Source organism: Gilliamella sp. W8145, assembly GCF_016101145.1.
Taxonomy (GTDB): domain Bacteria; phylum Pseudomonadota; class Gammaproteobacteria; order Enterobacterales; family Orbaceae; genus Gilliamella; species Gilliamella apis_A.
Genome location: NZ_JACFRC010000002.1, coordinates 173,015 through 230,685 on the forward strand (window position 1 = coordinate 173,015; position 57,671 = coordinate 230,685).

Annotated in this window: 49 protein-coding genes, 1 tRNA gene and 2 pseudogenes (1 of these 52 cut by a window edge); 27 read left to right on the top strand and 25 right to left on the bottom strand. The window is 36.0% G+C overall.

Annotation, left to right across the window (positions count from 1 at the left end; translation table 11 throughout):
- The 5 genes from H3T80_RS08295 to H3T80_RS08315 form a co-directional block, all read left to right on the top strand.
- On the top strand, positions 1-1,999 hold the 3' portion of the coding sequence (locus tag H3T80_RS08295) for a tape measure protein (protein ID WP_198201381.1). 1,310 nt of this gene lie to the left of the window's left edge; the window shows 1,999 of its 3,309 coding nt (coding positions 1,311-3,309); the start codon falls outside the window, past its left edge; its stop codon occupies positions 1,997-1,999.
- Between the two features lie 50 nt (positions 2,000-2,049).
- A complete protein-coding gene (locus tag H3T80_RS08300; RefSeq protein ID WP_198201382.1) occupies positions 2,050-2,508 on the top strand; it encodes a hypothetical protein in 459 nt (152 codons plus the stop codon).
- A 7-nt stretch (positions 2,509-2,515) separates the two neighbouring features.
- Entirely contained in the window at positions 2,516-2,881 is a 366-nt protein-coding gene (locus tag H3T80_RS08305) for an HK97 gp10 family phage protein (protein ID WP_370548321.1), read from the top strand.
- Positions 2,882-3,712: 831 nt separating this feature from the next.
- Entirely contained in the window at positions 3,713-4,183 is a 471-nt protein-coding gene (locus tag H3T80_RS08310; protein ID WP_110448493.1) for a pyridoxamine 5'-phosphate oxidase family protein, read from the top strand.
- Positions 4,184-4,576: 393 nt separating this feature from the next.
- Positions 4,577-5,521, top strand: a complete 945-nt coding sequence (locus H3T80_RS08315) for a COG2958 family protein (RefSeq protein ID WP_198201384.1) — start codon at positions 4,577-4,579, stop codon at positions 5,519-5,521.
- Between the two features lie 137 nt (positions 5,522-5,658).
- Here the strand turns inward: H3T80_RS08315 and H3T80_RS08320 are convergent, their stop codons facing one another.
- The gene (locus tag H3T80_RS08320) at positions 5,659-6,396 is read right to left on the bottom strand and encodes a carbonic anhydrase (protein WP_198201385.1); all 738 of its coding nucleotides are present in this window, start codon (positions 6,394-6,396) and stop codon (positions 5,659-5,661) included.
- Positions 6,397-6,624: 228 nt separating this feature from the next.
- Positions 6,625-6,700: transfer RNA gene (locus H3T80_RS08325), tRNA-Asn, on the bottom strand.
- A 148-nt stretch (positions 6,701-6,848) separates the two neighbouring features.
- Between H3T80_RS08325 and H3T80_RS08330 the strand changes: the two genes are divergently transcribed.
- Complete coding sequence (locus tag H3T80_RS08330) at positions 6,849-7,421, top strand: TIGR00730 family Rossman fold protein (RefSeq protein ID WP_110448496.1); 573 nt, start codon at positions 6,849-6,851, stop codon at positions 7,419-7,421.
- Between the two features lie 58 nt (positions 7,422-7,479).
- Here H3T80_RS08330 and fruA read toward each other — a convergent pair whose 3' ends face one another.
- The 12 genes from fruA to H3T80_RS08390 form a co-directional block, all read right to left on the bottom strand.
- On the bottom strand, positions 7,480-9,180 hold the full coding sequence (gene fruA, locus H3T80_RS08335) for a PTS fructose transporter subunit IIBC (RefSeq protein ID WP_198201386.1): 1,701 nt from the start codon (positions 9,178-9,180) through the stop codon (positions 7,480-7,482).
- Between the two features lie 8 nt (positions 9,181-9,188).
- Positions 9,189-10,124: a 1-phosphofructokinase gene (gene fruK, locus H3T80_RS08340; RefSeq protein ID WP_198201387.1), complete on the bottom strand. Its 936-nt coding sequence runs from the start codon at positions 10,122-10,124 to the stop codon at positions 9,189-9,191.
- A 2-nt stretch (positions 10,125-10,126) separates the two neighbouring features.
- Positions 10,127-11,329 carry a fused PTS fructose transporter subunit IIA/HPr protein gene (gene fruB, locus H3T80_RS08345; protein ID WP_198201388.1) on the bottom strand — a complete coding sequence of 401 codons (1,203 nt, stop codon included), beginning with the start codon at positions 11,327-11,329 and terminating at the stop codon, positions 10,127-10,129.
- Positions 11,330-11,530: 201 nt separating this feature from the next.
- A complete protein-coding gene (gene cra / locus H3T80_RS08350; protein WP_198201389.1) occupies positions 11,531-12,559 on the bottom strand; it encodes a catabolite repressor/activator in 1,029 nt (342 codons plus the stop codon).
- 160 nt (positions 12,560-12,719) lie between these two features.
- Positions 12,720-13,475, bottom strand: a complete 756-nt coding sequence (locus tag H3T80_RS08355) for an ABC transporter ATP-binding protein (RefSeq protein WP_110448501.1) — start codon at positions 13,473-13,475, stop codon at positions 12,720-12,722.
- The gene (locus H3T80_RS08360) at positions 13,472-14,443 is read right to left on the bottom strand and encodes an iron chelate uptake ABC transporter family permease subunit (protein ID WP_110448502.1); all 972 of its coding nucleotides are present in this window, start codon (positions 14,441-14,443) and stop codon (positions 13,472-13,474) included. Before H3T80_RS08360 ends, H3T80_RS08355 begins: the two co-directional genes overlap by 4 nt.
- Positions 14,433-15,392: an ABC transporter permease gene (locus tag H3T80_RS08365; RefSeq protein WP_110448503.1), complete on the bottom strand. Its 960-nt coding sequence runs from the start codon at positions 15,390-15,392 to the stop codon at positions 14,433-14,435. Before H3T80_RS08365 ends, H3T80_RS08360 begins: the two co-directional genes overlap by 11 nt.
- Before the next feature lie 9 nt (positions 15,393-15,401).
- Positions 15,402-16,358 carry a siderophore ABC transporter substrate-binding protein gene (locus H3T80_RS08370; protein WP_198201390.1) on the bottom strand — a complete coding sequence of 319 codons (957 nt, stop codon included), beginning with the start codon at positions 16,356-16,358 and terminating at the stop codon, positions 15,402-15,404.
- Between the two features lie 201 nt (positions 16,359-16,559).
- The gene (gene glnG / locus H3T80_RS08375; RefSeq protein ID WP_110448505.1) at positions 16,560-18,005 is read right to left on the bottom strand and encodes a nitrogen regulation protein NR(I); all 1,446 of its coding nucleotides are present in this window, start codon (positions 18,003-18,005) and stop codon (positions 16,560-16,562) included.
- Between the two features lie 5 nt (positions 18,006-18,010).
- Entirely contained in the window at positions 18,011-19,060 is a 1,050-nt protein-coding gene (gene glnL, locus H3T80_RS08380; RefSeq protein WP_198201391.1) for a nitrogen regulation protein NR(II), read from the bottom strand.
- Positions 19,061-19,134: 74 nt separating this feature from the next.
- Positions 19,135-20,544 carry a glutamate--ammonia ligase gene (gene glnA, locus H3T80_RS08385; RefSeq protein ID WP_198201392.1) on the bottom strand — a complete coding sequence of 470 codons (1,410 nt, stop codon included), beginning with the start codon at positions 20,542-20,544 and terminating at the stop codon, positions 19,135-19,137.
- Between the two features lie 465 nt (positions 20,545-21,009).
- Positions 21,010-21,198: a hypothetical protein gene (locus tag H3T80_RS08390; RefSeq protein WP_146208347.1), complete on the bottom strand. Its 189-nt coding sequence runs from the start codon at positions 21,196-21,198 to the stop codon at positions 21,010-21,012.
- A 246-nt stretch (positions 21,199-21,444) separates the two neighbouring features.
- Here H3T80_RS08390 and H3T80_RS08395 point away from each other — a divergent pair, with 246 nt between their 5' ends.
- From H3T80_RS08395 to gpsA, 3 genes are read left to right on the top strand one after another with little or no spacing between them, the layout of a single operon-like run.
- Complete coding sequence (locus H3T80_RS08395; protein ID WP_110448508.1) at positions 21,445-21,885, top strand: rhodanese-like domain-containing protein; 441 nt, start codon at positions 21,445-21,447, stop codon at positions 21,883-21,885.
- A 25-nt stretch (positions 21,886-21,910) separates the two neighbouring features.
- Positions 21,911-22,393, top strand: a complete 483-nt coding sequence (gene secB / locus H3T80_RS08400) for a protein-export chaperone SecB (RefSeq protein WP_110448509.1) — start codon at positions 21,911-21,913, stop codon at positions 22,391-22,393.
- A 42-nt stretch (positions 22,394-22,435) separates the two neighbouring features.
- Complete coding sequence (gene gpsA / locus H3T80_RS08405; protein ID WP_034900767.1) at positions 22,436-23,449, top strand: NAD(P)H-dependent glycerol-3-phosphate dehydrogenase; 1,014 nt, start codon at positions 22,436-22,438, stop codon at positions 23,447-23,449.
- Between the two features lie 250 nt (positions 23,450-23,699).
- Here the strand turns inward: gpsA and H3T80_RS08410 are convergent, their stop codons facing one another.
- Positions 23,700-24,674, bottom strand: a complete 975-nt coding sequence (locus H3T80_RS08410; protein WP_198201393.1) for a hypothetical protein — start codon at positions 24,672-24,674, stop codon at positions 23,700-23,702.
- 200 nt (positions 24,675-24,874) lie between these two features.
- Between H3T80_RS08410 and aas the strand changes: the two genes are divergently transcribed.
- From aas to H3T80_RS08470, 13 genes and pseudogenes are all read left to right on the top strand, one after another.
- Entirely contained in the window at positions 24,875-27,022 is a 2,148-nt protein-coding gene (gene aas / locus H3T80_RS08415; RefSeq protein ID WP_198201394.1) for a bifunctional acyl-ACP--phospholipid O-acyltransferase/long-chain-fatty-acid--ACP ligase, read from the top strand.
- Positions 27,023-27,037: 15 nt separating this feature from the next.
- Entirely contained in the window at positions 27,038-28,225 is a 1,188-nt protein-coding gene (gene lplT / locus H3T80_RS08420; protein ID WP_198201395.1) for a lysophospholipid transporter LplT, read from the top strand.
- On the top strand, positions 28,212-29,123 hold the full coding sequence (gene murQ / locus H3T80_RS08425) for an N-acetylmuramic acid 6-phosphate etherase (RefSeq protein ID WP_110448513.1): 912 nt from the start codon (positions 28,212-28,214) through the stop codon (positions 29,121-29,123). Before lplT ends, murQ begins: the two co-directional genes overlap by 14 nt.
- Before the next feature lie 211 nt (positions 29,124-29,334).
- Positions 29,335-29,701: pseudogene (locus tag H3T80_RS12425) on the top strand (PTS sugar transporter subunit IIA); the annotation flags it as partial.
- A gap of 65 nt (positions 29,702-29,766) precedes the next feature.
- Positions 29,767-30,306 (top strand): annotated as a pseudogene (locus tag H3T80_RS12430) (PTS system mannose/fructose/N-acetylgalactosamine-transporter subunit IIB); the annotation flags it as partial.
- Positions 30,307-30,327: 21 nt separating this feature from the next.
- The gene (locus H3T80_RS08435; protein WP_065577640.1) at positions 30,328-31,128 is read left to right on the top strand and encodes a PTS mannose/fructose/sorbose transporter subunit IIC; all 801 of its coding nucleotides are present in this window, start codon (positions 30,328-30,330) and stop codon (positions 31,126-31,128) included.
- 16 nt (positions 31,129-31,144) lie between these two features.
- Entirely contained in the window at positions 31,145-32,056 is a 912-nt protein-coding gene (locus H3T80_RS08440) for a PTS system mannose/fructose/sorbose family transporter subunit IID (protein WP_110448516.1), read from the top strand.
- 150 nt (positions 32,057-32,206) lie between these two features.
- Entirely contained in the window at positions 32,207-32,575 is a 369-nt protein-coding gene (locus H3T80_RS08445; RefSeq protein ID WP_110448517.1) for a DUF956 family protein, read from the top strand.
- A gap of 274 nt (positions 32,576-32,849) precedes the next feature.
- The gene (rpsP, locus tag H3T80_RS08450) at positions 32,850-33,098 is read left to right on the top strand and encodes a 30S ribosomal protein S16 (RefSeq protein WP_034900786.1); all 249 of its coding nucleotides are present in this window, start codon (positions 32,850-32,852) and stop codon (positions 33,096-33,098) included.
- A 19-nt stretch (positions 33,099-33,117) separates the two neighbouring features.
- The gene (gene rimM, locus H3T80_RS08455; RefSeq protein WP_086320463.1) at positions 33,118-33,648 is read left to right on the top strand and encodes a ribosome maturation factor RimM; all 531 of its coding nucleotides are present in this window, start codon (positions 33,118-33,120) and stop codon (positions 33,646-33,648) included.
- 16 nt (positions 33,649-33,664) lie between these two features.
- Positions 33,665-34,417, top strand: coding sequence for a tRNA (guanosine(37)-N1)-methyltransferase TrmD (gene trmD / locus H3T80_RS08460; RefSeq protein ID WP_110448518.1), 753 nt, complete (start codon positions 33,665-33,667; stop codon positions 34,415-34,417).
- A 31-nt stretch (positions 34,418-34,448) separates the two neighbouring features.
- Entirely contained in the window at positions 34,449-34,799 is a 351-nt protein-coding gene (rplS, locus tag H3T80_RS08465; RefSeq protein WP_025314641.1) for a 50S ribosomal protein L19, read from the top strand.
- A 157-nt stretch (positions 34,800-34,956) separates the two neighbouring features.
- Positions 34,957-35,562, top strand: coding sequence for a MarC family protein (locus H3T80_RS08470; RefSeq protein ID WP_065613828.1), 606 nt, complete (start codon positions 34,957-34,959; stop codon positions 35,560-35,562).
- A 116-nt stretch (positions 35,563-35,678) separates the two neighbouring features.
- Here H3T80_RS08470 and H3T80_RS08475 read toward each other — a convergent pair whose 3' ends face one another.
- The 4 genes from H3T80_RS08475 to lysA are packed head-to-tail and all read right to left on the bottom strand — an operon-like array spanning position 35,679 to position 41,127.
- On the bottom strand, positions 35,679-37,082 hold the full coding sequence (locus tag H3T80_RS08475; RefSeq protein ID WP_198201397.1) for an amino acid permease: 1,404 nt from the start codon (positions 37,080-37,082) through the stop codon (positions 35,679-35,681).
- A gap of 54 nt (positions 37,083-37,136) precedes the next feature.
- Positions 37,137-38,243, bottom strand: a complete 1,107-nt coding sequence (locus H3T80_RS08480; protein ID WP_110448519.1) for an alanine/ornithine racemase family PLP-dependent enzyme — start codon at positions 38,241-38,243, stop codon at positions 37,137-37,139.
- An 18-nt stretch (positions 38,244-38,261) separates the two neighbouring features.
- Positions 38,262-39,674 carry an APC family permease gene (locus tag H3T80_RS08485; RefSeq protein ID WP_086362971.1) on the bottom strand — a complete coding sequence of 471 codons (1,413 nt, stop codon included), beginning with the start codon at positions 39,672-39,674 and terminating at the stop codon, positions 38,262-38,264.
- A 55-nt stretch (positions 39,675-39,729) separates the two neighbouring features.
- Complete coding sequence (lysA, locus tag H3T80_RS08490; RefSeq protein WP_198201398.1) at positions 39,730-41,127, bottom strand: diaminopimelate decarboxylase; 1,398 nt, start codon at positions 41,125-41,127, stop codon at positions 39,730-39,732.
- A 254-nt stretch (positions 41,128-41,381) separates the two neighbouring features.
- Between lysA and H3T80_RS08495 the strand changes: the two genes are divergently transcribed.
- Positions 41,382-42,818, top strand: a complete 1,437-nt coding sequence (locus tag H3T80_RS08495) for a sigma-54 interaction domain-containing protein (protein WP_370548350.1) — start codon at positions 41,382-41,384, stop codon at positions 42,816-42,818.
- On the opposite strand, the gene H3T80_RS08500 is transcribed toward H3T80_RS08495, so the two are convergent.
- A complete protein-coding gene (locus tag H3T80_RS08500; protein ID WP_198201400.1) occupies positions 42,819-44,006 on the bottom strand; it encodes an NAD(P)/FAD-dependent oxidoreductase in 1,188 nt (395 codons plus the stop codon).
- Between the two features lie 395 nt (positions 44,007-44,401).
- On the opposite strand from H3T80_RS08500, the gene gltB reads away from it, so the two are divergent.
- Together gltB and H3T80_RS08510 are read left to right on the top strand one after the other, a co-directional pair.
- The gene (gltB, locus tag H3T80_RS08505) at positions 44,402-48,859 is read left to right on the top strand and encodes a glutamate synthase large subunit (RefSeq protein WP_198201401.1); all 4,458 of its coding nucleotides are present in this window, start codon (positions 44,402-44,404) and stop codon (positions 48,857-48,859) included.
- Positions 48,860-48,873: 14 nt separating this feature from the next.
- Positions 48,874-50,286 carry an FAD-dependent oxidoreductase gene (locus tag H3T80_RS08510; protein ID WP_110448523.1) on the top strand — a complete coding sequence of 471 codons (1,413 nt, stop codon included), beginning with the start codon at positions 48,874-48,876 and terminating at the stop codon, positions 50,284-50,286.
- Positions 50,287-50,399: 113 nt separating this feature from the next.
- On the opposite strand, the gene H3T80_RS08515 is transcribed toward H3T80_RS08510, so the two are convergent.
- From H3T80_RS08515 to mazG, 4 genes are all read right to left on the bottom strand, one after another.
- Positions 50,400-50,930, bottom strand: a complete 531-nt coding sequence (locus H3T80_RS08515; protein ID WP_086359110.1) for a hypothetical protein — start codon at positions 50,928-50,930, stop codon at positions 50,400-50,402.
- Between the two features lie 21 nt (positions 50,931-50,951).
- On the bottom strand, positions 50,952-51,644 hold the full coding sequence (locus H3T80_RS08520) for a glutathione S-transferase family protein (protein ID WP_110448525.1): 693 nt from the start codon (positions 51,642-51,644) through the stop codon (positions 50,952-50,954).
- An 88-nt stretch (positions 51,645-51,732) separates the two neighbouring features.
- Complete coding sequence (locus tag H3T80_RS08525) at positions 51,733-52,173, bottom strand: hypothetical protein (protein ID WP_110448526.1); 441 nt, start codon at positions 52,171-52,173, stop codon at positions 51,733-51,735.
- Positions 52,166-52,963 (bottom strand): nucleoside triphosphate pyrophosphohydrolase, encoded by a 798-nt coding sequence (gene mazG / locus H3T80_RS08530; RefSeq protein ID WP_198201402.1) that lies wholly within the window; start codon positions 52,961-52,963, stop codon positions 52,166-52,168. Before mazG ends, H3T80_RS08525 begins: the two co-directional genes overlap by 8 nt.
- Positions 52,964-53,199: 236 nt before the next feature.
- On the opposite strand from mazG, the gene H3T80_RS08535 reads away from it, so the two are divergent.
- The gene (locus H3T80_RS08535) at positions 53,200-55,203 is read left to right on the top strand and encodes an OPT family oligopeptide transporter (RefSeq protein ID WP_198201403.1); all 2,004 of its coding nucleotides are present in this window, start codon (positions 53,200-53,202) and stop codon (positions 55,201-55,203) included.
- Positions 55,204-55,251: 48 nt separating this feature from the next.
- Here H3T80_RS08535 and H3T80_RS08540 read toward each other — a convergent pair whose 3' ends face one another.
- The gene (locus H3T80_RS08540) at positions 55,252-55,452 is read right to left on the bottom strand and encodes a glycerate kinase (RefSeq protein WP_198201404.1); all 201 of its coding nucleotides are present in this window, start codon (positions 55,450-55,452) and stop codon (positions 55,252-55,254) included.
- 225 nt (positions 55,453-55,677) lie between these two features.
- Here H3T80_RS08540 and H3T80_RS08545 point away from each other — a divergent pair, with 225 nt between their 5' ends.
- Positions 55,678-57,600 (top strand): ABC transporter ATP-binding protein, encoded by a 1,923-nt coding sequence (locus tag H3T80_RS08545; protein WP_198201405.1) that lies wholly within the window; start codon positions 55,678-55,680, stop codon positions 57,598-57,600.
- Positions 57,601-57,671: the final 71 nt, after the last annotated feature.

The window sequence follows — 57,671 nt, forward strand, 5'->3', positions numbered from 1 at the left end:
TAAAGCAGAGGAAGCGAAACAGAAAGCCGAGAACTTTGCTGATACCGTTGATTCAATGAGTGAATCATTAAAAAATATGACATTTAATCAGTTGCTAGATAAACAACAAGACTATAGTGATAGTCTCGAAAACATCGAGGAGCAGATTAGTAAAACTAAGGGAAAAATAGAACAACTGAAACAATTAATATCGGGGCAGAAAGCTGAACTTGGCTCTTTTGCTCCATCGATTAAGGAAGATGAAAAACAGATAGTTAAATTAAATGCAACGTTAGATACACTGATCCAAAAGAAACAAAATGCAGAGAAAATAATAAGTTTTATTAATACCCTTTTAATCAATACGGGTGAAAACACTGATAATGCAGCAAAGAAAACAAAATCACTCGATGATGCTTTGAAAAGTGTTGGTGAAAACAAGATTGGCGATAAAGTGAAATCTTTATCAACTCAGCTTGAAATTGCAGAAATGAAGCTGGAAGGTTCAAAAAAAGCGGCTTATATTTATGAAAATGCACTTAATGAACTTGGTGACGCAGGGGAAGAGTATAAAACAACATTAAAGGGATTAATAACAGGGACAATTGAATGGTCTAAAGTGTCGGAAAATGTTAGAAAAATATTAGAACCGTTATTCACGGCGCTAGGTAAAGCTTTTGATGCAAACGAACGACTAAACGCAAGCAATAAAAAAGGACGAGGCGCTACAAAATCATATGCTGACGAAGTTAAAGAACTGAGAGATAGATTAGAAGTTGCTAAACTCGAAGCAAAAGGACTTACAGTCGAAGCCGAGCTGTTAGCGATCACCCAAAAAATGGGTAGCAAAGTTACGGCTCAACAAACAGCAGAACTTAGAAAGTTAATTGAGACGTCAGAAGCATACAAGGCGCTTGGCTCTCTAAAAAATCCAATTGATGCCGAAAATGATTCTTTCAACAAATCGAAAGCGACACTAGATAAGCTACATCAGCTCGGCGAGATAAAACAAGTTGAATATTATTCAAAACTTGAACAGTTAGAAAAACAACATCAAATCAATTTAGCTAAAATCAAATCTGATGCGGCAGTATCTAAAGTCGATGATGCAGTAGCTCAAGTTGACCCAGTTCAAGCCTTGCAAAATGAAAACGCACAAAAGTTAGCATTGATTCAAGAGTTTGAAAATCAAAAATGGCTTACTGAGCAAAGAGCTATTGAACTTAGAGAGGAAGCTAACCGTCAATTCGAGCAGAATAGAATCAATGCCCAATGGGAAATCTGGCGAAATCAAAGTGATGCTAATGAGTTTCTTGCTTCTTCTTTAGAGGGTCTAGCAAGCAGTGCTACTAGCACCATTTCTGGGTTAGCATCAGGCACTATGACAGCAACGCAAGCAATGCGGAACTTTGCTAATGTGATTTTGAATGAGGCAATAGGCTCACTTGTTCAAATGGGTATGCAGTACGTCAAAAATGCAATTGTAGGGAAAGCGACATCTGCGGCAACTACTGCGACCCAAATCACAGAGGCGGCAGCATTAGCGGCGGCATATCAACCAGCGGCTATGCTTGCCTCAATAGCAACGATGGGGTCAGCGGCAACCGTTGGTTCATCATCATATATGACAGCGCTAGGAACAATGAAGGCATTTTCGATAGCAGGTGCTCGCAAAAATGGTGGCCCAGTTGACGCTAATAAAATGTACCGAGTTGGTGAAGGAGGAAAACCAGAAATATTAATGCAGGGCGGGCGACAATATTTAATACCCGGCGAGAATGGGCAAGTTTTAAGTAATCGTCAAATCTCCTCAGGGAACAACAATATCCAATGGAGCTTTGTTGTCGAAAACTACGCAAGTAATGTTGAAGTAAGTCAACCGTCAATAGATTTCGAAAACAGAATCATTAAAATGGCAGTAAAACAAGCCAAGCAAGCAGTGGCAGGCGATATATCAAGTCATTCTGGTGACGTCTGGAACGCGATGTCTAATTCAACAAATGTTCAGTCTAAATTGTAATTGATATTATTATCTATTTTTCATACCATTACCTAAAAAAAGGATATGGTATGAAAAGAATTGCATTACTAGGTTTGGCTTGCTTTACGTTGTTTGGTTGCGGTGATGATAGTGGCGGTAAAGTTACTAATGAGTTTTTGGTTGGTAAGTGGGACTGCGTTAATAAAAAATATGAAAGTAACTATGATTCTAAAATGAACAAATACAGTGATTACGTTGAATCGAGTAGCTCACAAATAATTCAATCATATAAAGTTGTTAACGGAGTTTTATTATCCAAAACTGGGGATGAAGATGGTATCGAACTTGATTTGGATAAGTTTTATAACAATTTAACAACAAAAGGTAATAGTGATGATTGCGAATATACAACAATCAGAAATTTAGTAAAAAATTCAAGTAATGGATTTACGTTTGAAATGGAAATGATATTCAATTGTTCCTATGAAAATAATTTATTACATAAATTCAAAATAAAAAGAGATATTATCTGCACAAGAATAAAATAGGGCTAATATGGGAATAAAAGTAAAAGGCATTGATAGATGCATAAAGAGCTTTGATAAAACTATAAACAGAACAACAAAAAATGCGGTTAGAGCGATGCACGCGTCAATGATTGTAGGAGCTACACAAGCGGCAATCTACACCCCTATAGACACATCAACATTAATTAACTCACAATATCGGGAGGTCGTCATTAATGGCACTCGTATCACTGGTAGAGTTGGTTACACTGCAAATTACGCAGCTTATGTCGCAGACCCATCTATAAAAATGAAATTTAAGCGCCCTACTGCTAAAAAAGATTTTCTAAATGAGGGCTTCAAAGATGTAGAAGCTGAAATACTAGATATCTTTAAACGTGAATTATTTCGTTAAAGTTATAAACAATATATCAACCGCCTTGACTGGCGGTTTTTGTTTTTATGTATAGTAAAAATGTAGAGTTATGCATAGTTAAAATGTAGACCATACATAACGTAAACCCTTATAGAATAAGGCTTACAAGAAATGATGTATAGTATGCACAGTTTTTTATAAAATTTTATTTTAATGGGGGGTAGTTAATTTCTTTAACACTCAAATTTTGGGTACCGCCTCTTTAGACAGATTTTTACATCTGCGAAAAATCAACTTTAAATCAAAAAAAGTGAGTACTAAAAATATCCAATTTTAGGGGTCACTTTTTATTTTGGGACTACGTTTGGGACTACTTATTAAATAAAGAAAAAATAAAAACCTTTCTCAAAAAGGATTTAAAAGACCTTTTTCAACTCCCGCCAGCAATTAAAAACCAAATAAAATCAAATAATTAAAAATTAAAACACTGTTTCTATATATAAATCGACTACACACGAACTATATTAACACCCAGAAATGCACATAATTTATGCATGCTGTTATTTTCATTCGAACTAACCCACTGAATTTCATGCCAATAATTTACTATTTAATGACTTCCTTTTAAATCCTTTAAAACATATCAAACCAAAAGATAACATTAGCCTGTATTTGAAAATATATATTTCCAAGTGCAAAATAAATTGCACCTATAATAATATTACTTACCATCTAACTTAAGTTTTAAGGCTGTTGCAAATTTTGCAGAAATTCCAATTTAGGTTTAATATCAGTTCGGTATTAATAATAAAAACATATCAATCTATTATTACTTAAATCTAAGTTATCTATAATATAAAAAGGGTATCTATGAGACGCAAAGATAAAGAAATAACTAATCTTGATGAAGTGATCAATATTTTAGAACATACTGATGTTATTCGTTTAGCGATGAATAATGGCGATTTTCCCTATATTGTTCCTGTCAATTTTTGTTATGAACTAACAACAAATAATCAACTTATTTTTTATATTCATGGCGCAAAAGTCGGTACTAAAGTTGAACTACTCAGACAAAATCCTTTACTTAGCTTTGAGCTAGATACAGGGCACCAGTTAATTACTAATGAAAAAGCCTGCAAATATTCCTTTGATTATGCCAGTGTTATTGGCAATGGATGTGCAACCTTTATTGAAGAACCCACCGCAAAAATAGCGACGTTACAAGTAATGATGAATAAATTTGCTCCTAATAAAACATTCTCTTTTACCGAAAGCGATGTTAGACCAATTAGCGTCATAAAAATTGAAGTAAAAGCTTATACAGCTAAAAAACATTAAATTATAAAAGTTAATCAATGCTGGTAAAAAAACTCTAAAATAAGTGAGTATCAAAAATACCCAATTTTAAGGGTCACTTTTCGTTTTAGGTATACGATTTAGTTTATTGAAATAAAAAAACCTTTATTGACAAGCATTTTCATGAAAAGGTTAAGATTCCGCCAGTATACAAATTCACTACTCAGTAACACTCTTTTAATACGCTAAAACACATAAAAAAACAGTACATTATCCATTAATATCTATTTTTTTATTCATTTTTATATATAACTATCAATAATGATTATACGATTTCTTATAACTATTAAAGTTAACATTGAATTGACAGCACTAGCTAATTAAATTATATATTACGTGTATATTAATCATTATTACAAAGAGTTATTAAACATTATGTCATTAAATCTCAGGAAGACAATATTTAATCTCCTTAAACAGCAACCGCAAAAACAGTTTACCGCTAGACAATTGGCTCAGTTGATATTTATACATAATCCGCAAGCCTGTGCTGAAAAAAAACAAGCTAGTGAGCGTTTAATGACTGATGATGATGTTATTGCCCAAATTGCAGCTGAAATTGGTGCCCAGCGACCACTTTTACAAAAAAAACATCCAGAAATAAAAACCACAGAGGGGCGTCCTAAAAAGTATTACTTTTCGCAAAAATCTGATGAAGCAGAAGTACTAGACGCCGAGTATTTATCTACAAAGAAACTGCCCACACAAGCCCAAACAGAGAAGAATGGTCATAGTGAACACTCTCTCTATCCATTATTAAGTAAATATCTTTATGATGAACTTAATGTGTACTCTAAACGTATTGATGAAAAAACCTCATCAAATAGAATGGGTAAAAATGGCAATATATGGCTACATCCTGATATTGTTGGCTTAGAAGATCTCAGCTCCGATTGGGATAGCTTAGTCAAAGATTGCGTTAAACTCTATGCCGATCAACAAAGTAAACTATGGTCATTTGAAGTTAAAATATTACTTAATATGTCAAATGTTAGAGAATCATTTTTTCAAGCTGTATCTAATTCTTCATGGGCAAATTTTGGTTATTTGGTGGCTTCACAAATTACTGGTAGTGATACATTAAAAGAACTCAGAGTATTGTGCGCAGCACACGGTATTGGCGTTATTAAATTAGATGTAGATAATCCATCAGAAAGTCAAATTCTAATTCCTGCTCGAGAAAAAACTATTATTGATTGGGACTCTTGCAGTCGTCTTGCTAGAGAAAATAAAGATTTTAATAACTATATTAAGTTAGTTAAGCAGTTTTATCAAACTGGTGAAATAAAAGTTTTTGATTGGGATTATACTAATACTTAAATAAAAAAATCACTAAAAAGAGACACTAAAAAGTTATCCTCATTGTGATTAGCTATCGTTAATTGATATTTTTTTAATCAATATAACAATCGAAATTGGCTTTATAATAAATAATAAAGCCAATCAAAACTCATTTATTAATCAACAATAACTCTTCCATTTAATGGCTGTACTGGGCGGTTGTTGTTGTGATGCATGATTGAGTGGAATTTTTCAATTTGTTGTTCTGAGGCTGTTACTGGTTGTTCTAATACAATCCACCTTACACCTTCTGTACACGGTGGTGTTGTTAATGATCCACTAAAGCGATAATAATCGAGTGTTTTAGGAAATAATGTATTGATATCAACAGTTTTGTCTAAAATTGCTTTGTTATACACTTCCGCAGGCATTTGCTGCCAAGCTTTTGCAATTTCAGAATTCGCTTCACCATTATTAAACATTAATGCAACGACGGTAAGCGCACCAGCTTTATTTTTGTAAACAAAGTGAGCTTCCATTGGATAACTTTTACCTTTAATGGTATTTTCACTTGGGCTATGAAAATGGAATTGTTGTAACGTAAAGGTTTGCTCATCTAATATTAACTGATTATCCCCAGTAACATTAACCTGAATAGTGTGTCCGTTATTAATAATTTCCTGTTTACTAGGTTTAAATGAGAACTTTAAGTTTTCATGCTCTGTTTTTAATGCATGATCAATATTGATCGGTGACTGATTTTTACCATTCTCACAGGTAGAATACTCTGGTGATAATTTACCCCAGTTTTCTGGTTTTTCTTGACCTTCATATCCCCAATGAGATGAATGTCCTGAAGCGGCACAAGATAAGCTAGTTGCCATTAATACTGCAATTACTACGTTATGTTTCATGTTGATTTCACACTTTGGTATTAATTGGAGGGAGGCTGAATTATACCCTGCAAGAATAAGGCTTTCCAGCTAAAACACGCCTTATAAAAAATAATTATATATCGCTGTTCAAACATGGTTAAACGGCGAATTAATAATGTTTATGCAGATAAAAGTGATCTTGAAGTATCTATTGAATGGTAGATATAAAAAAACCTGCTATATAAGCAGGTTCTTAAAAACTGAAATTGGCTCCTCCAACAGGACTTGAACCTGTGACATACGGATTAACAGTCCGCCGTTCTACCGACTGAACTATGGAGGAACACTTAACGGACAAGATATTAACCATCTATGACGATTCTGTCAATCTCTAAAACACTAATTAGGTTTAACTGCTCAGCTTGTAAGCAAATCGAGGGAAAACTATGCTAAAATAGCGAGAAATTAGCATAACCAATAGAGTAAAATTGATGAAAAAAAATATTTGTGTGTTTTGTGGCGCAAGTGAAGGTAATCGTCCAGAATATCGTATGGCAGCAGAGCAATTAGGTATGACCATTGCCAAACATAATAGACGATTAATCTATGGTGGAGGCAATAAAGGACTAATGGGTGTTATTGCTAATGCCGTTCTCGCTCATGGTGGTGAAGTTATTGGCATTATTCCTGAGAGGTTAGTTAAAGCTGAAACTGCACACCATGGTATTACGCGTTTGGAAGTTGTTGAAAATATGCATCAACGCAAAGCAAGATTAACTGAGCTAGCTGATGGTTTTATTGCTATGCCTGGAGGCACAGGAACATTAGAAGAGCTGTTTGAGGTATGGACTGGCATGCAAATTGGTTATCATGAAAAACCAGTTGCCTTATTAAATAGCCAATTTTGGCAACCTATGCTCAATTTTTTAGAACACGCAGTACAAGAAGGCTTTATACGAGACAGTTTTTATCGGACATTGATCGTAGCAGATGTTGCTGATGAAATGTTAGAAAAGATGGATAATTTTATCCCAAAAGATTTACAGCGTTGGGTAAAAAAATAGATTAAGACAAGAATAAAAAAACGCCATCATCTGATGGCGTTTTTAGTTGCATAATGTATTATGCGCTAACTAATTCAGAAGTCTGTGCTTCAGGTTTTTTAATCAATGCGTAAGCAACACCTGCAATAACCGAACCAACAACAATTGATAGTAAATAACCACCAACTGGTTTAACTACGCCAGGGATTGCTAAAGCAAATAGACCGCCATGTGGTGTCATAAGCTCAGAACCAAATGCTAATGATAAACCACCCGTGATTGCCCCACCAATAATACAGCAAGGAATAACACGTAATGGATCACGAGCAGCGAAAGGAATTGCCCCTTCAGAAATGAAACATAAGCCTAATACTAATGAAGCTTTGCCACTTTCTTGTTCTGCTTTAGCAAATTTTTTGCGAGCGATTAAAGTTGCTAATCCCATTGCTAAAGGTGGAACCATACCACCAGCCATAACCGCTGCCATTGGTGCATATACTTGAGCCGAAATTAAGCCTGTACCAAATGCATAAGCAACTTTATTGATTGGTCCGCCCATATCAGTACACATCATACCACCTAAAACGGCACCTAAAACAACCGCATTAGCAGTACCCATAGATTTCAACCATTCAGTTAAAGCTTCCATTAGCCATGCTATCGGCGTACCAACAATAAACTGCATAACTAAGCCAGTCGCTAATGTAGCAAGTAATGGCACAATAAGAATTGGTTTTAATGCTTCAAGTGTTTTTGGTAATGGTAAATATTTAGTGATTAACATTGCTAAGTAACCGGCAAAGTAACCAATAATAATACCACCTAAGAAACCTGCACCAGTTGAAACGGCAAGTAAACCACCAACAAGCCCTGGAGCTAAACCTGGTCTATCGGCAATTGAGTAAGAAATATAACCAGCAAGTAAAGGTACCATGAGCGAGAATGCAAGCCCACCTATTTGTGCTAAATGAGATTCACCTACCAGTTTTTGTACGCCATCAACCATTTCAAATGAACCAAAAGCAAACGATAAAGCAATGATTAATCCACCTGCAACTACCATTGGTAACATGTAAGATACACCAGTTAATAGATGCTTATAGACACCTTTCTTTTCGTTACTTGATTTTGTTGTTGAAGCAGAACTAGTTGGTTGATAGATTGTAGCTTCGTTAAAAGCTCTGTCTAATTCTTGTGCAGTTTTTTTAAGGGCTGGACCGGTTTTAGTTCGGTACATTTTTTTACCTGCAAACTTACTTAAATCAACATCAATATCACATGCTACAATCACTACATCAGCTGCAGCGATTTCTTCTGGTGTTAATTCATTACCAACACCAACCGAACCACGAGTTTCAACTTTACACCACCAGCCACGTTTTTTCGCTTCTTCTTCAATCGCTTCAGCAGCCATAAATGTATGAGCAACACCAGTTGGACAAGCGGTTACCGCAACAATACGTTTTTGTCCGTTATTTGCTGCTGATACAGATGCAGAACTAGCAGATTGTTCATAAACAGTTGCTTTAAGTTTTGCATTATTTAAGATTTTTTTAGGATCAGCAAAAATTTCATTGAGATCACTTACCACATAAACTCTTTTGCCAATCACTGATTTATCGCTGATATTTCCATCACCAACCGAAATAATCGTATCGGCTGATGTCGCATTATCAACAACTTTGAAATTTAATGAATTAGCGGCTAACGCTAATTCCGCTTTAGCTAAACGGCCATTAACTGGGCCTGAATTACTTCCTTCAACAATATATATATTCATGAATACTCCTATCCCGCAATTATTTCAATTTTTTCCGACATGTTGGTAACCGCTTGACGGTCTGATACCCCAACACCGGCTTGTTCAACTGATAAAGCGGCAACACTTGATGCAAATACTAAGGTGTCTTTAATTGATTGGTTAGTTAATAAACCATACATTAAACCACCGACCATTGAATCACCAGCACCAACCGTGCTAACCACCTTACATTTAGGCGGTTTGGCTAACCATGCTTCATGTTTAGTAACCCATAAAGCACCTTTACTTCCTAGTGAAATTACTACGTTTTCTACGCCACCATCGATAAGCTCCATAGCAGCAGTTTTGATTTCTGATAATGTAGTTAGTTTTCTACCAACCCACATTTCGAGTTCTTTATCATTCGGTTTAATTAACCATGGATTAGCTTTAAGCCCAGCATCTAAAGCATCACGGCTACTGTCAAACACAACTTTAGGACAAATTGCTTTTACTTGTTTCATCCACTCAGTAAATTTTTCAAGAGATACGCCTGCAGGTAAACTGCCACTAATGGCAACCATATCAATCTCTTTCAACCATTCCAATGAAGTAGTCACAAATGTTTGCCAATCTTGCTCGCTAATAGTAAAACCAGAAAAATTAAGATCAGTAACTTCACTGTTTTCTTCGGTTAATTTAACATTAATACGAGTACGGCCTTCGACGGTTTGGAATTTATCAGTAACATTTAATGATTCAAACAGTAAATTAAAACCATCTCGATTTTCTTTACCTAAAAAACCACCAACGGTTAATTTAATACCTAAGTCAGATAAAACTTTAGCAACATTGATACCTTTACCTGCTGGCAGTAAAGCATTAGTTTGCACTAAATTAACATCACCTAACTCAACTTTAGGGCAAAAACCTAATAGATCATAAGCAGGATTTAAGGTAATAGTCGCAACACGATAAGTCATGATTAAACACCCTCACCTAAGCCACTTTCAATAGCTTTACCTATTGCATCTAATACTTGCTCTGCATCATCACCTACAGCAGTAAAGCGTAATCGACTACCTTTTTTAGCACCTAATGCCACAATTTTCATTAAACTGGTAGCACTTACAGGTTCATTTTTACCATCGATATTGGCAACGGTGACTTTGCTATTAAATTCTTTTACTAATTTAACTAGCACCGATGAAGGGCGAGTATGCAATCCATTTTCATTAGGAATGACAAATTCTCTGCTTAGCTCACCATTAGATCCAACACTTTCTGACGAAGCACTTGATGTTGTAGATTGAGTTTCTGCTCGTTGAGATGAAACTGACTGCGAACCTGATAATAAAATATTGCTGAAATCATCGCTATTTGCAGCGATTAGTAAGTTTAATTTTTGATTGTAAGCTAAGGTAGCAATGTTATTTACAATAGCTGTAACATTATCATCAACCGCTGAAATAGTGATTAGAAGTTTAACTGGCTTACCGTCTTGATTTAGCTCACTTACTGTACGACTAATCGCAATTGCATTTTTTAAATTACCTTCACGGCTGTCATTTAACCATACGCCGTCACCCAAATAATTCGGTGTATTATCAAGGACGTTAGTAATAAAGCTAGCATTAACAGCATTTTGTTGTTTTAATCGTGATGCATTTAAAGCTTGTAAAGTAGCCAAACTGTCAGCTTGAATATTTAATAATAATGTAGATTCATTAATAACAAATTGACTATCTTCTAAACTCTCTTTACCAGTTAAAATAGCGAGAGCTTCATCGGCTGATTGAATATTCTTGATTCTTTCTTCAACACCATCAGCACCAAGTACGTGAGTTAATTGACGAAGTAATTCTAAGTGTTCATCAGAACTTGCCGCAATACCGATGGCAAGATAGGCTTTTTCATCATCATCTCCCCATTCTACACCTTCAGGGAAACAGAAAACTTGAACACCCGTTTTTTTAACTAAGTGACGAGTTTTAGGCGTACCATGAGGTATAGCAATACCAATACCTAAATAAGTTGCCGCCTGACCTTCACGCTCAAGCATACCATCAACATATCCTTCACCGACAAAGCCGGCACTAGTTAATGCAGCTGCAATTTTCTTAATTGCTTCCGTTTTATTGGTTGCTTGTTCATTTAAATGAATATCTTCTTTAACTAAATGAAACATAAAATAAATACCTCTGGGTTATAATGTTGGGTCAACTAAAAACAACTCAGCAATCCCACAATAGTTCGTTATTGAATCATATTGAATCGTTTCAGCAATAATGAATATAAACTGGCTAATTATCAAATAAATTATATCTATTAATTCCTAAAGTGTGATCTAGATCGTTTTTTTGAGGAAAATAATTGTCGATATGACGACTTAAATTGACTTTTTAGCAATACTTTTTCGACTCAGGCTACCTCGATAAATTAAGCGTCGAGGAATAACTGTAGTTCCTGGCTGATAGTTTTTATTATGTAAACTATCAAATAATAGTTTAATGGTTACTTCTGATATCGCTTTATGATCTTGTGATAACGCAATCATTTTGCAAGGTAAAAAATTAAGTAACTCATTATCACCAAAAGTGGCTATAGTTAGATTTTCTGGCAGATGATCAAACTTTTTCAAAATTGCATCAATTGTGCCTTGTAACAAAGAAAAAGAAGTAGAAAAAATACCATCTGGTAAATCATTATATTCTAACCATTGACTAAAGGTAGCCTCAGCGTCGCGACGACTATAATTATTTGCACATAAAAAATCAACTTTATTGCTACTATTTAATGCAATTTCCTTAAAGCCTTCCATACGTTGCTGGCTAACGGATAGATTGGGTAAGGCACCAATATAAACTACTGTGCCATTGACTAACTGATCAAATGCTTTAGCTAGCATTTTTGAATCTTCTTTATCCGCACCAACAACATTCCTAAACTCTGATACAGATAATGTTCTATCTAATGCGAACAGAGGGATATCACTATTTCGCCAACCATCATAAAATGCATAATCTGATTCAGCAACAAATGACGAAGAGATCACCAACGCATCCACTCGTCGCTGTTTTAAATGCCGAACACACTCTTTTTCAATTTTCGGATCATCTTCAGAACAAGAGAGGAGTAATTGATAACCTTCTTTTTTTACTAATTGCTCTAAATAACTAGCAATTCGGGTATAACTGATATTTTCGAAATCAGGAATAATGATACCAATAGTGCGAGTTTTACCCGCTCTTAATCCGGCAGCTACTGCGTTGGGTTGATAATTGTATTCATTTACCACCGCCATCACCTTTGCAATGGTTTTATCACTAACCCGATATTGTTTGGCTTTACCATTAACCACATAACTCGCTGTGGTTCTCGATACGCCAGCTAACAATGCAATCTGCTCTAATTTCATGACTAAATCTCAAAAAAAACTACTTATTATTTAACAAGAACATAAATTAAATGTAAACAAAAGTTATACTCTTTATAAATAAGTTATAATAATTAAACGCTAGAAATAAAAAAAGGATTTAGCTATTCTCTAAATCCTTGTAGTTAAGGAAAATTAGATACTAATAATAAATAGCAATATTTTGATTATGAATATTTTCTATTTTGACTGGTGTATCAAAAATTTCCTCTAATATCGTTGAATCCATAATTTGTTTAGGGCTGCCTTGATAAACCAATTGGCCATCTTTCATCGCTAAAATATAATCGGAATAGACTGAAGCAAAGTTAATGTCATGAATAACAATCACAATGGTTTTCCCCAGTTCATCAGCAGCTCGCCTTAGCTGTTTCATCATAGCAACCGCATGTTTCATATCAAGGTTATTTAATGGTTCATCCAGTAATACATATTCAGTATCCTGACAAAGTACCATTGCCACATAAGCACGCTGCCGTTGCCCGCCTGACAGTTCATCTAAAAATCTATCTTTATATTCAGTTAGATTTAAAAATTCTAGGGCACGATTAATATGGACTAAATCATCTTTATTTAATCGGCCTTTTGAATAAGGATAACGGCCAAATCCAACCAATTCAAACACAGTCAATCGACTGGTAAAACGGTTCTCTTGTCTTAACACAGATAGATAGGTCGCAAGTTTATCACTAGGCGTATTAACCACATCCATATTCTGAATTTTTACTTGTCCCTCATCGGCAAGTAATAGACGGCTAATAATTGATAATAAGGTTGATTTGCCCGCACCATTTGGACCAATGATCGCCGTAATACCACCTTGAGGTATGGTTGCTTTCACATTTTTTAATACAGGTATGGTTTGATACTTTTTACTAATATTATCAATTTCTATCACATCGGAACCTTTTTCAATAATAAGAAGATAAACAATGAACCACCAATAAACTCAATGACTATCGATAATGCGCCCACCATATTTAGGACCCGTTCTAAAAACATCTGTCCACCAACAAGAAAAATCACGCCTAATAAAAACGCTGTCGGTAATAAAAAACGATGCTGGCTAGAGCCACTAATACTATAAGCTAAATTAGCAATAAGTAGACCTAGGAATGTGAAAGGCCCAACTAACGCGGTTGATATTGAAACTAATACCGAAACGAGTAATAGAATGATAGTGACACTTTTCTGATAATCGACCCCAAGATTAATGGCATTATCCCGTCCTAAAGCTAATACATCAAATCGAAAGCGCATTCGCCATAAAAACAGGCCAATAATTGAGGCAATGACTAATGAAAATACGATTAAGACAGGTTCTGCTCGGGTAAATGTTGCAAAAATACGGCTTTGCAAAACAGCGAATTCCGTTGGCGTCATTAATCGTTGTAATAAATTGGAGAAACTACGAAATAGTGTTCCTAAAATAATGCCAATTAATAAAACCAAATGAAGGTTTTGTTTAAGTTTGGTAAATAATCCTCGATACAGAAATAGAGAAAATAAAATTAATAATGATGATTCGAAGATAAATTTACCCACAATACCAATATAAGGAATACCTTGCGCATCAATAAAAAATATTACAACTGTTTGAATCAATACAAACAAAGATTCAAATCCCATTATCGAAGGGGTTAAAATTCGATTATTAGTAACAGTCTGAAAAAGCAAAGTCGACGTTGCAGCTGAAAAAGCGACTAAAATCATCGTTAAAACAATCCAAGCACGATGAGTCAATATATAACTAATATTGCCTTTTAAATTGAATGTCATGAAAAAAATGACACAAAATAGCGCAATACCTAGTAATATCAGTACAGTATTTCGACTTGAAATAAAGCGTTTTTGATTAACCAGCATGACGTTTTTTACTCAACAATACTAAAAATATGACAGCTCCGACTACACCAAGGATTACACTAACTGGAATTTCGAAGGGGTAGCGAATAACTCGTCCAATAATATCACAGAGTAAAACCAAACCACTGCCTAGTAGACAGATCCACGGAATAGTTTTACGAACATTATCGCCAAACAATAAACTCACAATATTAGGAACAATTAAGCCCAAAAATGGCAGTACACCTACCACCACAACGACAATCCCACCAATAAGTGCAATGACAATCAGGCCTGTTAACATTACTCTATTATAATTAAGTCCGACATTGACGGAAAAGTCCCGCCCTAATCCAGCGACAGTAAAACGATCGGCGCTCCAACAGGCAAGTAAGGTAATACCACCAACTAACCACAATAGTTCATAGCGACCTTGCAAAATGCCAGAAAAATCACCTGATTCCCAACCACCTAGTGATTGTAATAAATCAAAATACATGGCAAAAAAAGTACAAATTGCACTGATTACTGCACCAAGCATAATCCCAATAAGTGGTACCATTAAGGCAGATTTAAAGATGATTTTACGTGAGATAAACATAAACAACATCGTGCCAGCCATTGCAAATAAACTTGCCACTACCATTTTCGTCATTACCGTTGCGCCAGGAGCAAATACCATCATGACTAATAGCCCAAGACTCGCAGACTGGGTTGTCCCCACTAACGAAGGTTCAACAAACCGATTTTGCGTAAGTAATTGCATAATTAAGCCGGCAACACTCATAGCACTACCAGCTAATATTAATGCAACTGTTCTAGGAACACGGCTAACAAAAAAGATTTGTCGCATATTACTATCTGACCAAAGATCGGCCAACGTCACATGCCCAGCACCAATAAACAGACTTAATGCAGCCATTGCTATTAAAAGAGCAATGCCTGCAATAAAATAAACCGTTTTTGTCATAACTTATGATTAGTTGGCTGATGTTTTTTGTAAAACATCACTTATTTGGTCGATTAATTGACTATAAGTTTGAATACCGCCAGAGATATACATTGAAGTTGAATCTAAATAAACAATATGATTTTGTTGCCATGCATCAGTTTTTTGAATTAATTCGTTATTTAGAACTTGTTGTGCTGATTGAGCTTCTTTATTACCAATTGCATTGTCTCTATCTAATACAAATAACCATTGTGGATTAACACTTAATACAAATTCAGAAGTTACTGCATTACCATGACGGCCAGCTTCTTGGAAGGTTGTTGCAGGTTTGAAACCTAATACATCAAAGATAAAACCAAAACGGGATTTAGGGCCATAAGCAGACATTTTACCACCATTAACCATAATCACTAAGGCAGTTCCTGCTGTATCTGTTTTAGGTTTTAGTGTTTCAATTTTTTGGTTAAAATCAGCAATTAATTTTTTAGCTTCTGCTTGTTTACCAAAAATATCGCCTAACTGTTCAGTACGCTCGGTTAAGCTAGCTACAAAATTATTAGGATCAATATCAAGCGAAATAGTTGGTGCTATATCACTTAATTTTTTATAAACATCATTGGCACGGCCACCTGCGATAATCACATCAGGTTGTAATGAACTTAACACTTCATAATTTGGCTCAAATAAAGTACCAACATTGGTATAAGCTTTATCAGCATACTTTGATAAGAATTCAGGGAAATGTACATCTGATTGTGGAACACCAGTTACAGGAATATTTAATGCATCAATAATATCCAGTGTCGCTGTGTTATAAACTACCACTTTTTTCGGGTTTTCAGGAATATCTGTTTTACCTTGAGCATGTTCAACAGCTATAGTTTTATTAGCTACTGGTGCTTCTTGTTTTTTATCGTCACAGCCAGCTAATACAAATAAAGCGGCTATTAATACTAAAAATTTAACTTTGATAGATGAATACATTGTAACTCCTAGTTATTAGCTTAGTCCAAAAGCGAATGTATGATAAATAGAATAATTATCATTTGCATTCGATTGTAACTAAAAATAAATAAGTGTTCAATGAACTTTAAGCAAACAGTAAAATAATAATAAATAAATTGGTAAAAACATTAGATGATAACATTATGACTTATTGCCGAAAAAATCGGCATGCTATCATAATCAATTATCATCTGATAATTCTTTGAGTTTTCTCGTTAAAGTATTTCGTCCCCAGCCAAGCAGATTAGCCGCATCTTGCTTATGTCCGCGAGTAAAATTAAGCGCACACCTCAATAAAATTCTTTCGACATCAATCACTGTTTGCGTCAAAATTCCGGTTTGACCAGCTAATAAGGCTTGTTTAGCCCACTGTTCTAACAGTTTTTTCCAATCGGTTTCTGGTAATATCTGATTGGTTACATTGGTAGTAACCTCATAATTAGCTGAGGCATCAGAAGCCGATAATTGTAATAGTTCTGGTGGTAAATCTTGTACATAAACTTCATTATTGGACGACATTACTGTTACCCAACGACAAACATTTTCTAGTTGCCTTACATTACCCGGCCAATTGAACAGACATAAAAGATTGAGAGCATCAAGGCTTAGCACTTTACTTTCAACACCTAATTCTTTGGCAGTGGTCCGTAAAAAATGTTCAGCTAATTTAGGTATATCTTGCGCTCTATCACGTAATGGTGGTAATAAAATTCGAATCACATTTAGCCGATGAAACAAATCTTCTCTAAATTTACCTTCCTTTACTCTAGCTTGTAAATCTTGATGCGTAGCGGCAATAATACGTACATCAACTTTTACAGGTGAATAACCACCTATCCGATAAAATTGACCATCAGCAAGAACTCTTAATAATCGAGTTTGCACATCCAATGGCATATCACCAATTTCATCTAAAAATAGCGTTCCACCGTTAGCTTGTTCAAATCGACCATGCCTTATTTGAGCAGCTCCAGTAAATGCCCCTTTTTCATGCCCAAATAGTTCCGATTCAATCAGATCTTTAGGAATAGCAGCCATATTTAGTGCAATAAATGGTGACTGTGAGCGAGGGCTATGAGTATGCAACGCTTTAGCTACTAACTCTTTACCCGTTCCTGATTCACCATTAATAAGTACGCTGATAGATGATTTAGAGAGTCGTCCAATAATACGAAACACTTCTTGCATGGCGGGTGCTTCACCAATAATACCTGTAGAAGCTTTGCTAGTAGAGGAATTATTAGGTTTATTACTTTGACTTTGTAAAATAGCCCGCTCAACTAATTGAATTACTTCATCGACATCGAAAGGTTTAGGAATATAATCATAAGCTCCCTTTTGATAAGCATTCACTGCAGCATCAAGGTCTGAATGAGCAGTCATAATAATCACCGGTAAATTAGGCATTTGCTCTTTGATATAATTAAGCAAAGATAACCCATCAATACCTGGCATTTTAATATCGGATAATAATACTGCTGGCTTCTGAGGATGATTAACTAAAGCATCAATCACTTCTTGACCGCTCGAAAAACTGATGCAGTTAAAATGAGCATTAGTAAGCGCTTTCTCTAAAACCCATCTAATCGAACTATCATCATCAACAATCCAAACATTCATCGTCATTAACCTCATTGTTTGATTGGTAAATAGATAGAAAACTCAGTATGACCAGGCCAACTATTAAATTCAATCTTTCCATTATGCTGGTCAATAATATTATGGGCAATCGACAAGCCAATGCCGGTACCTCCTTCATAACCACTAACCATTGGGTAAAATAATGTATCTTGAATATGCACGGGCACTCCAGGGCCATTATCTTCAATATCGATACGCGCACAAAGTCGGTAACGTTGACCATGCAAGGTAACTTGAAATGCTGTTCGAGTCCTGATCTTAATACAACCAGATTTCGTACCAATTGCCTGTAAAGCATTACGAACAATATTTAAAACCACTTGTTCAATCTGTTCTGAATCGTGAGTGAATTCAGGCAAACTAGGATCATAATCACGGATAATCTCAACATTTAGCTGTTTTTCTAAACATAAAAGCGCATAGATCCGTTCGATAGCTTGATGTATATTCTGTTGTTTCTGTTGTAACCGCTGTTGAGGACCTAATAATCTATCAACTAAATTTCTTAACCTATCAGCCTGCTCAATGATAATTTTTGTATAATCTTGCAAATCATTGTTAGGTAGCTCTCGTGACAATAATTGCGCCGCTCCTCTTAGTCCACCAAGCGGATTTTTAATTTCATGAGCAAGTCCGCGCACTAATTCGCGGGCAGCATTTTGTTGAGCTTGTTGTAGTTGTTCTTGACTCAACTTTTTATGACTATTTAATGGTGCCATTTCGATAAGTACATGACCATTAGCCAGCAATTGTGCGGTTAATGATAAAATATGTAATTCATTGTTTATGACTAAATTAACTTCGCTATCGGTAAATCCTTGATTCTGATCTAATGCATTTTGCATCAACTCAAGGTCGAGGGAAAAATAACCTAATAAGTCAGGAAAATAACTATCTAATATTTTTTTCGAACTTTGAGCAAGTAACTGCTGTGCCGCGGTATTGGCATAAAGAATATTGAGTTTTTTATCGAGTAATAAAATATTGGTAATCATTGAGTCGAGAACAAGATTTGCATCAGATTCATTATCAAATGTCATCGTTGGCTCTCCGTTCTCATTACATACCACCGCCCTTCAGCGGTGGTTAAAGCTTTAAATAATACAATAATGACTTATAGACTGTAGTAGAGTTCAAATTCAACCGGATGTGGTGTCATACGAACACGATCAACATCTTGACGTTTTAAGTCAATATAAGCATCAATAGTGTCATTAGTAAATACATTACCACGAGTTAAGAATTCACGATCCGCATCTAACGCGTCAAGAGCTTCTTCAAGTGAACCAGCAACTTGTGGAATTAATTTAGACTCTTCTGGTGGTAAGTCATATAAGTTTTTATCCATCGCATCACCCGGATGAATCTTATTGATAATACCATCTAAACCTGCCATTAATTGTGCTGCAAATGATAAGTATGGGTTACCTGCTGGATCAGGGAAGCGAACTTCAATACGACGCGCTTTAGGGCTAGTAACCACTGGAATACGAATTGATGCAGAACGATTACGCGCAGAATATGCAAGCATAACTGGTGCTTCATAACCTGGTACTAAACGTTTATAAGAGTTAGTCGCTGGGTTCGCAAAAGCATTAATTGCTTTTGCATGTTTGATAATACCACCAATATAGTATAACGCCATTTCAGAAAGGCCAGCATATTTATCACCAGCAAAAAGGTTTACGCCATCTTTAGCAAGAGATTGGTGACAATGCATACCTGAACCGTTATCGCCAAACATAGGTTTTGGCATAAATGTTGCGGTTTTACCATAAGCATGAGCAACATTTTGTACAACATATTTATAAATTTGAACTTCATCAGCTTTTTTAGTTAATGTATTGAAACGACAAGCAATCTCATTTTGGCCTGCAGTTGCAACTTCATGGTGATGAGCTTCAACAACTAAACCTAGTTGTTCCATGATTAAACACATTTCAGAACGAATATCTTGTGACGAGTCAACCGGAGGAAGTGGGAAATAACCACCTTTAACGCCAGGACGATGCCCCTTATTACCTTCTTCGTATTTAGTACCAGAGTTCCAAGCTGCTTCGATATCATCAATATGAACAAAGCTACCAGACATTGGCGATCCAAAACGAACATCATCAAATAAGAAAAACTCAGGTTCTGGTCCAAAAATAACGGTATCAGCAATACCTGATGATTTTAAAAACTCTTCAGCACGTTTAGCAATTGAGCGAGGGTCACGGTCATAACCTTGTAAAGTCGCTGGTTCTAAAACATCACAACGAATATTTAATGTTACGTCTTCAAAAAATGGATCAATTACTGCGCTTGATGCATCTGGCATTAAAACCATATCTGATTCGTTAATGCCTTTCCAACCAGCAATGGAAGAGCCATCAAACATTTTACCATCTTCAAAAAAATCAGCGTCGATTTGACTTACAGGAATTGTAACGTGTTGTTCTTTACCTTTAGTATCAGTAAAACGTAAATCAACAAACTTAACATCGTTTTCTTTTATTAGCGTTAAAACTTTTTGTGTAGACATGTAGCTTCTCCATTGAGGACATATAATAATTGTTCAGTTTAAAGGCATTTTGCCTATTTATTAGATTGTATGCAAATATGATGCCAGTTTTTCATTAACCATTTTAGACGGTTTTTAATGATTAAATAATAGCAGAAAAAGCATGAATGCACCATAATAATGCATAAAGCACCAAAACAACGCACCAAAATGTCACATAAAGCCATTTATGTCACTGTTTTGCTCCATGACAAAGTGGTTGATTGGCTACACTGCATAAATAAGTTATATATTGAATCTTCGAAAACCGATTATGATTAAATAAAAAATCATTTCATCCCCATCACGTTTAAATGTTTCATTTAAAAAAAACGAAGTTTCATACAATAAGTTATCTTTTGAATTAGCGATCAAAACTGGATTTTGTTGATGCCAATAACAGCATAAATGTTTCAGTTCACCCATCCTCATAGTTTTAATCAAATATTAATGGGCTTGCTTAGCATATTTACCGTCAACTTTATAAACTACAGTTATCCGCCATGTTTGACCTTCATCTTGTATTTGACAATCATAATATTGAAAATAATCAGGTGCATTAGCATCAATTTCCAGAAAAAAATTTCGACAGGTTAAATTTGGGTCAAATAGTAATGGCTCATCGGTTATTTGCATGTTTTGATCTAAGTTTACGGTTTTATTTGTAGCACAATTATTTTGTTCGGCTAAAACAGACGAGATTATAGTAACTAAAAGCAAAACCACTAAGATAAATCATCTAAATAACATTAATTCTCACCTTAGAATTCTTTAGTTCTTATTAGCTTAAAATAAGATTTCTCCCTTTAGATCTGTATTTCAGTAGACAATATCGTTATAATCTTATCTTATTTTTAATAAAAATTAGGTAATCATAAAAGTATGGACTTTGTTACGCTCGAAATTATACCTTTTGTCAAAAATCATCTTTTACTTTCATTAGGTTGGGTTGTGTTATTTGTTGCAATCATTGTATTAACCGTAAAAAGTAAATTGTCAAAAGTAAAAATAATTAATAACGCGCAAGCAATTAATATGATCAATAAACAAAATGCAGTTATTGTTGATATTCGTTCAGCAGATAGCTTCAAAAAAGGGCATATCACTGAATCACACAACATCTTACCTGTTGATATAAAGAATGCTAGTGCTAAAACTATAGAAAAATTTAAAGAAAATATCATTATTGTGATTGATGAAAATGGCTTAACATCAGCAGGCATTGGTGAAGTATTAGTCAAACAAGGTTTTTTACATGTATTTACATTAAAAGATGGTATTGCTGGTTGGAACGGCGAAAACTTACCATTAGTTAGAAAATAATATAATTTTAAAATAAGGTTTTATCATGACAGAACAAAACAATACACAACAACCAGAAACACAATTTGCAATTCAACGTATTTACACTAAAGATGTTTCTTTTGAAACCAATAATGTCCCTGAAATTTTTACTAAGCAGTGGCAACCAGAAATGAATTTAGAGCTAAATTCAGCATCACAAGCATTAAGTGATGAAGTGCATGAAGTTTCTTTACGTGTTACCGTAACGGTAAAACAACAAGAAGAAGTTGTGTATATTTGTGAAGTTACCCAATCAGGAATTTTCTCTCTTATTGGTTTTGATGATGCACAAATTCAACATTGTGTTGGTGCTTATTGTCCAAACATTTTATTCCCTTATGCGCGTGAGGTTATTTCAAGCCTAGTGAATAAAGGGACATTCCCACAACTTAATTTAGAGCCAGTAAATTTTGAAGCATTGTTCATTAACTATTTACAACAACAAGAACAACAAGCGCAAAATAGTGTAACTGAAACCTTACAATAATCGTAATTGTTAAGTTAATTAATAAAGTCTATTGGATTATATATGAGTAAAGATGCTGCAGTGACTGTAATTGGCGCAGGTTCTTATGGAACCTCACTAGCAATATTACTAGCACGTAATGGCCATGAAACCTTATTGTGGGGACATAACCCAGATAAAATGGCTATTTTGCAGCATGATAGACAAAATAGACAGTTTTTGCCTGATATCCCTTTCCCAGAGCAACTGCAAATTGAAGCTGATTTAGCCACTGCTGTTGCTGCTGCGCCAATTTTACTTATTGTTGTACCAAGCCATGCGTTTGGTAGTATTCTTAAACAAATAAAACCATTGTTAAGAAAGGATAGTAAAATTGTTTGGGCAACGAAAGGCCTTGAAGTTGATACTGGACGATTATTACAAGATGTTGCACGCGAAGTTTTAGGTGACAAAATTCCATTAGCGGTTATTTCTGGTCCTACATTTGCTAAAGAAGTGGCATCTGGTTTACCCACTGCAGTTACTGTTGCGTCAACTGATGAACAATTTTTAACAGAACTACAAAATTTATTCCACTGTAGTAAATCGTTTCGAGTCTATAGCAGTAAAGACTTTATCGGTGTTCAACTCGGTGGGGCGGTCAAAAACGTAATTGCCATTGGTGCTGGTCTGTCAGATGGACTTGGTTTTGGTGCTAATGCTAGAACAGCATTAATTACTCGTGGATTGGCTGAAATGATGCGATTAGGCGAAGCACTTGGTGCCGATCCCGCCACTTTTATGGGGATGGCAGGATTAGGTGATTTAGTACTAACTTGTACCGATAACCAGTCACGAAATCGCCGTTTTGGTATTTTACTGGGTCAAAACAAATCAATTCAAGAAGCACAAGAAATCATTGCTCAAGTAGTTGAAGGCTGTAGAAATACTAAAGAAGTTTGGTCATTAGCACAAAAATATCACGTCGACATGCCTATTACTGAACAAATCTATAAAGTACTTTATGAACATAAAGATCCAAAACAGGCAGCTATGTCATTATTAGGTCGTTCACAAAAAGAAGAGCTGAAAAGCTAAGTTTCGATCTTAGAGCCGCCCTTACCTCGCATTATTTTATTGATAATGGCTAATCTATTATTGATTTTAATAAGTAATACCATTAACGACAATTTTAAGCGCTAAAAACACTTTCCTATAATTTTTTATTTTATAGAACTAACTTATTGTTAATACTAATAATAAGCACTATTAATGCCAATTTTAGACATTAAAAAACCCCTTTCCTCAAATTTTTGGTTAAGGGGTGATTTGGGGTTAAAAAGAATTATTAGATAGTCGTTCCAATACCCTTTTGTTTAGCTTTCTGATAAATATCATAACCGACATAGACATCTAAAACTGCCGTTCCCACAGTTTTAAATAACGTGATTTGCTGATCGTTTTGACGACATTTTTGCGGATCGATAACTAAATCTCCCAATTCATAAAAATCTTGTTTTGTGACTAAATTTTGATTAATTGGGTCGATAATATCACCAGCTTCAGCAAATACACCATCTTTAGTATCAAGTACACGAATATCTGCTTTTGCCACTATATTACTTGGGATTTCGTGCATCTCTGGTGTGTAAGCACCTACACCATTGATATGAGTTCCGGGTTTAACTAACTCACCATTGAAAGTCACTTCTTTTGATGTAGTCACTGAAGTAATAATATCAGCATGGCGAATATCTTCATCCAAATCTTGTGTAAAATAGAGGTTAGCCGAAAAATGGCCAAATCGTTTTTTCATCTCTTCAGTAAATTGCTTGCCTTTTTTGGCATCAAGCCCATAAATAGCTACATCTGTTAACTGCCGTACCGTTAACATAGCTTCTAATTGTGCCGCTGCTTGCCCTCCAGTACCAATTAATACTGCTCGTTTAGCATTCTTTTTTGCTAATAAATCCGTGGCAGCACCTTGTACCGCACCGGTTCGCAATTGAGTAACAAACGTGCCATCTAATATCGCACAAACTTCGCCCGTTTGAGGATCGATCATAAACACTTGCGCCGGAACTGATGGTTTACCCAATTTAGGATTATCAGGAAAAACCGAGACAATTTTTAAACCAACAACATCGTTTTCTTTAATATGAGCTGGCATAACTAGGCATTGTCCTTTTTGCATATCAAAGTTGATACGTAAAGGTACTTCACTATTACCCTTAGTATAAATTTTTAATGCTTGTTTATCTGCTGCTACAGCATCTTTCATGGTATAAAATTGTTGGATATCTTGAGCTGTTAAAATTAACATTTTCATTCCTTACTGTTATTTAACTTTTATTTTACTTTTTTACTCTTTATTGTCTATTAATTAATATTTCAAACTGAAAGAATTCGCATAACAAATTGTTTAATATCAATTAAATTCAATTGAAATTTAGCTTCTTGTATATTGCAATAATTTTCACTATTATGACAGAGTGCAATTTTGCACGGAAATTGAGAAATCAGATGTTATTTAAAATATTAAAATTTTTTTTAAAGATTTTATTCCATGTCAAGATTCAAGGTAATCTTGATAACCTAAAACAAGACAGACTTCTTATCACTCCTAATCATGTTTCCTTTCTAGATGGCGTTTTAATCGGCGTATTTTTACCAGTAAAACCAGTATTTGCTATCTACGCAGGATATATTAATCACTGGCTAGTTCGTTTAGCCAAACGCTATGTCGATTTTGTGCCAATGGATCCATTAAGTCCTATGGCAATAAAAAAGTTGGTCCGTGAAATTGAAAAAGGCCGACCAATTGTTATTTTTCCGGAAGGTCGAATTACCATAACCGGATCATTAATGAAGATTTATGATGGTGCGGCATTTGTTGCGGCACGTTCTCAAGCGACCATTGTACCTGTTTGGATAGAAGGTGCCGAATTTACCTTAACCAGTCGCTTAAAAGGCTTATTTAAACGTCGTCTATTTCCAAAAATTACTATTCATGTATTGGAACCAAAATCAATCCCAATGCCTGACGCAGCAAAAGCAAGTGATCGAAGATATATTGCTGGTGAAAAATTACATCAAATTATGATGAATGCCAGAATGGCAAGTCGCCCTAAATTAACCCTTTTTGAGGCTCTACTTGAAGCTCAAGTTCGTTATGGCGTAAAATCAAGAATGGTTCAAGACCCTACCACTCATGAAGCCTCCTATCGAAACTTACTTAAGCAGATTATCGGTGTAAGTTGTATTATTTCTAAAATTACCAAACCGAAAGAACGAGTTGGCCTATTACTACCCAATGCAACAATTACTGTTGCCACTATTTTTGGTTTATCAGTTAAAAATCGTATTCCAGCAATGCTCAACTACACGGCTGGTACTAAAGGATTAACCTGTGCAATTACTGCTGCTGAAATAAAAACCATTATTACTTCACGCAAATTTATTAAAAAAGGGAAGCTTGATTACCTTTTAGAAGAAATTAACGATGTAAATTGGTATTTCCTTGAAGATTTGCGCAGCAGTTTGAACTTTTTTGATAAACTATACGTTGCCGTACATCAATACATTCCTCGATTAGTTAAACGACGACAATCAAGTCAAGACGAGGCTTTAGTTCTATTTACTTCAGGCTCAGAGGGTAATCCGAAAGGGGTCGTCCATAGCCATGGCAGTTTATTGGCTAATGTCGAACAAATTCGTACTGTTATCGATCCAACGCCTGCTGACCGTTTTATGTCGGCGTTACCTCTTTTCCACGCCTTTGGCATTACCGCAGGCTTATTTTTACCGTTGTTCTCTGGCAGTCGTACGTTTTTATATCCAAATCCGTTACATTATCGTATGGTACCGGAAATCATTTATGACCAAAACTGTACAGTGTTATTTGGAACACCAACATTTTTAGCCAACTACGCCCGATATGCACATCCATACGATTTTATGCGTTTACGCTACGTAGTTGCTGGTGCTGAAAAACTTTCTGATGCGGTGCGTGAACAATGGAAAGATAAATACGGTATTCGAATCTTAGAAGGTTATGGTGTAACCGAATGTGCACCCGTTGTTGCTCTTAATGTGCCGATGGCATTTAAAGCTGGTACTGTTGGTCGTTTATTACCGGGAATGGAATCAAGATTAATACCCGTTCCAGGCATTAGCAATGGCGGAGAGCTACAACTTAAAGGACCTAACGTAATGAAGGGTTACTTACGTGTTGAGAAACCGGGGATACTTGAAGAGCCAGTTGCTATTGATGAAAACGGTAATGTGGATAAAGGTTGGTATGATACCGGTGATATCGTTGCGATTGATAAAGATGAGTTTTTAACTATCAAAGGACGATTAAAACGCTTCGCAAAAATTGCTGGCGAAATGGTCTCACTTGAAAATGTTGAAGCTTTAGCTAAAAAGGTCGATGTTGATGCCATGCATGGTGCAACAGTAAAAGCCGATGCAGCCAAAGGAGAAGCTATTGTGCTATTTACTACCTCGACTAAATTAACTAGGGAACAGCTGAATCAGGCTGCGCAGGATTTAGGTATCCCTGCATTAGCGATCCCTCGAGATATTCGTGTTGTTAAAGAGTTACCATTATTGGGTACAGGTAAAATCGATTTTATTACCTTACGCAAAATGGCCGATGAGAATCAATAACAGCAAGGATTCGATATGTCTAAACAACCATTGTTATCAGTTGGCATGGCAGCGACCATGCTAGCTCAGTTTTTTTCAGCCTTTGCTGACAATGCAATTTTTTTTGCTATTCTTGCTTTTATTAAGCAGCTCCATTATCCAGAATGGAGCCAATCAGCATTGCAAATCGGTTTTGTAATTCCTTTTATCCTTCTTTCTCCTTTTGTTGGTCAATTTGCTGACAGTATGTCGAAAGGCAAAGCGATGATGATTGCAAATGGGGTTAAATTATTAGGTGCAGCGATTATCTGCTTAAATATCAATCCATTTTTAGGCTATTTTTTAGTCGGTGTTGGCGCAGCCGGTTACTCACCAGCAAAATATGGTATTTTAGGCGAACTCACTTCCGGCGATAATTTAGTTAAAGCGAATGGCTTAATAGAAGCGTCAACCATTGCAGCTATTTTGCTTGGTTCACTTGCCGGTGGCCATATTGCTGATTTAGATATTACTTTAGCGTTGCTTACTTGTGTTGTTATGTATGGACTAGCGGTAATAGCAAATATTTTTATTCCCAAATTACCTGCTGCTCGACAAGATATTGAGTGGAAGTTGATAAGTATGATAAAAGATTTCGCTAAAACCATCAAAATCATCTTCAATAATAAACAAGCCCTTTATACTTTACTTGGTACCAGTCTATTTTGGGGGGCAGGCATTACTCTGCGTTTCTTATTAATCAGCTGGGTACCAATTGTTTTAGGTATTACCGACAATTCAACTCCAACGAATCTAAATGCTGTTGTAGCAATAGGTATTGTTATTGGTGCGGCATTGGCTAGTGCTTTGGTTTCAATTTCGAATACATTACGTTGTATTCCAGCTGGGATATTAATGGGATTTGCCGTCATCGCATTCACGTTACAAAGTAATATGATTAGCTCTTATATATTATTAGTTGTGATTGGTGCATTAGGCGGTTATTTTTTAGTGCCATTAAATGCACTAATTCAAAAAATTGGTAAAGAGCTTGTCGGTGCCGGAAGTGTTATTTCAATACAGAACTTAAGCGAGTATAGCGCAATGATGATTATGTTAAGTGCTTATACCTTAGCTGTCGCTTGTGGATTATCAGTCATTACAATTGGCGTCGGTTTTGGTATGCTATTTGTTATTCTTATTGCTTTTGTATGGTTAGGGTTAAAATCACATGCCAAACATTAATTTATCGGCTATGGTCACCGAAAATCGCAACAATGCGAGCGAAAATATTGACTGCGCATCCACAATTGAAATTCTGCAAATTATCAATAATGAAGATAAACAAGTGGCACTCGCAGTCGAAAAACAACTTACCTACATCGCTAATGCCGTGGATGCAATCAGCAATGCATTCCTAAATCATGGCCGTTTAATCTACCTTGGAGCTGGGACCTCGGGGAGATTAGGTATTTTAGATGCTAGCGAATGCCCACCCACTTATGGAACACTGCCAGAACAAGTCATTGGCCTAATTGCTGGCGGTAAACCTGCCATATTTAAAGCTGTCGAAAATGCAGAAGATTCACCCCAATTAGCAATTAATGATCTAAAACGTATTAATTTTAGTGCTAAAGATATTTTAGTTGGTATCGCTGCTAGTGGGCGCACACCTTATGTTATTGGCGGCATGCAATATGCAAAATCACTTGGCGCTACAGTGGTAAGTTTATGTTGCAACCCTAATGCACCTATGATTAATTTGGCTAATATTGCTATTACTCCTATTGTCGGAGCCGAAGTCATTACCGGTTCATCAAGAATGAAAGCAGGCACTGCACAAAAGATGATCCTCAATATGTTAACAACAGCCAGTATGATAAAAATCGGCAAAGTTTATGGTAATTTAATGGTTGATGTTGAAGCCACTAATGCTAAGCTTGTTGAACGACAAATATCAATTGTTATGCAAGCCACCGATTGCAACCGAGATATAGCTATAACAACGTTAAATCAATGTAATCAACATTGTAAAACAGCTATTTTAATGATTCTTGCCGGACTAACCGCTCAGCAAGCCAAAACAAAACTCGAACAAAATAATGGTTTCATTCGTAAAACATTAGTACAAAATAATATCTAATTTATTCTCTTATTGAGCAGTAGTCTTAGAAAGCATGACATAATTTTTATATGTTAGTTAAATGAAGATTATTTAATCAGTTAACAATTATTGTTATTAATCTTTGATACAGATCAAGGTAATAACTTATGTTGTTAACTAAAATAAAATCACTTTGCTTTATTTTATTAACTTTATATTAGCAATAATATAAAAACCTAGGAGGTACGTTATGGTTGGAATTATCCTAGCAACTCATGGTGAGTTTGCTGAAGGTATTTTACAATCAGGGACGATGATATTTGGCGAGCAAGAAAACGTTAAAGCCGTTACCTTGCACCCAAGTGATAGTCCTGAAAGTTTAAAAGAACGGATGCTAGCAGCAATAGCTACTTTCGATAACCAAAATGAAGTACTGTTTTTAGTTGATTTATGGGGTGGAACGCCATTTAATCAAGCCAATACACTTTGTGGCGAACACCCTAATTGGGCTATCGTTGCTGGTTTGAATCTTCCTATGCTAATCGAAGCCTATTCATCACGTTTATCCATGGATAGTGCCAAACAAGTGGCTACAGCAATTATAGAGTCAGCTCAGGAAGGAATTCGAACCACTGTTGAAATTGCGGCTAAACCACAAGTAAACAACCAACAATCAAATACTATCCCAGAAGGTACCGTGTTAGGTGATGGTAAGTTGAAAATAGTATTAGCTCGTGTTGATTCGCGCTTATTACATGGTCAGGTGGCGACGTCTTGGACTAAAGCCACAAATCCTAATCGTATTATCGTGGTTTCCGATTCAGTAGCCAAAGATGAATTACGGAAAAAACTAATTGAAGAGGCGGCTCCTCCTGGAGTTAAAGCCAATGTCGTGCCAATTAAAAAGATTATTCAAGTTGCCCATGATCCGCGTTTTGGCAATACCAAAGCCTTATTACTGTTCGAAAACCCTGAAGATGTACTGCGTGCTTTAGACGGTGGTGTCGATATTGAAACATTAAATGTGGGTTCAATGGCACATTCAGTTGGCAAAGTAATGGTCAATAAAGTGTTATCAATGAGCGCTGAAGATGTTGATGCATTCGAAAAATTGAAAGCGAAAAATGTGAAATTTGACGTTCGCAAAGTGCCTAATGATTCAAACGATAATATGAATGAATTATTAAAAAAAGCGAAACAAGAATTAGCTGAACAAAACTAGTTTAATTAAGGGGTTATTATTATGACTTTATCAATTGTTGCTATCATTCTAGTGATAGTTATTGCTTTTTTAGCCGGGATGGAAGGTATTTTGGATCAATTCCAATTCCACCAACCATTGGTTGCTTGTTCCTTAATTGGTCTGGTAACAGGTAATCTAGAAGCTGGTGTCGTACTAGGTGGATCATTACAGATGATTGCATTAGGTTGGGCAAATATTGGTGCCGCTGTAGCACCTGATGCCGCTCTTGCTGCTGTAGCTTCATCAATTATCTTAGTGCTTGGTGGTCAAGGTGTTGCAGGTGTATCAACTGCGATTGCCGTTGCCATTCCGCTTGCTGTTGCCGGCCTATTTTTAACTATGATTGTGCGAACGATTGCCGTACCTTTAGTACACTTAATGGATGCCGCAGCTGAAGAAGGTAATATTCGCAAAATAGAATGGCTACAAATGTTAGGTGTTTGTTTACAAGGTCTACGTATTGCTATTCCAGCTGCTGCACTATTATTTATTCCTGCTGAAGCCGTCAAAGAAGCATTAAACGCAATGCCTGAATGGTTAACAACTGGTATGGCTATTGGTGGTGGAATGGTTGTTGCCGTTGGTTATGCCATGGTAATCAATATGATGGCAAACCGCGAAGTTTGGCCATTTTTCATTATCGGTTTTGTGGTTGCAGCAATATCACAATTAACGTTGATTGCACTCGGTGCCTTAGGTATCGCTTTAGCACTGATTTATATAAACCTTTCTGAACGTGGTAATTCATCAAACGGTGGAAGTAAAGGCGATCCACTTGATGATATTTTGAATGATTACTAGGAACTTGGAGAAGAACATGACAGATCGAATTCAATTAAGCAAAAAAGACCGTTTAGCGGTAGCTTGGCGTTCAACTTTCCTCCAAGGTTCTTGGAATTATGAACGTATGCAAAATGGTGGTTGGGCCTATTCAATGATTCCCGCTATCAAAAAATTATATACTACAAAAGAAGACCGTTCAGCGGCTTTGAAACGCCATTTAGAATTTTTTAATACTCACCCTTATTTAGCATCACCAGTACTAGGTGTAACTCTAGCCTTAGAAGAAGAACGAGCTAATGGTGCACCGGTTGATGATGTTGCAATTCAAGGGGTAAAAGTGGGAATGATGGGACCTTTAGCCGGTGTAGGTGATCCTGTGTTCTGGTTTACTGTTCGTCCGATGCTCGGCGCACTTGGTGCATCACTTGCCCTAAGCGGTAACATTTTAGGACCAATTTTATTCTTCTTATTTTGGAATATTATTCGTGGGAGCTTTATGTGGTTTACCCAAGAATTCGGGTATCGTACTGGCTCAAAAATTACCGACAATTTAGGTGGTGGTTTGCTACAAAAAATCACCAAAGGTGCATCTATCTTGGGGATGTTTGTACTAGCAGCATTAGTGCAAAGATGGGTTTCAATAAAATTCCAACCAATTGTATCAACGGTTAAATTAGATAATGGTGCATTTATCGATTGGAATTCCCTTCCTGCTGGTGCAGAAGGTATTCACCAAGCATTGATTCAAATGCAAAGTGGATTGGCGCTTAACCAAGAAAAAGTCACCACCTTACAAAATAACTTAGATCAGTTAATACCTGGACTGGTGCCATTATTATTAACTTTCTTATGTATGTGGTTACTTCGTAAAAAAGTATCGCCAATTTTAATTATTCTTGGACTATTTTTAGTAGGTATTTTGGGTCACGTTGTCGGTCTTTTATAAAAATAATCGTTTTGACTAAAAAAATTGAGGAGAGTACTTTTTAAAGCAAAAATTGTCGCTTTCCTCAAACATTAATCACCCTTTTTTCAAAATAATCAAAAAAGGGTGTAATGAGTAACTCAAATTTGCATAAGGGATACAAACAACTAAATGGTTCAGTCATTAAATAGCAAAATAGATTTAACAGTAAAAGCGACAGCTTTTTCAGGACTTTCAGAATACGGTCATATTATGATTGGCGATAAAGCGTTCGAATTTTATCATCAGCGAGATCCTCGCAAATATATTCAAATACCTTGGGAAGAAGTCGATTATGTCATCGCATCGGTATTTTTTAAAGGAAGATGGATATCACGTTACTCTATACAAACCAAAAAAGATGGTACATTTGCATTTGCATCTAAAGATCCCAAACAAGTATTAAGAGCTATCCGAGTATATGTTGATAGTCAGAGAATGGTTAAATCATTAGGTTTTTTTGATGTTTTAATTCGCGCATTTAGGCGTAAAAAGCCTTAATTATTGGGCACACAGCTATTTAAAAGGCTAACTATCGCAATATTATAATTCAGCTAATTAGCCAACATAACTTAAGCTTATTATCTATAATATAAATTGGTTAAAAGATTAATTTATATTCATTCATAACAAAACTTGCCAATAACCAAATCCACCACGCTTTTTCACACTCAATCAATCATTGCACTTTTTGCTAGAAAGAGTATAATTCTGGGGCTTTGATTTTGTCCATGTTGGGCAAAAGAAAGATTATTTTTTAATTTAAGAGGATGTTATGGTAACTATTCGTTTAGCTCGTGGTGGCTCTAAAAAGCGCCCTTTTTATCAAGTAGTTGTCACTGATAGCCGTAACCCACGTGATGGTCGTTTTATTGAACGCGTTGGCTTTTTTAATCCAATTGCACAAGGTAAAGCAGAAGAATTACGTTTAGATCTTGATCGCGTAAATCATTGGGTTGGTTTAGGTGCAACTGTTTCTGATCGTGTTAATGCATTGATCAAACAAGCACAAAAAGCTGCTTAATTAAGTAATAGTAACTGTGATGATGAATACTGAGAATCTAATTGTTGTGGGTAAACTTGGTTCAAGCTACGGCATTCGTGGATGGCTCAGGATTTTTTCGTTTACAGAATTTCCAGATAGTATTTTTGATTACAAACCTTGGTATATCCAGCGTGCTGGTAAATGGCAAGAAGTAGTCGTTGAGAGCTTTAAACCTCATAATCAGGACATGATTGTTAAACTCAAAGGCGTTGATGATCGCGACCAAGCTAATGCGTTGACGAATGCTGAAGTATTTGTTGATGCTGAGAAATTGCCTGAACTAAATCAAGGTGATTTTTATTGGAAAGATTTGATTGGCTGTCGAGTAAAAACAGTTAATGGTTATGACTTAGGTCAGGTAACTGATTTAATGGAAACCGGTTCTAATGATGTATTGGTTGTTAAAGCAAATCTAAAAGATGCATTTGGAGCAACAGAACGTTTAATCCCTTTTGTTGAAGAACAATTTATTAAACAAGTTGATTTAACAACAAAAATGATTGTGGTCGATTGGGATCCTGCATTTTAATTGGTAAGGTAAGAATATGTGGATTGGCGTAATTAGCCTTTTTCCCGAAATGTTCCAAGCTATTACCTGTTATGGCGTAACTGGTCGAGCCGTTAAAAATGGGCTGTTAACAGTAGATTATTGGAACCCGCGCGATTTTGCGCATGATAAGCATAAGACTGTCGATGATAGGCCTTATGGTGGTGGTCCAGGCATGTTAATGATGGTACAACCACTTAGAGATGCGATTCATGCAGCCAAAGCTGTAGCAGGTGAAGATACTAAAGTAATCTATCTTTCTCCACAAGGGCGCAAATTAAACCAACAGGGAGTTTGCGAGTTGTCACAATATCAAAAATTGATTTTGATTTGTGGACGATACGAAGGTATAGATGAACGCGTTATCCAAACCGAAATTGATGAAGAATGGTCAATTGGGGATTACGTGTTAAGTGGCGGTGAATTACCGGCGATGACAATGATTGATGCATTAGCAAGGTTTATCCCTGGCGTGTTAAATCATGAATCATCAGCAGAAGAAGACTCTTTTGCTAACGGTTTACTTGATTGCCCACACTATACTCGTCCAGAGGTGTTAGATGGAATGGCGGTGCCCGATGTATTAATGTCTGGTCACCATGAAGCGATTCGTCGTTGGCGATTAAAACAATCACTAGGACGAACTTGGTTGAGAAGAGAAGATCTTCTTGAAAATCTAGCTCTGACTGATGAAGAGCAACGTTTACTCACTGAATTCCAACAGGAATATAATGATAAACCGAGCCAATAATATTTCAGTATAACTAGTAAGAGACAAAATTATGAAAAATGCAATTATTCAGCAATTAGAACAAGAACAAATGAAAAAAGACATCCCGTCTTTTCGCCCGGGTGATACGGTAGAAGTTAAAGTATGGGTTGTTGAAGGTAACAAAAAACGTCTTCAAGCATATGAAGGTGTAGTTGTAGCAATTCGTAATCGTGGTTTACATTCTGCATTTACAGTACGTAAAATTTCGAATGGCGAAGGTGTTGAACGAGTATTCCAAACTCACTCACCAATTGTTGATTCAATTACTGTGAAACGTCGTGGTCAAGTACGTCAAGCTAAACTTTACTACTTACGCGAACTTCGTGGTAAAGCAGCTCGTATCAAAGAGCGCCTTAACTAATTCCAATTGGTTCATATTTAATAAACTAATTAAAATATATCCAATTAAAATGGTCACCTTTATGGTGACCGTTTTTATGTGTATAGTAAATGTTCATTCCCGCCAACAATCGTTGACACAATTCAAGTAATATCTAAATGATATAAAAGGTAACATAATGGATAACTATCTTGTTGAGATTCTTGCCACCACAACCAAGTTATTCGCATTGATGACGCCACCAGCTGTGTTAAGTGCATTTTTAAGTGGTACCAAACAATATGATGAAGCACAACGTCGCAAAATAGCATTAAAAACATCTTGTGCAGTATTTATTATTGGTATTGTGCTATTCTTTTTTGGTAATGCCATGTTTAGTGTGTTCGGTTTTACACTCGATGCGTTTAGAATTGGCTCGGGAGCATTATTATTTATTACCGCTGTTGCTTTAATGAATGATTCACCGGAAAAAAATAAAATTCATAGTGACGATGATGATATTAGTGTCGTACCACTAGCAATACCATTATGTATGGGGCCGGCATCAATCGGTACAATTATTGTAATGGGCACAAGTTCAGTTGGTATTATGCAAAATTTGATTGGTGCAATTTCTCTACTAATTGCCTCTAGTGGTATTTATGCCATGCTATTATGCGCTAAAAGCATTGCTAAAGTATTAAAAAATACAGGTATTGCTATTCTATCAAAACTAACGGGGTTATTAATATCGGCTATTGCAGCGCAAGTGGTATTTACAGGTGTCTCCGCATTCTTAAAATAATTTGGCTAACAATAGGTTAGAAATAGAATTTGTGTATTGTCAGCAAATATTAATATTTGATTGTATGTAATCACCGATAATTAATCATTAGGTGATTACATATATAATGAATATGATTAATCTATTTGGTTATCCAACTTAACTTCTCGTTTTTTAAAAAAGTAGTATGTACTCAAGATAACAAAAATTAAGATTACCTCAGATAATAAAATAAAATGTCCTGATTCACCAAACCAGACCCCAACAATAATAACAATGTTAACGGTAATAGATATTATCGCTAACCAAGGAAATAGTGGGGATTTAAATTTAATCATATCTTTACTATATTTACCTTCATTTACTCCTTTCCGAAATTGATACTGACACCAAGAAATAATAATCCAAGCAAAACAACCAACTTGCCCAGTACTTGCTACTAAATAGAGGTATAATTTTTCAGCTGCGATATACTTAGAAAATAGCGAAACTAAAGCAATAATAGCAATAAACAATATTCCTTTGGTTGGCACGCCACGTTTATTCACTTCTGAGAAATATTTTGGTGCTAAATTATCCTGAGCCATCGACCATAACATTCTAGAACTAGCATAAACTGCCGAATTAGCAGCCGAAATCGCAGCACAAAATATAACGAACAGCATTGCATACGATGCAAAGGTTATCCCCGCTTTATTGAATACCCAAACAAATGGGCTAATTTCATCATGTTTTGTACCATAGGGATATACCAGTGCTAACACGGCTATTGCTAACACATAAAACAAAATTATCCGAAACGCCACACCGGTGATAATTTTAGGCAAAACAGTTTGGGGTGATTGCGCTTCACCTGCGGCACTACCAATTAATTCAACCCCCTGAAATGAATAAGTCACAATAGTCATACAAACAAAGATTGATAAAAATCCATTAGGAAACCAGCCCTGCTCTGTCTTAAAAGTTGGTAACACATGTGTTTGATTATATTGTTGATAAAGTAGATATATACCAACTGCTATAAACGTAATAATGGCTAATACCTTGATTGTTGAAAACCAATATTCACTTTCACCAAAAGCTCGAACAGAGGTTAAATGAACACAAGTGATAACGGTTAGAATAATTAGACTAAGAATGTAGATAGGAATAGAGGAAAAAACTTGATGAGCAATCATAGACGCCGCTGTTAAGTCAGCAGCCATAGATAGTACCCAGCTTAACCAATATAACCAGCCAATAGTATAACTCCAAATAGGATGTGGAATAAACATTAATGCATAATGCTGGAAAGACCCTGCATGAGGGAATGCGCAAGAAAGTTCACCTAAGCAAAGCATGGTAGACAGCATAATACTGCCGGCAAGTAGATAAGCGATAATGGTCCCTAAAGGCCCAACCGTGCTAAGTGGCGCTGCAATACCAATAAATAATCCTGTACCAATTGAACCACCTAATGAAATCATCAATAAATGACGATTCTTTAAGTTTTTCTTTAAAGTACTGGGATAAGGACTTTCTTGAGGTTCTGATGTTGCCATGTAAACCGCCTAGTAATCAATAATAGCTGCTGGTTGCCCAGCAGCAGTTATATATTAATAAACAAATCGTTTTTCTACGCCGTTGGTTTGGCAAGCCATAAGCAGAGCTGTGTAATCAAGCTCAAAAACGATCATATCGCCAACTCGCAATGTTTCAGAAACATCTTCAATATCAACGATAGTATGATCACTCGTTTGACCTAATACCGTAATGTTATCATTAACCGGTACACAGTTTTCCGCCGGCACATCTTGACGACCAAAAGCAAGCAAAGCTCGTTTACGAGTACCGTGATCAACAAAAGTTTTGCTGTTCAAAAAGGCATCAACACCTAATTCACCAACAGGCACGGTAGGTTTACTATTAAGTTCGATAACTTGTGCATATAATTTATACATGTCACTACAAGCTTTCTCGACCGGTTTGTTTGAGTGATGAAACTCATCAAGATATTTCATATCGACATACTCAATACCAAACTCATGTAAACCACCAATACGGATGTGATTAAGTCCTTCTGGCCAGATCCCTTTATCAAGCAGATGGTAACTAGTACAGTTACCAGCAGATAGATATTTGATCTTGATATTACAAGCTTCTTCAACTTTGCGTGCTATGTGTAAAAAATCTACGCCATTTTTCACTGTCGGTAGCACAGTTCCATAGCAGTTAAAGTTAGTACCAAGCCCATAAAGCTCAACACCGGGTAAAGAAAGGATCAGTTTGACCGTTTCAATAATATCGTCTACATGTTCAAACCAAATCCCTTCGCGTAAATCCCCCATATCCACCATTAATAAAACTTGATGGACTTTTTGCTGTTTTACCGCTTCATCAGAAAGTGCTTGAATAACTTGTTTTTCACTGTTTAAACTGATATCAGCATACTTAACAACTTCACTGATTTCACTTAAACAAGGGCTGCGTAATAGACAAGTTTTACAATTTAATGCATCTTTAAGTTTCTTCAAATTGTAGGTTCTTGATTCAGCAATAACATCAATACCACCATCAAGCACTGCTTTGGCAGTTTCAACGCAACCATCAAAAACTTTATTTACAGCCATAACTTCAATGCCGTGTTTAGCTAATAGCTCTTTTTCAACACGAGCATTGTCTTTTAATTTACCTAAATCAATTTCTAATATAGGTTTGTACATAAATTACTCCTCTATATCTTATTGTTGTTGCAAGCGATTACGTTTTTGTGCGCGATGGTATATCCATTCAGCTAACACAATTGCAAGCACTGCACCACCAACAATTTTAGCGATATACTCAACATATCCACCCATATCAATTTGTGCTGGTGGAATAAAGACTAAGATCACCGCAAATAATGTAGATAAGAATCCTAAACCTGGTAAAACAATTGGTAATACTTTACCTGGGATCTTAAAGCTACGTGGTACATCAGGTTGAGTAATACGTAAACGATAATAGGCAATAAACATTACTAAGTAAGGAATAAAATAACAAATGGTTGTTAATGCGGTTAACATCCAATATGCAGCAGCAATACTTGGTGATACAAATGTTGAGAAGCAAAGTACCGTTACAATTATCGCTTGGATAACTAAAGCAAATGCTGGTGTTTGATATACTGGATGTAAACGACCAATACGTTCACCAAGTAAGTTATCTTCTTTTGATGCTTCTTGTAACATATAGATAGGACCAACTAACCATGAGTTAATTTGACCTAATGCACCAAAAAATAAACAAATTGCCATTACAGGTAATAACCAAGGCATATTTAATTCTTCAGCGGCAGCTTCCATCGCTTGCATTACACCGGCAACAATATCAGTATCAGCAGCAGGTAATAAAGTATTAATTGCCCAAGTACCGATCATATAGATACCTACAATAACAATTGCAGATACTGCCATTGCTTTAGGGAAGTCTCGTTGTGGATCACGAGTACGACCAGCAATCATTGGTGCAACTTCAAGTCCAGCAAAAGCGAACATCATACTTGATAAAAATACAATAGTATCCCAGCTACTTAAATCCGGAATCCAATCACTAACATGACTATAATCAGTTGCCATTGGATGACCAGTCATTAACCATACAATAGCTAATAACACGATAATACCAGCAGGAATAAATACCCCTAACCATGCACTAACACTGTTAATAATTTTAGTCCATTTCATCCCTTTGATATTCATTAATGTTAAGATCCAGAATACCACCATGGAACCAACACCAATAAATACCTGATTCTGTGCTAATTCAGGACTAAACATGTAACCAATTGCAGTAAAACCAAATTGCAACATGAGTGGGAAGAAAAGCACGCATGAGAATAGGAAACAAACGACTACTATCCAGCCAATTCGTTTACCAAACGCTTCTTTTACCCAGACAAATATCCCACCATCTTTAGGCCAACCAGTAGAAAGTTCACCACAAACCATAGCTAATGGGAAAAACAGACAAAATGCAGCAAGTAGCCAAAGCACCATTGCTGACGCTCCATAAGGAGCAACATTAGGAATTTGACGTAAACTTAGAATCGCAATGACATTCATAAACACAATGTCTTTAATGCCAAGTAAACTTGAATCTTTAGAATCACTCATAAAATAACCTCACATTATTATATCTGGAGCACTGAGTGCCCCAGATAGCTCATGATTAATACACGTCGTATCCAACCATATCCTCGTAAGTATCTTCACGGCGAATCAATCGGTCTTTGCCTTCTTTATCAATCATAACAACAGCCGTACGTGGGCGATTGTTATAAACCGTTTGGCTTTCGATGGTATAAGCACCAGCGTCAAGGAAAGCAATGATATCGCCAATCTCAGTGTCTTTAGGTAATAAGAATTCTTCACCTTTAACACCGACATGGAAATAGTCACCACCATCACATAATGGACCAGCTAATTTAATGTATTCATCATGTTGTTCAGTAATTTTTGATGCATCATATACATAGAAGAACCAATCAAAATGTTGACTATCAGATAACACGCTATAACCTGCGTCAACAAATTTCCATTCAACATGTTCTTCGATGTTACCATCTAAATCGTAGTTAGTTTTACGTTTTTCACAAGCAACTTCAGTTAAAAGTACACCTGCTGAACCGGTAACTTTACGGCCTGGTTCGATGCAGATTTCAACGTCTTTACGCCATTTATGAACTTCACTAATTACTGCATCAGCGAAATCTTGTGCTGTAATACCTGCATACATGTTGTCTTGTAATGGGTTACCATTTTCATCATCATATTTATAAGGAACAGGAATACCACCACCAACGTTGATTAAATCAAATTTAATGCCTAAAACTTCTTCTAAACGGCGTGATTCATCAACTAATACTTTAGTCGCTTTAGCAAATGGTTCTGCTTCTGGCACTTGGTCACCCACGTGCATATGTAAACCACGTAAATGCACATAAGGCATATCAAGAATACGACGACAAGTTTCTTCAGCTTGTTCTAAATCGATACCTGATTTAGCATGATAAGCAGTAACTAATTCTGCATGAGTAGCCGATGGAACATTTGGCTCAACACGTACACAAACATTAGCCATTTTTTTCAAACGACGAGAAATTTCATCGATAATATCTAATTCATATAAGCTATCAACGTTGATGATATAAAGATCATTTTGAATAGCAAATTCTAAATCTACCGGTTTTTTAACTACACCGTTGAAAACAATTTGGCTACCAGGGAAACCAATTTCTAAACATTTACGCACTTCAAACATTGAGTTCGCTTCTGCATAGATACCCGCATCTTTAATCGCTTTAAGTACCCCCATTACTGAACATGTTTTTGACGCATAGAAAATTTTTGTGTTTGGATGAGCTTTAAACGAATCTTTGATTTCCTGAATATTACGATCGATTTCTTTTTCAGAAAATACATAGAAAGGTGTTGGATATTTCTTTGCTAATTCTTCCAAATTCACACCATCAAAACAAAGTTTGCCGTTTTGCGCACTAAAACGACGATCTTTTGTTATTAGATCGGTACGTAATTTGTTATAATTTGACATAATTGTGTCGGACATATGACCTCCAGTTAATTAGTACATAAAAAAGGTAAGTAAAAAGATTACTCACTTACAATGCAATCAACGTGCCAACTTATAAAAACACAAATAATCAATATCTTAACGAAATAATTACAAATAAAATACTAGTCATTTAGTAAGAAATATGGTTTTCTGACGAAAATTTGTCACTATTTTTATTAATACTTGAAAGATATTTAAATCAACGCTAGCTATACTTAGCAATAATCCAATTTTAAAAAGGTTTTAGAATCATGATAATTGATCCTGAATTATTACAAGCATTGGAAATATTTAAACATTTTTTTGATTTAATACATCAGCCAATGGCTATTATTGATAAAGAAGGTAAATATATTTACTACAATCAGGAAAGCGCAGAACTTGATGGCTATACAATGGAGCAAGCCATCGGTAAACCAATGCTTAAAGTTTACCCTAATTTGAAAAAAGAAGATAGTACTATGCTACAAGCTTTACAAGGTAAAGAATATCAAGATACCTATCAAACTTACTATAATCATGTGGGTAAATTAGTTGATTATCAACACACAACAGTACCGCTTTATAATCATCATAAAGAGATTATCGGTGCAGTTGAAATAGGTCGAAATATATCCAATGTTCGGCAGTTGCAAGATCAGGTTTTTCGCCTTAATAGAAAGTTATATCACAATAAAGAACAACCGCTACCGGAAATTGTTTTTGCGTCGAAAAAAATGCAAGAGGTTATCGATCAAACTAATATTTTAGGTAGTAATGATGTTCAGGTATTAATTGTTGGTGAAACTGGTACAGGGAAAGAGCTATTTGCTCGCTTAATTCATCAAACCAGTCAACGCCGAGATAAAGCATTCATTTCACTAAACTGTAGCGCTTTACCAACCACATTGATTGAAAGTACTTTATTTGGGACGGTTAAAGGAGCCTTTACCGGTGCTGAAAATCGTCAAGGTTATCTCGAACTGGCCAATGGCGGAACCTTATTTCTTGATGAACTCAACGCTATGCCTCTTGAAATGCAAAGCAAACTATTACGCTTCTTGCAAGAAAAAACCTATTGGTCTTTAGGTGGAAATAAAGAGAAATATGCTGATGTACGAATTGTAGCGGCGATGAATGAGTCTCCAGCGGAATTGTTAAAAAGCGGTAAAATGCGCAGTGACTTATTTTATCGATTAAATGTTGGTTTAATCAAACTTCCAGCCTTACGGGAAAGACAAGAAGATATCCCTGTATTGGCACGATATTTTATCGATAAACATAAAACTGATGTCAATATAGTGATCACCGGTATCAGTGAACATGCGTTGCAGCAATTAATGTCAGCACCGTGGCCAGGCAATGTACGAATGCTGGAAAATGCGATTGTCCGTAGTATGGTATTACAAAATGAACCTGGTGAATTACAAAAAATTATTCTCGATGAAGAACTATTTGATATTCATAGTCCTTATCCACAAGATCAACTTGAAAATAAGATAGAAAAACCAAGTATTAACGAGTTAACGGGTAATCATAATCTAATCGAACAAGTTGAACATTATGAAAAGCAACTTATCATTGATGCATTAAATCAAGCCAATGGTAAAATTATTACTGCAGCAAAATTACTCAATATCTCACGAACGACATTACAATATAAAGTGAAAAAATATCATATCCAAATGGGTGTTATTGATAATTGATTATACTTGACTCAAGGCTTGGGCGCAGGCAAATGCACTGCTCCAAGCCCATTGGAAATTATAACCACCAAGCCAACCAGCTACATCAACAACCTCACCAATAAAATAAAGATTAGGCTGTTTTTGTGCTGCCATGGTTTTTGAAGATAACGCATCGCAACTCACTCCGCCTAAAGTTACTTCTGCGGTACGATAACCTTCCGTTCCATTTGGTATTACATTCCATGTTGTTAATGTCTGATACAGCGCTTGTTGCTGAGTAGGTGTTAACTGTTTAACAGTTAAATCAACAATCAAATTTAGTTGTATTAATGCTTCAATTAACCGCTTAGGTAATATTTGTGCTAAACAATTTTTGAGACTTTGATTACGATTATTATCTAACAGAGGTTTAAAATCATCCTCAAAGTTAAAGTCAGGCAATAAATTGATCGTGATGGCTTCTCCTGCTTGCCAATAACTGGATATTTGTAAAATAGCTGGTCCAGATAATCCTCGATGGGTAAATAATAGATTCTCTTTAAAACTAATGCGTTCATTCGATACTTCAACTGATAACGCAATTCCTGCTAACGTCGATAATACAGCTAACAAAGGTTTATGTAAGGTAAACGGCACTAGCCCTGCTTTTACAGGCACCACTGGGATAGAAAATTTTTCAGCAATTTTATAGCCAATAGCGGTCATACCAAGTGCAGGCATCGATTGTCCACCCGTTGCCACAATTAATTTATCAGTATAAACACAACCCTGTGAAGTAGATAACTTAAATCCTTGTTGCTCTTCATTAACATCTTCAAGTTGTGTTTTTAACATAAATTTAACTTGTCCTTTTTGGCACTCTTTGACCAACATGTCGACAATATCGTGCGCTGAATTATCACAAAATAGCTGACCATGATCTTTTTCATGATAGGCAATAGCATATTGATTAACCAATTGGATAAAATCCCATTGGCTAAACCGTTTTAGAGCAGATTTACAAAAGTGACGATTTTCAGAAATATAGTGATTTGCTTCGACATTAAGATTGGTAAAATTACATTTACCACCACCAGACATTAAGATTTTACGACCTAATTTTTTACCGTTATCAATGACAGTAACATCATGACCTTGTTGTCCCAACAGACCAGCACAAAAAAGCCCTGCAGCGCCAGCACCTATAATTGTAATTTTAGTTTGCATATTTCATCTATAACCAATAATCGATAATCTATTATAACAGCATAAATCTGGTGATTATAACTCCCTGATTTTGGAAAAAATCAGCAAATATAATCAATTTTTATAGCTAAAAAACCCCTTTCCTCAAACTTTTTTTAATCAGATATTAATTCTTATTATGAAAAAATTTTTAAATTAAATAGCTTTAATCTTAAAAAAAATTTAAAACCAATAAAAACAATTAGTTAACACAAGATATAAGCTTCATTAATATATATGGGTTAAGTGATTAAAATATTGACTTATAAATAATATTTATTTGACCTAAAACCTATTTTTAATTACCTTCACACCTAATATGGGATTAATGCCTATACCTTCACAAAAAATAATAACGATGAATTTGAGGCAATGATATGTTATATAACCAGCATCATGAAAAAGATAACTGCGGATTTGGTTTAATTGCTCACATTGAAGGGCAACCAAGTCACAAAGTGGTGCGTACCGCAATTCACGGACTTGCTCGTATGCAACACCGTGGTGCCATATTATCGGATGGTAAAACCGGTGATGGCTGTGGTCTTTTAATGCAAAAACCAGACCGATTTTTCCGATTAGTCGCCGAGGACGCAGGTTGGCGCTTAGCCGCTAATTATGCCGTTGGCATGCTATTTTTAAGTCAAGATGAAACAGAAGCTCAAGCTAGCCGTAAAATTGTCGAAGAAGAGCTAGCAGAAGAAACCTTATATGTTTTAGGTTGGCGTGAAGTACCAATTGATAAAAGTGTGCTTGGTGAAATCGCACTCTCATCACTACCAAGAATTGAACAAGTATTTGTCAATGCACCTGCTGGCTGGACTAAGATTGATTTAGAACGTCGCTTATATATGGTTCGCCGTCGTATTGAAAAACGAGTGCAAGATGATACGTTTTATGTCTGTAGCTTTTCAAATCAGGTTAATATCTATAAAGGCTTATGTATGCCGAAAGATTTACCTCGATTCTATTTAGATTTAGCTGATATTCGTATGGAAACAGCAATCTGTTTATTCCATCAACGTTTCTCAACCAATACTGTACCGCGTTGGCCACTTGCGCAACCATTTAGACATTTAGCCCATAATGGTGAGATCAATACTATTGAAGGTAATCGGCAATGGGCAAAAGCGCGATCTTACAAATTTAAAACACCATTGATTCCAGATCTACAAGATGCGGCACCGTTTGTTAATGTCACCGGTTCTGATTCAAGCTCACTAGATAATATGCTAGAACTATTTTTAGTTGGTGGTATGGATATTGTCCGTGCGATGCGTTTACTAGTGCCACCAGCATGGCAAAACAATCCAGATATGAATGAGGATTTACGAGCTTTCTTTGATTTTAACTCCATGCATATGGAACCATGGGACGGGCCTGCTGGTATCGTTATGTCAGATGGTCGTTATGCTGCATGTAACTTAGACCGTAATGGTTTACGTCCTGCTCGTTATGTTATTACTACAGATAAACTCATCACTTGTGCTTCAGAAATCGGTATTTGGGACTATCAACCAGATGAAGTCGTCACCAAAGGGCGAGTTGGTCCAGGCGAATTACTGGTAATTGATACTGAAGAAGGTCGCATTTTACAATCTTCAGAAACCGATAATGATCTACAAAAACGTCATCCATATAAAGAATGGATGACTAAAAATGTAAAACGTCTGATCCCATTTGAAGATCTTCCTGATGATGATATTGGTTCTCGTGATTATGATGATACATTACTAGCAACTTACCAAAAACAATTTGGTTATAGTGCCGAAGAGCTCGACCAATGTATTCGAGTTTTAGGTGAAAATGGTCAAGAAGCAACTGGCTCAATGGGCGATGATACACCATTTGCCGTGTTATCAAGTCGTCCACGCTTAATTTATGATTACTTCCGACAAAAATTTGCTCAGGTAACCAATCCACCAATAGATCCATTACGCGAAGCACATGTCATGTCACTGTCGACTAGTATCGGTCGTGAGATGAATGTATTTGCCGAAGCAGAAGGTCAGGCACATCGGGTTGCATTTAAATATCCAGTATTGGTTCATTCTGATTTTAAACAATTAACTACTTTAGAATCACGTTATTACAAATCAGAAACGCTTGATATCACATATGAAATTGACGGCAGTTTACGTGACGCAATTGAACAGTTATGTGGTGATGCTGAAGCAAAGGTCCGTGCAGGAACAGTATTACTAATTTTATCAGATAGAAATATTGCCCCTGACCGTTTACCGATCCCTGCGCCAATGGCGGTCGGTGCCGTACAACAACGTTTAGTTGAAAAGAACTTGCGCTGTGATGCCAATATCATTGTTGAAACAGCAAGTTGTCGAGATCCGCATCAATTCGCCGTTTTACTAGGCTTTGGTGCAACAGCAATCTATCCATATTTAGCCTATGAAACCCTAGCTCAAATGGTAGATAATGGCACTGTGAATAAGTCTTATCGAGAAGCAATTCTTAATTATCGCAATGGTATTAATAAAGGCTTATACAAAATCATGTCCAAAATGGGCATTTCAACTGTTGCTTCTTACCGCTGTTCTAAACTATTTGAGGCAGTAGGTCTAAATGAAGAAGTGGTTGAACTCTGCTTCCAAGGGGTAACTAGCCGTATTAGTGGTGCCAATTTTGATGATTTTGCTCAAGATCAGTTCAATCTTTCTAAGAAAGCATGGCTACGACGTAAACCATTAGAACAAGGTGGCTTGTTGAAATTTGTGCATGGCGGTGAATACCATGCTTATAATCCTGATGTAGTACAATCACTACAAAAAGCAGTAAATAATGGTAATTATGAAGATTATAAGCGCTATGTAGATATCGTAAATAATCGACCAGCTGCAACCTTGCGAGATCTGTTAAAACTCAATCCACCAGAAAACGCAGCTATCGCACTTGATCAGGTGGAACCAGAAGAGTCATTATTTAAACGATTTGACTCGGCTGCTATGTCAATTGGTGCATTAAGTCCAGAAGCGCATGAATCATTAGCCGAAGCCATGAACACCTTAGGTGGCTTTTCTAACTCAGGTGAAGGCGGAGAAGATCCAGCTCGTTATAACACAATCAAAGTATCACGTATTAAACAAGTTGCCTCTGGCCGATTTGGTGTAACACCAGGTTATTTAATGAGTGCTGATGTTATTCAAATTAAAGTCGCTCAAGGTGCAAAACCGGGCGAAGGTGGTCAATTACCTGGCGATAAAGTCACCCCTTATATTGCAAAATTACGTTTTTCTGTACCGGGTGTAACATTAATTTCACCGCCACCACATCATGATATCTATTCAATTGAAGACTTGGCGCAATTGATTTTTGACTTAAAACAGATTAATCCAACCGCAATGATTTCGGTTAAGTTGGTTTCTGAACCAGGAGTAGGTACTATCGCAACCGGTGTTGCCAAAGCCTATGCTGATTTAATCACTATTTCAGGTTACGATGGCGGTACTGGAGCCAGTCCGTTAACTTCGGTTAAATATGCAGGATCACCATGGGAACTAGGTTTAGTTGAGACCCAACAATCATTAGTTGCTAATGGTTTACGTCACAAAATACGCTTACAAGTTGACGGTGGCCTAAAAACTGGCGCAGATATTGTTAAAGCGGCAATTTTAGGTGCTGAAAGCTTTGGTTTTGGTACTGGACCAATGGTTGCATTGGGTTGTAAATACCTCCGTATTTGTCATCTTAATAACTGTGCAACCGGTGTTGCAACTCAAGATGAGAAGTTACGTAGTGATCATTATCATGGTCTACCAGAAAAAGCGATGAACTATTTCCGTTTTATTGCACGTAATACTCGTGAAGTTATGGCCGAACTAGGCGTTAGTCGAATCGTTGATTTAATCGGTCGTACAGATTTACTTCTTGAACTTGATGGCATTACTGCAAAACAACAGAAATTGGATTTATCAAGCTTGATTGAAACGGCAACCCCAATAGAAGGTAAACCGGTTCACTGTATTGAAGACAATAAACCATTTGATAAAGGTGTACTGAATAAAGAGATTATAACCCAAACACAACAAGCAGTGGATAATCGTCAAAGTAAAAGTTTCTACTTTGACATTCAAAATACTGATCGTTCTGTTGGTACAACTTTATCTGGTTATATTGCTAAAAAATATGGCGATCAAGGCTTAGTCACATCCCCTATTTCCTTGAATTTTAACGGTACTGCCGGACAAAGCTTTGGTGTATGGAATGCAGGTGGAGTTGATTTAACGCTGACTGGCGATGCCAACGACTATGTTGGTAAAGGCATGGCTGGCGGTCGTATTGTCATCCGTCCACCACAAGGTTCGGCATTTTTAAGCCATGAAGCGACCATTGCAGGTAATACCTGTTTATATGGTGCCACTGGTGGTAAATTATTTGCTGCTGGCCGAGCAGGTGAACGTTTTGCAGTACGTAACTCAGGTGCTATAAGTGTGGTTGAAGGCATTGGTGATAATGGCTGTGAATATATGACTGGCGGTATTGTCTGTGTTTTAGGTAAAACAGGCGTTAACTTTGGTGCAGGTATGACCGGTGGTTTTGCTTACATTTTAGATACTGATGGCGATTTACATAAGCGAATCAATAAAGAGTTGGTCGAAATGTTAGATGTTGCTGACTATTCAATTCATGAAGAACACTTACGTGGTTTAATTATGGAGCACGCACAACTAACCCATTCAACTTGGGCTGAAGAAATATTAGCTAATTGGGAAGATTTTGCTAAACAATTTGTATTAGTTAAACCAAAATCTAGCGATGTTAAAGCATTATTAGGTCACCGTAGTCGCTCAACAGCTGAACTACGTGTTCAGGCACAGTAAGGAGAAAACACGATATGAGTCAAAATGTTTATCAGTTTATCGATTTACAACGTGTCGATCCGCCTAAAAAATCGCTAAACATTCGTAAAATTGAATTTGTAGAAATTTATGAAGGCTTTTCAGCTTCGCAATCTCAAGCACAGGCAGATCGTTGCCTTGCTTGTGGTAACCCTTATTGTGAATGGCGCTGCCCAGTCCATAATTACATTCCAAATTGGTTAAAATTGGTCAATGAAGGGAAAATTTTAGAAGCAGTTGAATTATCTCACCAAACTAATAGTTTACCTGAGGTATGTGGTCGAGTTTGTCCACAAGATCGTCTGTGTGAAGGATCTTGTACTTTAAATGCTGAATTTGGTGCAGTAACTATCGGTAATATTGAACGTTATATTACTGATGAAGCATTCAAAATGGGCTGGAAGCCAAACTTATCTAATGTTGAAAAAACTGGCTTAAGAGTCGCAATAATCGGCGCTGGTCCAGCAGGTCTTGCTTGTGCTGATGTATTAGTCCGTAATGGTATAACACCAGTCGTTTTCGATCGCCATCCAGAAATTGGTGGTTTATTAACTTTCGGTATCCCTGCCTTCAAATTAGACAAAGAAGTCTTAATTAATCGTAGACGCATCTTTACCGAAATGGGGGTTGAATTCCGTTTAAATACTGAAGTCGGCAAAACCGTTCAATTAGCTGATCTTATCAATGAATTTGATGCTGTCTTTGTCGGTGCTGGTACTTATCAATCAATGCGTGCAGGGCTTGAAAATGAAGATGCTAATGGCGTTTATGATGCATTACCATTCTTAATTGCCAATACTAAGCATATTATGCAACATCAACAAACCGAAGATACGCCATATATAGACATGAAAAATAAACGTGTCGTTGTCTTAGGTGGTGGTGATACCGCGATGGATTGTGTTCGAACTTCTATCCGTCAAGGTGCAACAGAAGTAACTTGCGCCTATCGTCGTGACGAAGCTAACATGCCGGGCTCTAAACGTGAAGTCAAAAATGCCAAAGAAGAAGGCGTACAATTCCAGTTTAATGTGCAACCTCTTAGTATTGAGGTCAATAATAGCGGGCAAGTTACTGGGGTAAAAATGGTCAGAACCGAGCTTGGTGAACCAGATGCAAAAGGCCGTCGTTCGCCAGTGATTGTCGAAGGTTCAGAATTTGTGCTTCCGGCTGATGCGGTAGTTATGGCATTTGGTTTTAAACCACATGCTATGCCATGGTTAGCTGAGCATGGTGTTGATTTTGATGATAGAGGTAGAATAATAGCACCAGAAATCAAAGGATACCAAACTACCAATGCCAAAATCTTTGCTGGTGGTGATGCGGTACGCGGTTCTGATTTAGTCGTTACGGCAATTAGTGAAGGACGTAAAGCTGCTGAAGGAATCTTGGATTACTTAGAAGTGTAATCACTAATCATTGTTTAAAAAATCAAACCCGCTTCAATACAAGCGGGTTTTTTAATGGCAAAGAAATTTATTTCAGTGATAGTTCAGTTTCGACAATAAAATAGATATCACTGTTAAGACAGCTCTGCATCCACTATCACTTGTTCATTGCCAGTTTCGTCAATTAATATAATTGATAACCAGTCAATGCCGTCACAAAGTAGTTGTTGCCAAGCTATTTTTCGCCCATCAAGCAATATTACATTACCTTGTTCATCAAACTCATAAAGTTCTTTTTCTGAATCATAGTCAATACTATAACCAATTGTTAATTTTATTTTTGACGATGGAACATTAAATTTTTCAAGTAATCTATTCGCTTTTTCTTCATCAGAATGACTATCACAAAACATTGCGTTATAACCATGTTCAGTTTCATCAAATAGTAATATTTCTTCTTTACTGTTAGTAGATTTTGCAACAATTTTAATATTTGCGAAAGACGGTTCTACCCCTGTAATATAACCATTTTCTAATTCACCATAATAATAGATGTCAAACCATTGCTCTTTAGTTGATGACTGAAGAGAAAAAGATGTTACCCCATTGGACTCATCTTCGATAATGTCCATAGCATATTGAGTTAGATGGGATGGTATTTTCATATTATTTCCAGCAATGCTTAATTATCTGTGTATACGATAAGGTTCATCCATGGCTACAAAAGATTGTTCTTGCAATGCATCTGCTATCCAATCTTTCACACCTTTAGTGTTACAAATAGTATCAATATAATCGCTGAGAACTGAACTTGTTGCTATATGATAATTTTTTAGTCTTAGACATAAAGGGGCATAAAATCCATCGGCTATACTAAAATTACCAAACAAATAGTCACCATCTGAATTTTTTGAAGTTAATAACGAAGATAATAACTCATCTAAAAACATGATTTCATTTTTTACATCTTGATGATCTCGTAAAATTATTTGTCCTATTTCCGGTAATTCTGCTTCAATATTCATTGGCAAATAATGTCGAATAGCTTGAAATCCAGAATGCATCTTTGCCACTAAACTTCGTGCAATTGCCCTCTTTTTGCTATCAGTCGGCCATAATGCTAAATCATTGTGCTTTTCAGCCAAATATTCACAAATAGCTAAAGAATCACTTATTACCAGATCATCATCAATCAGAATTGGTACCGTGCCATATTTTGAAACTGAGAGCATCGTTCTTTTAAACAAAGAATCATCAGCAAAACTATCAAATTTAATTAGCTTTTCATTAAAAGGAATATCAAAATATTTCAATACAACCCAAGGTCGCATAGACCATGTTGAGTAGTTTTTATTACCAATATAAAGTGTATAGTTCATACTTAGAACTCCTTTTAACAAAATTTATTAAAGTCGGAAAACTTATCTGTTTAGCAACTTTTTTAATTATATTTATTGCAAATATGATTTATAGATAAACTAAATTGGTACCTTTTTCTGGTTGGAAAACTGCTTTGCCAAATTCATCTAGAAAATAAGCGATATGATCAGTTTTATCGCCTAATAAACGCCCTTTTACTTTATTCCATGTTAATAATGCTATGGTCGAATCGGGTTCACAGCAAATTAACATTGGTTGTTCTAATTCTTGATTCCAATAAAACTGACCACCATATAATTTATGTGCAGTTAATAATAAATAACAGCCATATTCTTGTGAAATCATATTGAGTTGTTCTTCAGGAAGACCAAAGCTTTTATCTGCCATTTCACCAATAATCATTTCAACAACAGTAATACTCTTTTCCGAGTAATCTAATTGATTAATACTCCAAGTTGGGCTATGTAAAATAGCATTTTGAGACCAAGCTTCTATTTCTTGATATAATTCATTTTTTTGTTCAGTCATTTTTATTTACTTCGCTAGTTGATTTTTCTGTTTGCTTGACAATTTGCCATGCATCTTCCATTTCTTCAAGTGTTGCATCAACTAAATTGCGATTTTTTTGCTTTAGTAACAATTCAACTTGTTTAAATCGTCTAATAAACTTGTTATTAGCATTTTGTAAGCATAACTCTGATTTAACTTTTAGATGTCTTGCCAAATTGACGGTAGCAAACAACAGATCGCCCATTTCTTCTGCAACTTTTGATTGCTCAATAGTTGATTGTGCTAATTCTTGTTCAACTTCATTAAGTTCTTCTTTAACTTTAGCTATAACTGGTTGTAGTTCAGTCCAATCAAATCCAACTGACGCACAACGTTTTTGGATTTTTTCAGCCTTCATTAATGCTGGAATAGCGTTGGGAATATCATCTAACAGCGAATATTGCGCACGCTTATCACGTTCTTGTTGTTTAAGCTGTTCCCAATTTGGTTTACTCATATTATTTGAAAAAATATGCGGATGACGGCTTATCAATTTATCAGCCACTGATTGACAAATATCATCAAAATTAAACAAACCCTGTTCGTTGGCTAAATCCGCATAAAACACAATCTGAAACAGTAGGTCACCCAGTTCACTTTTAAGTTCAACCATATCTTGTCTATCAATTGCATCTAAGACTTCATAGGTCTCTTCTAAAGTATAGGATTTTAACGAGTCAAAAGTTTGTTTGCTGTCCCATTCACAGCCATCAATAGGGTTGCGCAACTTTTTAGTAATATCCTGCAATCGTTTTAATTCGCTTAACATTTTTCTCACAATTGATTAATGATTAAGAATATAACCAGCATAGCATAATTATTCAGTTACTAATCTTTAATATGGATATTTTGCTTAAATTTTAATGTTTAAAATAAAAGTAGCTTGCAGTGAATAAACCGATGAAAAGAAGCTAAATCTGAGCTTAATCGTAGATTTTATAGCAGATAAAGCATAATTAAGTATATAATAACAGGCTATCAATTTAACTTTAATATATAGGTAGTATGAATAATTTACGAGAACTTACACTACGCGGTACCATTCTTGGTGCTTTAATTACTATCGTCTTTACAGCCTCCAATGTCTATTTAGGTTTGAAAGTCGGATTAACTTTTTCATCAGCCATTCCTGCCGCCGTCATTTCCATGGCTATTTTACGATTATTTTCAGGATCGACAATTTTAGAAAATAATATGGTGCAAACTCAAGCTTCTGCTGCTGGAACTTTATCATCTGTTATTTTCGTTATGCCAGGTTTATTAATGATGGGATATTGGAGTAATTTTCCTTTCTGGTTAACCTTTGCGGTTTGCGCTGCTGGCGGCATGCTAGGAGTATTATTTTCTATACCATTACGTCATGTTATGGTAGTAAAAAGTGATTTACCTTATCCTGAAGGAGTCGCTGCTGCTGAAATATTAAAAGCCGGTTCGAAAACTGATGATAAAGAAGCAAATGATGGATTAAAGGATATCGTATTTGGCGGTATTATCGCCTCTATAGTGAGCTTATTTACTAATGGATTTCGTTTATTGTCTGATAGCACTGCTTATTGGTTTACAGGTGGTAAATCGATATTTCAGATCCCAATGGGATTTTCATTAGCATTACTCAGCGCTGGCTACCTAATTGGTATTATTTCAGGAATTGCGGTATTAATCGGAACCATTATAGCTTGGGGATTTGGTATTCCAATCCTAAGTGCCCTAACAGATTATGATACCTCGCAACCTTTATCTAAAATCGCAATGGGAATGTGGGCCACAGATATTCGTTTTATCGGTGCAGGTACCATAGCAATTGCCGCAGTCTGGACATTACTGACTTTAATCAAACCGGTTATTGAGGGTTTAAAAACATCGTTAAAAACACTTCGCTCTGATATTTCTGTAAATGATATTGAGCGAACAGATAGAGACTTGTCCCCAAAAACAATTTTTATCATTATGGCTGGCATGCTAATTATCTTAGTTGCAACCTTTCACTCTTTTATTTCTGATAGTGGTTTATCAACTGGTATTGCTTGGTTGCTAGTAATTTGTGCTGTTTTATTTGCATTTATTATGGGATTTTTAGTTGCAGCTGCCTGTGGTTATATGGCTGGTTTAGTTGGTTCTTCAGCCAGTCCTATATCAGGTATTGCCATTGTTGCCGCTATAGCTATTTCACTAATATTACTTGGCTTAAGTGAAACACACGGTATGTTATCCTCTGTCGAAGGAACTGACTTTATCACTGCATTAGCCCTATTTACAACTAGTGTTGTGCTATCAATTGCATGTATTTCAAATGATAATTTACAAGATTTGAAAACAGGTTATTTAGTTCATGCCACGCCATGGCGACAACAAGTAGCCCTTTTAATTGGTTGTGTTGTCGGTGCTATTGTCATTGCCCCTATTCTTGAAATACTCTATAACGCTTATGGTTTTACTGGTGCGGTTCCTCGTACAAATATGGATCCTACCCAAGTATTAGCCGCGCCTCAAGCAACTTTGATGACGACCATTGCTAAAGGAATTTTTTCTCATAATCTAGATTGGACAATGATCTTGATAGGTTTAGCTGTAGGCGCAACAGTTATTATCATTGACCTAATTTTAGCCAAAAAGAAAACTAAATTCCGTCTACCTGCTTTAGCTATCGGATTAGGTATTTACTTACCACCAAGTATTACATTGGCTATATTTACTGGTTCATTATTATCATGGATAGTAAAACGTCAAGCATATGCAAAAGCACAAAAACTAAATTTAGATCCAGAAATTGAGTTCAAAAAAGTAGACCGTAAAGCGTCTTTAATTGCATCAGGCTTAATCGTCGGTGAAAGCTTAGTTGGTGTTATACTTGCCATTGTGATTGTTATTAGCATCACTAATGGTGGTGGAGATGCACCTCTGGCAATATTCCCTGACTTAGGCGATATGTCTCAATATTTAGGATTATTTGTTTTCATTACGATCTGTTGTCTTATTATTCGCAGATCTTTGTCAGCACTTAAACGATAATATAATTATGATGCCCTTTATCAGAATACTGATAAAGGGTATTTATGACTATTTAAGGTTACTGCCTAAATTAAGTGTTAAGGCAATATTCATCGAGGTTTGATAGAGGTTTGCTTTTGCCGTTACTGATTCTAGTACTTCCGCCAAAGTCGCAACTTTACTTAAAATACTGAACATGGCATTAATACCATAAGGATAAATGGTTTCAGCTTTATTGCCCAAACTGCCAACAATAACAATTACCGTCATAAATTACAAAACTTACAATAGTTTTGATTCAGCCTCACAATCTAACGTATTCAATCTCTCAGGCTTTCTTAACAATATCATCAAATTGACAGTTTATTAACAATAACCTTTCAAAGTTAGGCAATAAGAATTCATTACCATGTTAAATTTCCTATTATGATTTTGCATACGCTCTATTTTTTGTTAGCATAACACATTTTATATTGAATCATAGGTGACTTCGTCATGATAGTGTTTGATTCTATCCAAATTCGTAGAGGCATTAATCTACTTTTAGATAATGCATCTGCAACAATAAATCCTAAGCAGAAAGTTGGATTAGTCGGTAAAAATGGCTGTGGTAAATCCACACTTTTTTCATTAATTAAAGGTGAAATTCAAACTGATGCCGGTAGTGTTTTTATTCCTGCCCAATGGCAATTAGCATGGGTAAATCAAGAAACACCAGCATTAGATACAGCCGCTATCGAATATGTTATTGATGGTGATCGTGAGTTTCGAAAATTGGAACAAGATTTAGAGATTGCTTACGAAAAAAATAATGGTGAGCAAATTGCGCTTATTCATGAAAAACTTGATAACATTGACGCTTGGACTATCCGCTCTCGAGCGGCAACATTATTGCATGGTTTAGGTTTTTCCAATGAACAATTAATCTTACCGGTTAAATCCTACTCTGGTGGTTGGCGTATGCGACTTAATCTAGCACAAGCGTTAATGTGCCGTTCCGATTTACTTCTTCTTGATGAACCAACCAACCATCTTGATTTAGATGCTGTGATGTGGTTAGAAAAATGGTTAAGTAATTATCAAGGTACACTTATTTTAATTTCCCATGACCGTGATTTCTTAGATCCATTGGTGAATAAAATTATTCACATTGAACAAAAGAAACTATTTGAGTATACCGGTAATTATTCATCATTCGAGACACAACGCTCAGCAAAACTGGCTCAGCAACAATCAATGTATGAAAGCCAGCAACTTAAAGTTGCACATTTACAAAGCTATATTGATCGTTTTAGGGCTAAAGCAACTAAAGCTAAACAAGCTCAAAGCCGAATAAAAATGTTAGAAAGAATGGAATTAATTGCACCAGCACATGTTGATAATCCATTTCACTTTAAATTTAGACAATCTGAATTCTTACCAAGTCCTTTATTAACGATGGAAAATATCGTTGCCGGCTATGGTGATAAAATTGTATTAGAACAGATTAAACTTAATTTAGTTCCAGGTTCTCGCATAGGTTTATTAGGTCGTAATGGTGCTGGTAAATCAACACTCATCAAGTTATTAGCAGGTGAATTACTGCCAATGCAAGGTCAGGTTAGCTTAGCTAAAGGGGTACAACTTGGCTATTTTGCTCAACACCAATTAGAATATTTACGGGCAGATGAATCAGCTTTATGGCATTTAAAACAACTTGCGGAGCCGAAAAATACCGAACAAGAATTACGTAATTATTTGGGAGGTTTTGATTTTCATGGTGATAAAGTTAGTGAACCAGTAAAAACATTTTCTGGTGGTGAAAAGGCTCGATTAGTTTTAGCGTTAATTGTTTGGCAAAAACCAAATTTACTGTTGCTCGATGAACCAACAAACCACTTAGATTTAGATATGCGACAAGCATTGACTGAAGCATTAATCGATTTTGAGGGGGCGTTAGTTGTGGTCTCGCATGATAGGCATTTATTGCGTTCTACTACTGATGAGTTTTACTTAGTTCATGATCATAAAGTCGAACCTTTTAATGGTGATCTTGATGATTATCATAAATGGCTTACGGAAGAACAGAAAGCAGAAAACCAACCGGAAGAAACAAATAAACCAATAAAAAAGGAAAGTTTACCTAAAGTTTCAGCGCAAGAACGTAAAGAGCAGAAACGCAAAGATGCTGAGGCTCGTGCACAATTACAGCCACTTAAAAAGCAGTTACAAAAAGAAGAGAAAATTATTGCTCGATTAAATGATCAATTAAAAATTATTGAAGAGCAATTAGCAGATCCCGATCTTTACGGTTCAGATAAAAAAACAGAACTGACGCAATTGCTGCTCAATCAAAGTAATTTAAAAATAGAATTAGATGAAGCAGAGTCAAGTTGGTTTGATTTACAACAACAGTTAGAAGAATTTGAAGCTGAGTAATCATAACTCTAATAAAATTTATTTGTTTAAAACAAAAAACACAGAGTTTATGCTCTGTGTTTTTCTATAAA

Excerpts from the sequence above, each read along its gene's own strand:
- aas (WP_198201394.1), top strand. The coding sequence starts at position 24,875 with ATGTTATTTAAAATATTAAAATTTTTTTTAAAGATTTTATTCCATGTC.
- H3T80_RS08535 (WP_198201403.1), top strand. The coding sequence starts at position 53,200 with ATGAATAATTTACGAGAACTTACACTACGCGGTACCATTCTTGGTGCT.
- H3T80_RS08515 (WP_086359110.1), bottom strand. The coding sequence starts at position 50,930 with ATGAAAATACCATCCCATCTAACTCAATATGCTATGGACATTATCGAA.
- H3T80_RS08300 (WP_198201382.1), top strand. The coding sequence starts at position 2,050 with ATGAAAAGAATTGCATTACTAGGTTTGGCTTGCTTTACGTTGTTTGGT.
- rpsP (WP_034900786.1), top strand. The coding sequence starts at position 32,850 with ATGGTAACTATTCGTTTAGCTCGTGGTGGCTCTAAAAAGCGCCCTTTT.
- fruA (WP_198201386.1), bottom strand. The coding sequence starts at position 9,180 with ATGAATATATATATTGTTGAAGGAAGTAATTCAGGCCCAGTTAATGGC.
- H3T80_RS08475 (WP_198201397.1), bottom strand. The coding sequence starts at position 37,082 with ATGGCAACATCAGAACCTCAAGAAAGTCCTTATCCCAGTACTTTAAAG.
- H3T80_RS08500 (WP_198201400.1), bottom strand. The coding sequence starts at position 44,006 with ATGCAAACTAAAATTACAATTATAGGTGCTGGCGCTGCAGGGCTTTTT.
- H3T80_RS08470 (WP_065613828.1), top strand. The coding sequence starts at position 34,957 with ATGGATAACTATCTTGTTGAGATTCTTGCCACCACAACCAAGTTATTC.
- H3T80_RS08445 (WP_110448517.1), top strand. The coding sequence starts at position 32,207 with ATGGTTCAGTCATTAAATAGCAAAATAGATTTAACAGTAAAAGCGACA.
- fruK (WP_198201387.1), bottom strand. The coding sequence starts at position 10,124 with ATGACTTATCGTGTTGCGACTATTACCTTAAATCCTGCTTATGATCTA.
- H3T80_RS08520 (WP_110448525.1), bottom strand. The coding sequence starts at position 51,644 with ATGAACTATACACTTTATATTGGTAATAAAAACTACTCAACATGGTCT.
- H3T80_RS08360 (WP_110448502.1), bottom strand. The coding sequence starts at position 14,443 with ATGCTGGTTAATCAAAAACGCTTTATTTCAAGTCGAAATACTGTACTG.
- rimM (WP_086320463.1), top strand. The coding sequence starts at position 33,118 with ATGATGAATACTGAGAATCTAATTGTTGTGGGTAAACTTGGTTCAAGC.
- H3T80_RS08310 (WP_110448493.1), top strand. The coding sequence starts at position 3,713 with ATGAGACGCAAAGATAAAGAAATAACTAATCTTGATGAAGTGATCAAT.
- trmD (WP_110448518.1), top strand. The coding sequence starts at position 33,665 with ATGTGGATTGGCGTAATTAGCCTTTTTCCCGAAATGTTCCAAGCTATT.
- mazG (WP_198201402.1), bottom strand. The coding sequence starts at position 52,963 with ATGTTAAGCGAATTAAAACGATTGCAGGATATTACTAAAAAGTTGCGC.
- H3T80_RS08410 (WP_198201393.1), bottom strand. The coding sequence starts at position 24,674 with ATGTTAATTTTAACAGCTCAAGATATCCAACAATTTTATACCATGAAA.
- H3T80_RS08485 (WP_086362971.1), bottom strand. The coding sequence starts at position 39,674 with ATGAGTGATTCTAAAGATTCAAGTTTACTTGGCATTAAAGACATTGTG.
- H3T80_RS08370 (WP_198201390.1), bottom strand. The coding sequence starts at position 16,358 with ATGTATTCATCTATCAAAGTTAAATTTTTAGTATTAATAGCCGCTTTA.
- H3T80_RS08510 (WP_110448523.1), top strand. The coding sequence starts at position 48,874 with ATGAGTCAAAATGTTTATCAGTTTATCGATTTACAACGTGTCGATCCG.
- H3T80_RS08525 (WP_110448526.1), bottom strand. The coding sequence starts at position 52,173 with ATGACTGAACAAAAAAATGAATTATATCAAGAAATAGAAGCTTGGTCT.
- H3T80_RS08435 (WP_065577640.1), top strand. The coding sequence starts at position 30,328 with ATGACTTTATCAATTGTTGCTATCATTCTAGTGATAGTTATTGCTTTT.
- H3T80_RS08315 (WP_198201384.1), top strand. The coding sequence starts at position 4,577 with ATGTCATTAAATCTCAGGAAGACAATATTTAATCTCCTTAAACAGCAA.
- H3T80_RS08305 (WP_370548321.1), top strand. The coding sequence starts at position 2,516 with ATGGGAATAAAAGTAAAAGGCATTGATAGATGCATAAAGAGCTTTGAT.
- H3T80_RS08320 (WP_198201385.1), bottom strand. The coding sequence starts at position 6,396 with ATGAAACATAACGTAGTAATTGCAGTATTAATGGCAACTAGCTTATCT.
- secB (WP_110448509.1), top strand. The coding sequence starts at position 21,911 with ATGACAGAACAAAACAATACACAACAACCAGAAACACAATTTGCAATT.
- H3T80_RS08540 (WP_198201404.1), bottom strand. The coding sequence starts at position 55,452 with ATGACGGTAATTGTTATTGTTGGCAGTTTGGGCAATAAAGCTGAAACC.
- H3T80_RS08395 (WP_110448508.1), top strand. The coding sequence starts at position 21,445 with ATGGACTTTGTTACGCTCGAAATTATACCTTTTGTCAAAAATCATCTT.
- cra (WP_198201389.1), bottom strand. The coding sequence starts at position 12,559 with ATGAAATTAGAGCAGATTGCATTGTTAGCTGGCGTATCGAGAACCACA.
- H3T80_RS08390 (WP_146208347.1), bottom strand. The coding sequence starts at position 21,198 with ATGCAAATAACCGATGAGCCATTACTATTTGACCCAAATTTAACCTGT.
- rplS (WP_025314641.1), top strand. The coding sequence starts at position 34,449 with ATGAAAAATGCAATTATTCAGCAATTAGAACAAGAACAAATGAAAAAA.
- glnL (WP_198201391.1), bottom strand. The coding sequence starts at position 19,060 with ATGACATTTGATAATGAATCTGATGCAAATCTTGTTCTCGACTCAATG.
- H3T80_RS08440 (WP_110448516.1), top strand. The coding sequence starts at position 31,145 with ATGACAGATCGAATTCAATTAAGCAAAAAAGACCGTTTAGCGGTAGCT.
- gltB (WP_198201401.1), top strand. The coding sequence starts at position 44,402 with ATGTTATATAACCAGCATCATGAAAAAGATAACTGCGGATTTGGTTTA.
- glnA (WP_198201392.1), bottom strand. The coding sequence starts at position 20,544 with ATGTCTACACAAAAAGTTTTAACGCTAATAAAAGAAAACGATGTTAAG.
- H3T80_RS08545 (WP_198201405.1), top strand. The coding sequence starts at position 55,678 with ATGATAGTGTTTGATTCTATCCAAATTCGTAGAGGCATTAATCTACTT.
- H3T80_RS08365 (WP_110448503.1), bottom strand. The coding sequence starts at position 15,392 with ATGACAAAAACGGTTTATTTTATTGCAGGCATTGCTCTTTTAATAGCA.
- lysA (WP_198201398.1), bottom strand. The coding sequence starts at position 41,127 with ATGTCCGACACAATTATGTCAAATTATAACAAATTACGTACCGATCTA.
- fruB (WP_198201388.1), bottom strand. The coding sequence starts at position 11,329 with ATGTTTCATTTAGTTAAAGAAGATATTCATTTAAATGAACAAGCAACC.
- murQ (WP_110448513.1), top strand. The coding sequence starts at position 28,212 with ATGCCAAACATTAATTTATCGGCTATGGTCACCGAAAATCGCAACAAT.
- gpsA (WP_034900767.1), top strand. The coding sequence starts at position 22,436 with ATGAGTAAAGATGCTGCAGTGACTGTAATTGGCGCAGGTTCTTATGGA.
- glnG (WP_110448505.1), bottom strand. The coding sequence starts at position 18,005 with ATGACGATGAATGTTTGGATTGTTGATGATGATAGTTCGATTAGATGG.
- H3T80_RS08330 (WP_110448496.1), top strand. The coding sequence starts at position 6,849 with ATGAAAAAAAATATTTGTGTGTTTTGTGGCGCAAGTGAAGGTAATCGT.
- lplT (WP_198201395.1), top strand. The coding sequence starts at position 27,038 with ATGTCTAAACAACCATTGTTATCAGTTGGCATGGCAGCGACCATGCTA.
- H3T80_RS08480 (WP_110448519.1), bottom strand. The coding sequence starts at position 38,243 with ATGTACAAACCTATATTAGAAATTGATTTAGGTAAATTAAAAGACAAT.